56 protein-coding genes (1 of these 56 running past the window's edge) are annotated in these 56258 nt (G+C 63.3%); 33 read left to right on the forward strand and 23 right to left on the reverse strand.

Annotated elements, in window-relative coordinates; translation table 11 throughout:
• Positions 1–139 precede the first annotated feature (139 nt).
• The 11 genes from AC0L24_RS31345 to purU all read left to right on the forward strand — a co-directional run bounded on the left by AC0L24_RS31345 (position 140) and on the right by purU (position 10522).
• Positions 140–1201 (forward strand): ABC transporter ATP-binding protein, encoded by a 1062-nt coding sequence (locus AC0L24_RS31345; protein ID WP_473564780.1) that lies wholly within the window; start codon positions 140–142, stop codon positions 1199–1201.
• A 35-nt stretch (positions 1202–1236) separates the two neighbouring features.
• Positions 1237–2322, forward strand: coding sequence for a Gfo/Idh/MocA family protein (locus AC0L24_RS31350; RefSeq protein ID WP_127809915.1), 1086 nt, complete (start codon positions 1237–1239; stop codon positions 2320–2322).
• A gap of 55 nt (positions 2323–2377) precedes the next feature.
• Positions 2378–3292 carry a sugar phosphate isomerase/epimerase family protein gene (locus tag AC0L24_RS31355; protein ID WP_473564781.1) on the forward strand — a complete coding sequence of 305 codons (915 nt, stop codon included), beginning with the start codon at positions 2378–2380 and terminating at the stop codon, positions 3290–3292.
• Positions 3293–3359: 67 nt separating this feature from the next.
• The gene (locus AC0L24_RS31360) at positions 3360–4304 is read left to right on the forward strand and encodes a sugar ABC transporter substrate-binding protein (RefSeq protein WP_127382086.1); all 945 of its coding nucleotides are present in this window, start codon (positions 3360–3362) and stop codon (positions 4302–4304) included.
• 82 nt (positions 4305–4386) lie between these two features.
• Positions 4387–5367: an ABC transporter permease gene (locus AC0L24_RS31365; protein ID WP_292681338.1), complete on the forward strand. Its 981-nt coding sequence runs from the start codon at positions 4387–4389 to the stop codon at positions 5365–5367.
• Positions 5364–6146: an ATP-binding cassette domain-containing protein gene (locus AC0L24_RS31370; RefSeq protein WP_164895791.1), complete on the forward strand. Its 783-nt coding sequence runs from the start codon at positions 5364–5366 to the stop codon at positions 6144–6146. The genes AC0L24_RS31365 and AC0L24_RS31370 overlap by 4 nt, the downstream gene beginning before the upstream one ends.
• Before the next feature lie 16 nt (positions 6147–6162).
• Positions 6163–7344 carry an aldose 1-epimerase family protein gene (locus AC0L24_RS31375; RefSeq protein ID WP_292681334.1) on the forward strand — a complete coding sequence of 394 codons (1182 nt, stop codon included), beginning with the start codon at positions 6163–6165 and terminating at the stop codon, positions 7342–7344.
• 49 nt (positions 7345–7393) lie between these two features.
• On the forward strand, positions 7394–8476 hold the full coding sequence (locus tag AC0L24_RS31380; protein WP_245486817.1) for a fatty acid desaturase family protein: 1083 nt from the start codon (positions 7394–7396) through the stop codon (positions 8474–8476).
• Positions 8477–8494: 18 nt separating this feature from the next.
• Entirely contained in the window at positions 8495–8809 is a 315-nt protein-coding gene (locus AC0L24_RS31385; protein WP_128289880.1) for a MocE family 2Fe-2S type ferredoxin, read from the forward strand.
• 34 nt (positions 8810–8843) lie between these two features.
• Entirely contained in the window at positions 8844–9644 is an 801-nt protein-coding gene (locus AC0L24_RS31390; protein WP_128289881.1) for a 3-methyl-2-oxobutanoate hydroxymethyltransferase, read from the forward strand.
• On the forward strand, positions 9641–10522 hold the full coding sequence (purU, locus tag AC0L24_RS31395; protein ID WP_473564782.1) for a formyltetrahydrofolate deformylase: 882 nt from the start codon (positions 9641–9643) through the stop codon (positions 10520–10522). Before AC0L24_RS31390 ends, purU begins: the two co-directional genes overlap by 4 nt.
• 9 nt (positions 10523–10531) lie before the next feature.
• Here the strand turns inward: purU and AC0L24_RS31400 are convergent, their stop codons facing one another.
• Positions 10532–12013 (reverse strand): HAL/PAL/TAL family ammonia-lyase, encoded by a 1482-nt coding sequence (locus tag AC0L24_RS31400; protein ID WP_292136757.1) that lies wholly within the window; start codon positions 12011–12013, stop codon positions 10532–10534.
• Entirely contained in the window at positions 12010–13011 is a 1002-nt protein-coding gene (locus tag AC0L24_RS31405) for an ornithine cyclodeaminase family protein (protein ID WP_127397914.1), read from the reverse strand. The genes AC0L24_RS31400 and AC0L24_RS31405 overlap by 4 nt, the downstream gene beginning before the upstream one ends.
• A gap of 121 nt (positions 13012–13132) precedes the next feature.
• On the opposite strand from AC0L24_RS31405, the gene AC0L24_RS31410 reads away from it, so the two are divergent.
• The 7 genes from AC0L24_RS31410 to AC0L24_RS31440 all read left to right on the forward strand — a co-directional run bounded on the left by AC0L24_RS31410 (position 13133) and on the right by AC0L24_RS31440 (position 22326).
• Complete coding sequence (locus tag AC0L24_RS31410; RefSeq protein ID WP_292136751.1) at positions 13133–14566, forward strand: DHA2 family efflux MFS transporter permease subunit; 1434 nt, start codon at positions 13133–13135, stop codon at positions 14564–14566.
• A 270-nt stretch (positions 14567–14836) separates the two neighbouring features.
• Positions 14837–15823 (forward strand): ABC transporter permease, encoded by a 987-nt coding sequence (locus AC0L24_RS31415; RefSeq protein WP_473564784.1) that lies wholly within the window; start codon positions 14837–14839, stop codon positions 15821–15823.
• Between the two features lie 65 nt (positions 15824–15888).
• The gene (locus AC0L24_RS31420) at positions 15889–16914 is read left to right on the forward strand and encodes a sugar ABC transporter substrate-binding protein (protein ID WP_127809924.1); all 1026 of its coding nucleotides are present in this window, start codon (positions 15889–15891) and stop codon (positions 16912–16914) included.
• 87 nt (positions 16915–17001) lie between these two features.
• The gene (locus tag AC0L24_RS31425) at positions 17002–19125 is read left to right on the forward strand and encodes an ABC transporter permease (protein WP_292633730.1); all 2124 of its coding nucleotides are present in this window, start codon (positions 17002–17004) and stop codon (positions 19123–19125) included.
• The gene (locus AC0L24_RS31430; protein ID WP_127809926.1) at positions 19122–20171 is read left to right on the forward strand and encodes an SMP-30/gluconolactonase/LRE family protein; all 1050 of its coding nucleotides are present in this window, start codon (positions 19122–19124) and stop codon (positions 20169–20171) included. The genes AC0L24_RS31425 and AC0L24_RS31430 overlap by 4 nt, the downstream gene beginning before the upstream one ends.
• On the forward strand, positions 20171–21667 hold the full coding sequence (locus AC0L24_RS31435; RefSeq protein WP_292337009.1) for a sugar ABC transporter ATP-binding protein: 1497 nt from the start codon (positions 20171–20173) through the stop codon (positions 21665–21667). The genes AC0L24_RS31430 and AC0L24_RS31435 overlap by 1 nt, the downstream gene beginning before the upstream one ends.
• Before the next feature lie 251 nt (positions 21668–21918).
• Entirely contained in the window at positions 21919–22326 is a 408-nt protein-coding gene (locus AC0L24_RS31440; RefSeq protein WP_127809928.1) for a carboxymuconolactone decarboxylase family protein, read from the forward strand.
• Positions 22327–22330: 4 nt separating this feature from the next.
• Here AC0L24_RS31440 and AC0L24_RS31445 read toward each other — a convergent pair whose 3' ends face one another.
• The 12 genes from AC0L24_RS31445 to AC0L24_RS31500 form a co-directional block, all read right to left on the reverse strand.
• Positions 22331–23218 carry an amidohydrolase family protein gene (locus tag AC0L24_RS31445; protein WP_473564785.1) on the reverse strand — a complete coding sequence of 296 codons (888 nt, stop codon included), beginning with the start codon at positions 23216–23218 and terminating at the stop codon, positions 22331–22333.
• The gene (locus AC0L24_RS31450) at positions 23218–24354 is read right to left on the reverse strand and encodes a vWA domain-containing protein (protein ID WP_292561921.1); all 1137 of its coding nucleotides are present in this window, start codon (positions 24352–24354) and stop codon (positions 23218–23220) included. Before AC0L24_RS31450 ends, AC0L24_RS31445 begins: the two co-directional genes overlap by 1 nt.
• A 199-nt stretch (positions 24355–24553) precedes the next feature.
• Entirely contained in the window at positions 24554–25435 is an 882-nt protein-coding gene (locus tag AC0L24_RS31455) for an AAA family ATPase (protein WP_128364994.1), read from the reverse strand.
• 8 nt (positions 25436–25443) lie between these two features.
• Positions 25444–26448: a xanthine dehydrogenase family protein molybdopterin-binding subunit gene (locus AC0L24_RS31460; RefSeq protein WP_127809932.1), complete on the reverse strand. Its 1005-nt coding sequence runs from the start codon at positions 26446–26448 to the stop codon at positions 25444–25446.
• Position 26449: 1 nt separating this feature from the next.
• A complete protein-coding gene (locus AC0L24_RS31465; protein WP_127255455.1) occupies positions 26450–27817 on the reverse strand; it encodes a xanthine dehydrogenase family protein molybdopterin-binding subunit in 1368 nt (455 codons plus the stop codon).
• 28 nt (positions 27818–27845) lie between these two features.
• The gene (locus tag AC0L24_RS31470) at positions 27846–28313 is read right to left on the reverse strand and encodes a (2Fe-2S)-binding protein (protein ID WP_127809933.1); all 468 of its coding nucleotides are present in this window, start codon (positions 28311–28313) and stop codon (positions 27846–27848) included.
• Between the two features lie 58 nt (positions 28314–28371).
• Positions 28372–29166, reverse strand: coding sequence for an FAD binding domain-containing protein (locus AC0L24_RS31475; RefSeq protein ID WP_127809934.1), 795 nt, complete (start codon positions 29164–29166; stop codon positions 28372–28374).
• A gap of 13 nt (positions 29167–29179) precedes the next feature.
• Positions 29180–29623, reverse strand: a complete 444-nt coding sequence (locus AC0L24_RS31480) for an SRPBCC family protein (protein WP_127266792.1) — start codon at positions 29621–29623, stop codon at positions 29180–29182.
• Between the two features lie 130 nt (positions 29624–29753).
• A complete protein-coding gene (locus AC0L24_RS31485) occupies positions 29754–30581 on the reverse strand; it encodes an AraC family transcriptional regulator (protein WP_127266791.1) in 828 nt (275 codons plus the stop codon).
• A 175-nt stretch (positions 30582–30756) separates the two neighbouring features.
• Entirely contained in the window at positions 30757–31524 is a 768-nt protein-coding gene (locus tag AC0L24_RS31490) for an SDR family oxidoreductase (protein WP_127809935.1), read from the reverse strand.
• A gap of 87 nt (positions 31525–31611) precedes the next feature.
• Positions 31612–32610 (reverse strand): ABC transporter permease, encoded by a 999-nt coding sequence (locus tag AC0L24_RS31495; RefSeq protein ID WP_127266789.1) that lies wholly within the window; start codon positions 32608–32610, stop codon positions 31612–31614.
• 41 nt (positions 32611–32651) lie between these two features.
• Positions 32652–33392, reverse strand: a complete 741-nt coding sequence (locus tag AC0L24_RS31500; protein WP_013530854.1) for an ATP-binding cassette domain-containing protein — start codon at positions 33390–33392, stop codon at positions 32652–32654.
• A gap of 463 nt (positions 33393–33855) precedes the next feature.
• Between AC0L24_RS31500 and AC0L24_RS31505 the strand changes: the two genes are divergently transcribed.
• Positions 33856–34845: a sugar-binding protein gene (locus AC0L24_RS31505; protein WP_127396614.1), complete on the forward strand. Its 990-nt coding sequence runs from the start codon at positions 33856–33858 to the stop codon at positions 34843–34845.
• Positions 34846–35043: 198 nt separating this feature from the next.
• Positions 35044–35826: a FadR/GntR family transcriptional regulator gene (locus AC0L24_RS31510; RefSeq protein ID WP_127396613.1), complete on the forward strand. Its 783-nt coding sequence runs from the start codon at positions 35044–35046 to the stop codon at positions 35824–35826.
• A gap of 24 nt (positions 35827–35850) precedes the next feature.
• Here the strand turns inward: AC0L24_RS31510 and AC0L24_RS31515 are convergent, their stop codons facing one another.
• Positions 35851–36789 (reverse strand): NAD(P)-dependent oxidoreductase, encoded by a 939-nt coding sequence (locus AC0L24_RS31515; RefSeq protein WP_473564786.1) that lies wholly within the window; start codon positions 36787–36789, stop codon positions 35851–35853.
• Between the two features lie 118 nt (positions 36790–36907).
• On the opposite strand from AC0L24_RS31515, the gene AC0L24_RS31520 reads away from it, so the two are divergent.
• Positions 36908–37804, forward strand: coding sequence for an NAD-dependent epimerase/dehydratase family protein (locus tag AC0L24_RS31520; protein ID WP_473564788.1), 897 nt, complete (start codon positions 36908–36910; stop codon positions 37802–37804).
• A 268-nt stretch (positions 37805–38072) separates the two neighbouring features.
• The gene (locus tag AC0L24_RS31525) at positions 38073–38849 is read left to right on the forward strand and encodes a FadR/GntR family transcriptional regulator (protein WP_023813240.1); all 777 of its coding nucleotides are present in this window, start codon (positions 38073–38075) and stop codon (positions 38847–38849) included.
• 17 nt (positions 38850–38866) lie between these two features.
• On the opposite strand, the gene AC0L24_RS31530 is transcribed toward AC0L24_RS31525, so the two are convergent.
• A complete protein-coding gene (locus AC0L24_RS31530) occupies positions 38867–39157 on the reverse strand; it encodes a DUF3175 domain-containing protein (protein WP_473564789.1) in 291 nt (96 codons plus the stop codon).
• 172 nt (positions 39158–39329) lie between these two features.
• On the opposite strand from AC0L24_RS31530, the gene AC0L24_RS31535 reads away from it, so the two are divergent.
• From AC0L24_RS31535 to AC0L24_RS31565, 7 genes are all read left to right on the forward strand, one after another.
• Positions 39330–40559: an MFS transporter gene (locus AC0L24_RS31535; RefSeq protein WP_127396022.1), complete on the forward strand. Its 1230-nt coding sequence runs from the start codon at positions 39330–39332 to the stop codon at positions 40557–40559.
• 177 nt (positions 40560–40736) lie between these two features.
• Complete coding sequence (gene gntR, locus AC0L24_RS31540; protein WP_127396021.1) at positions 40737–41765, forward strand: HTH-type transcriptional regulator GntR; 1029 nt, start codon at positions 40737–40739, stop codon at positions 41763–41765.
• A 298-nt stretch (positions 41766–42063) separates the two neighbouring features.
• Positions 42064–43191: a sugar ABC transporter substrate-binding protein gene (locus AC0L24_RS31545; RefSeq protein WP_127322625.1), complete on the forward strand. Its 1128-nt coding sequence runs from the start codon at positions 42064–42066 to the stop codon at positions 43189–43191.
• A gap of 82 nt (positions 43192–43273) precedes the next feature.
• Entirely contained in the window at positions 43274–44821 is a 1548-nt protein-coding gene (locus AC0L24_RS31550; protein ID WP_127396020.1) for a sugar ABC transporter ATP-binding protein, read from the forward strand.
• Positions 44818–45798 (forward strand): ABC transporter permease, encoded by a 981-nt coding sequence (locus AC0L24_RS31555; RefSeq protein ID WP_127396019.1) that lies wholly within the window; start codon positions 44818–44820, stop codon positions 45796–45798. The genes AC0L24_RS31550 and AC0L24_RS31555 overlap by 4 nt, the downstream gene beginning before the upstream one ends.
• Complete coding sequence (locus AC0L24_RS31560) at positions 45795–46781, forward strand: ABC transporter permease (RefSeq protein ID WP_127809939.1); 987 nt, start codon at positions 45795–45797, stop codon at positions 46779–46781. The genes AC0L24_RS31555 and AC0L24_RS31560 overlap by 4 nt, the downstream gene beginning before the upstream one ends.
• A gap of 2 nt (positions 46782–46783) precedes the next feature.
• Complete coding sequence (locus AC0L24_RS31565) at positions 46784–47329, forward strand: gluconokinase (protein WP_127809940.1); 546 nt, start codon at positions 46784–46786, stop codon at positions 47327–47329.
• Here the strand turns inward: AC0L24_RS31565 and AC0L24_RS31570 are convergent.
• A complete protein-coding gene (locus AC0L24_RS31570) occupies positions 47324–48475 on the reverse strand; it encodes a hypothetical protein (protein ID WP_473564790.1) in 1152 nt (383 codons plus the stop codon). The two genes, AC0L24_RS31565 and AC0L24_RS31570, sit on opposite strands and share 6 nt — an antisense overlap.
• 218 nt (positions 48476–48693) lie before the next feature.
• Positions 48694–49599, reverse strand: coding sequence for a LysR family transcriptional regulator (locus tag AC0L24_RS31575; RefSeq protein ID WP_127295468.1), 906 nt, complete (start codon positions 49597–49599; stop codon positions 48694–48696).
• 119 nt (positions 49600–49718) lie between these two features.
• Here AC0L24_RS31575 and AC0L24_RS31580 point away from each other — a divergent pair, with 119 nt between their 5' ends.
• Both AC0L24_RS31580 and AC0L24_RS31585 read left to right on the forward strand, forming a co-directional pair.
• Entirely contained in the window at positions 49719–50141 is a 423-nt protein-coding gene (locus AC0L24_RS31580) for a DoxX family protein (RefSeq protein ID WP_292336997.1), read from the forward strand.
• A gap of 43 nt (positions 50142–50184) precedes the next feature.
• A complete protein-coding gene (locus AC0L24_RS31585) occupies positions 50185–51054 on the forward strand; it encodes an NmrA family NAD(P)-binding protein (RefSeq protein WP_292336996.1) in 870 nt (289 codons plus the stop codon).
• Positions 51055–51170: 116 nt separating this feature from the next.
• Here the strand turns inward: AC0L24_RS31585 and AC0L24_RS31590 are convergent, their stop codons facing one another.
• Together AC0L24_RS31590 and AC0L24_RS31595 are read right to left on the reverse strand one after the other, a co-directional pair.
• Positions 51171–51620: an RrF2 family transcriptional regulator gene (locus tag AC0L24_RS31590; protein WP_013530871.1), complete on the reverse strand. Its 450-nt coding sequence runs from the start codon at positions 51618–51620 to the stop codon at positions 51171–51173.
• 257 nt (positions 51621–51877) lie between these two features.
• The gene (locus AC0L24_RS31595; RefSeq protein WP_127271870.1) at positions 51878–52864 is read right to left on the reverse strand and encodes a sulfate ABC transporter substrate-binding protein; all 987 of its coding nucleotides are present in this window, start codon (positions 52862–52864) and stop codon (positions 51878–51880) included.
• A gap of 227 nt (positions 52865–53091) precedes the next feature.
• Between AC0L24_RS31595 and AC0L24_RS31600 the strand changes: the two genes are divergently transcribed.
• Together AC0L24_RS31600 and AC0L24_RS31605 are read left to right on the forward strand one after the other, a co-directional pair.
• Entirely contained in the window at positions 53092–53364 is a 273-nt protein-coding gene (locus tag AC0L24_RS31600; RefSeq protein ID WP_127271402.1) for an antitoxin, read from the forward strand.
• Positions 53365–53763, forward strand: coding sequence for a type II toxin-antitoxin system VapC family toxin (locus tag AC0L24_RS31605; protein WP_127809945.1), 399 nt, complete (start codon positions 53365–53367; stop codon positions 53761–53763).
• Between the two features lie 15 nt (positions 53764–53778).
• On the opposite strand, the gene AC0L24_RS31610 is transcribed toward AC0L24_RS31605, so the two are convergent.
• The 3 genes in view from AC0L24_RS31610 to cysT are tightly spaced (at most 13 nt apart) and all read right to left on the reverse strand, a layout consistent with a single transcriptional unit that may run on beyond the window.
• Entirely contained in the window at positions 53779–54819 is a 1041-nt protein-coding gene (locus tag AC0L24_RS31610; RefSeq protein ID WP_127381770.1) for a sulfate/molybdate ABC transporter ATP-binding protein, read from the reverse strand.
• A gap of 13 nt (positions 54820–54832) precedes the next feature.
• The gene (cysW, locus tag AC0L24_RS31615) at positions 54833–55717 is read right to left on the reverse strand and encodes a sulfate ABC transporter permease subunit CysW (RefSeq protein ID WP_473564791.1); all 885 of its coding nucleotides are present in this window, start codon (positions 55715–55717) and stop codon (positions 54833–54835) included.
• Positions 55710–56258, reverse strand: partial view of a sulfate ABC transporter permease subunit CysT gene (cysT, locus tag AC0L24_RS31620; RefSeq protein WP_013530875.1) — the 3' portion only. The gene runs 303 nt beyond the window's last position; only the last 549 of its 852 coding nucleotides appear in the window; its start codon lies off the right edge, out of view — the gene reads right to left on this strand; its stop codon occupies positions 55710–55712. Before cysT ends, cysW begins: the two co-directional genes overlap by 8 nt.

Consider the following 56258-nt stretch of genomic DNA (forward strand, 5'->3'; position numbering starts at 1 on the left):
AACCCATCATAAGGGGGAAAACTGTTACCTATCTATCCGGTTCAAACTGTTACCCATCTATCGGCTGGACACCGGCAGGCGGATGAGGGGCGGCGCCGGCGTTCGCTACCTGTCACTGATCCGTGGAGCGACCTGAGCCATGGCCGATATCGTCTTCCGTAATGTGACCAAACGCTACGGCAATACACTCGCCGTCGATGACGCCTCGTTCACCGTTAACGACAATGAGTTCTTCTGCTTCTTCGGTCCGCCGCTGTCGGGCAAGTCGACCATCCTGCGCCTGGTGCTCGGGCTGGAGACACCTGACACCGGCGAAATCCTGATCGGAGGCAGGCCGGTCAACGCGATGTCGCCGGCCGAGCGCAACGTGGCGATGGTGTTCCAGAACCTGGCGCTGTCCCCGCATATGAGCGCGCTCGAAAATGTCCGCTTTCCCCTGGTCGAACGCCGGGTCGCCGAGGCCGAGATCAAGCGGCGGGTCACCGACGTCGCGGCGAAGCTGCATATCGGCCATATCCTGCACAAGCCGCCGGGACAGCTTTCGGGCGGGGAGCGGCAGCGCGTGGCGATCGCGCGGGCTCTGGTGCGCGATCCCAATGCCTATCTGATGGACGATCCGATCTCGGCGCTCGACGCCAGGCTGCGCGAGGAAACGCGCGTCGAACTGAAGCGCATCCAGCGCGAACTCGGCAAGACGCTGATCTATGTCACGCATGACCAGGAAGAGGCGATGTCGGTCGCTGACCGCATTGCTATCCTGGAGGACGGCAAGATCAGGCAGATCGGTACGCCGGCAGAGATCTACGACCGCCCGGCCAGCACCTATGTGGCAAGGCTGCTTGGTTCGCCGATGATGAACATCCTCAGATCGGCGCGCGGCGAGGGCGGTGTCGAAGCGGCTGAAGGCACGATTCGCATCGACGACAAGACAGCGCCCGCCGACGCCGTGGAGATCGGGCTGAGGCCGGAGGACATCAAGGTTAGACCGTGGGCGGATGGGGGCCCGGGCCGCCCGGCGCGAGTGTTCGAGGTCGAGCCGCTTGGCGGCTATACCGTGGTGACGCTCGCTGCCGGGCAGGCGCGGCTGAAGGCATTGCTGCGCGGCCAGCCCGACATCCGGCCGGATGCCATGGTGGCGATATCCTGCGAGCCGGCCAGAGTGCATTATTTCGAACAGAGCGGCGGAGCGTTGGCACGATGACGGCCGCCGCAAGGAAAGAATTTCGGGAGGAAGAGATGGGAAGCAAAGGCTTCGAGCCGGACGTGAAGGTCCGCACGAAGGAATACAAGATCGGCTGCGTCGGCGCAGGCATGATCATGGCCGAGTGCCATCTCGCCGCCTACAAGGAAGCTGGGTTCCCGGTGGTGGCAATGGCCTCGCGCACCAGGGCCAGCGCCGAGAAGGTGGCGACGCGCTGGGGCATTCCGACCGTCCACGACACACCGGAAAAACTGATCGAGGACGAAAATGTCGAGATCATCGACCTTGCTTTCCCGCCCGACCTGCAGCCGGCGCTGATCCGTCACGCGCTGAAGCAGAAGCACATCAAGGCGATCCTGGCGCAGAAGCCGTTGGCCTTGTCGGTCGAGGAAGCGGTCAAGCTGCGCGACGAGGCGGCAAAAGCCGGCAAGATCCTCTCGGTCAATCAGAACATGCGCTACGACCAGTCGATGCGCGTCTTGAAGCAGATCATCGACAGCGGCGCGCTGGGCGACATCGTCTTCGCGCAGATCGACATGCACGCCATCCCGCACTGGCAGAGCTTCCTCGAGGACTATGACCGGCTGACGCTCGCCAATATGAGTGTGCATCATCTCGACGTGCTGCGCTTTCTGTTCGGCGATCCCGACGAGATCACCACGCTGACACGCAAGGATCCGCGCACGACATTCGACCATTCCGACGGCATCACCGTGTCGACGCTGCGCTTCCCGTCCGGTGTGCTTGCCGTGTCGCTGGAGGATGTCTGGTCCGGTCCGCGTCAGGATGGCTACAAGGACGACCAGCACATCAACTGGCGCGTCGACGGCAGCAAGGGGGTCGCGAAGGGCACCATTGGCTGGCCGACGGGCGCTGCCTCGACGCTGACCTATGCCTCGACCGAGACGACCGGAGGCGAGTGGGTCAGTCCGAGCTGGGACACGATGTGGTTCCCGCATGCCTTTATCGGGGTGATGGAGCAGCTCCAGCACGCGGTGAAGACCGGCACACCGCCGGCGCTGTCGGTCGCCGACAACGTCAAGACCATGGCGCTGGTCGAGGCGGGTTATCGCTCGATCGACGAGGGCCGCACGGTCAAGCTTTCCGAAATCGCTACCTGATCACCGCAACTGAAACACCAGACAACTGAATCGCTTACAGGGAGGAATTCACACCATGATGCAGGCAGGTATTTTCACGGGCTATTTCCCGTACGGCCTCGAAGAGACGGCGAAGAAGATCCGTGGCCACGGTTTCAACACCGTGCAGCTCGACCTTCATTTCAAGGATATCGACCTGTCGGCCGGCCAGATCACCAAGGATAAGGCCAAGAAGGTTCGCGACACGTTCCGTGCCCACGACCTGCCGATCTGCTGCATCTCGGGCTACACCAATGTCATTCATCCCGACCTCGCGCACCGCAAGGCGAATGTCGATCGGCTGAACGAAATCATCCGCAACGCCCGCCAGCTCGGCAGTCCTTACGTGATCTCGGAGACCGGTACCTACAACACCGAGAGCGAGTGGATGAGCGATCCCAAGAACAAGTCCGAAGAGGGTTTTGAGATGTGCCGCAAGGTGATCTCCGAACTGGCGCAGGAAGCCTATGACCACGGCTCAATGTTCCTGCTCGAAACCTACGTCAACAATGTCGTCGGCTCGGTCGAGGAAACGGTGAGGATGTTCGCGCAGGTCGACCATCCGGGCCTCGGCCTGCTGATGGATCCGACCAACTACTTCGAAAGCCACAACATCGACCAGATGGACAAGGTGCTGAACCAGGTGTTCGACACGCTGGCCGACAAGGTCAAGATCGCGCATGCCAAGGATGTCGCACGAGCCGGCGACGACAAGAGCGAGAAGCATGCGGACATCGGCGATGACGACGCGCTGGCCTCGCACACCTTCCGCGGCGTTGGCGAGATGGTCCTCAACGCGCCGGGCACCGGCTCGCTGAACTACGACCTCTATCTGCAGCGCCTGTCGCAGAAGAACCCGAACATCCCGGTGATCATCGAACACCTTTCGGAAGACGACGTGCCGAGGGCCAAGAAATTTCTCGACGACAAGTTCCGCGCCAACGGTCTCTGACCAGCTGTGCGCCGCCCTTTCCCGGCGGTGCATCCGGCTTGGAAGCAACAACAAGGGAGGAATTGCAGTGTTGAAATTCGGATTGAAACTGGCAGCGGCCGCGACTGTTTTCGCGGGCATCGCATTCGCCTCGCCGGTAATGGCGCAGGATGGCCAGAAGACGTTCTACCTGCTGTCGCATGGCGGCCCGTCGGATGCGTTCTGGCTGGACTGGAATGCCGGCGCAACCAAAGCCTGCGACCAACTCAAGGTTACCTGCAAGATTTCCTTCAGCGGCGGCGACATGGCGGCGCAGAAGGAGGCCTTCAATTCCGCGCTTGCGGCCAAGCCCGACGGCATCGCCACCACCTCGGCCCAGCCGGGCCTGTGGACCGAGGAAGTGAAGGCTGCCAAGGCGGCCGGGATCCCGATCGTGTTCTTCAACACAGACGATCCGGCGACCGGACGGCAGGCCTATGTCGGCGCCGATCTCAAGGAGGCGGGGGTCATCTGGGCCAAGTATCTTGTCGACCACAAGATGGTGAAGCAGGGCGACAAGGTGTTCCTGCCGGTGGAAGTGCCTGGCGCCAGCTATCAGCAGCTGGAGACCGAAGGCATCGCCAGCGTCTTCGATCCGTTGGGGATCAAATATGATGTGGTCGATTGCGGCACCGACCCGGCCGGCATCATTGCCAAGATGACCGACTATATGGTGGCCAACAATCCGCCGGCGATCATCGCGCTCGGCGATTCCGTCGCGGCCAGCGTCAAGCGGGTGTTCGACGGCGCCGGTGTGCCGGCCGGCAAGATCCCGGTCGTCGGCTGGGGCAATTCGAAGGAAACCGCGGAAGCCGTGAAGTCCGGCTTCGTCAACGCGGCCGCCTGGCAGTTCCCGTCTGCGCAAGGCTTCATGCCGGTGGCGCTGCTCGGGCTCGCCGCGTCGGGCGAACCGATCGGCTACGACATCCATACTTTCAGCCTCTACGACGCCTCGAGCGTCGAACCGATCCTGAAACTCTACGACACGAAGTGAAAACCGGTGCCCGCGGCGCAGGCCGCGGGTACCATTTCAAAGCATGGTTCAAGCAGTCATGATGATCGCCGCAGAAGACGAAATGCCTGTCGGAAAACGCAGCTCGAGCCTTATGCGCTCGCCGCAATTCTCCTCGCTCATCATCCTCATTGTCCTGCTCGCGGTGTTCGCCATCGCCGATGCCAATTTCCTGTCGCCGCTCAACATCTCCAACATGATGGCGTTCCTCCCCGAGCTCGGCATTATCGCGCTCGGCATGACGCTGCTTCTGACGGCGGGCGAATTCGACCTGTCGGTTGGTGCCGTGTTCGGGCTGGCGCCGGTCGTCGTCATGCTACTGGTGCAGAACGGAGGCGTCGATATCGGCATCGCGCTTCTGGCCGGGCTTCTGCTGTGCATCGCCATCGGCGCCATCAACGGGCTGATCGTCACCAAGATCGGCATTTCGTCCTTCCTGGTCACGCTGTCCATGCTGCTCGTGGTGCGCGGGGCGGCGCTCTACATCACGCAGGGCTTTCCGCTGAAATCCTGGGACCAGCCAGGCTTTTTCGTCACGCTGCTGGCCGGCAGCTTCAATGTCGGGTCGTTCCGGTTCTACACCTCGCTGTGGTGGTTCATCGGTCTCTCGCTGCTGGCGATCTACGTGCTGCGCTATGCCAAGCTCGGCAACTGGATCAGCGCCATCGGTTCCAACCGGAACGCGGCGGTGGCGCGCGGCGTGCCGGCGGACGCCGTCAAGGTGTGGCTGTTCATCCTGACTTCGGTCCTTGCGGGACTGGCCGGCATGATCAGCGCCTTCCGCATCTCGGCCGCCTCACCGGTGGCCGGCACCGGCTACGAGCTCGAAGTGATCGCCATGGTGGTGGTCGGCGGCACGGCGCTGACCGGCGGACGCGGCACGATCCTCGGCACCATCGTCGGCGCGCTGATGCTGCGCGCGATCCGCAACGGCATCGTGCTGATCGGCGTGCCGGGCCTCGCCTACAACATCTTCGTCGGCCTCATCATCCTCGCCATGCTCATCCTGCACGCTTTGCTGCAGAAGAACGCCGCAAGGGGCTGATCATGGAAGTTCTCCGGCTGCAGAATCTGCAAAAATCCTTCGGCAGCGTTCGGGCGCTGAAGAATGCGTCCTTTGCTCTCAAGGAGGGCGAGGTTGTGGCCTTGCTCGGCGACAATGGCGCCGGCAAATCGACGCTTATCAAGGCGATTTCCGGTGTGTTTCCGATAGACCGTGGCGACATCTATGTGCGCGGCGAGAAGGTCTCGATCCGCTCGACGCGCGATGCGATGGACCTCGGCATCGAGACCATTCACCAGGATACGTCTCTGGCGCCGGATCTCAGCATTGCGCGCAATCTTTTCCTTGGGCGCGAACCGGTCAAGCTGAAATGGCTGGGCGTGTTCGCGCCGCTCGATTTCGCCAAATTGCGCGATGCGGCGTCGGCGCTGTTGAAGCGCGTCGGCATCTCGAAAAAACTCGACGCCGATGCGCTGGTCTCGACGCTGTCGGGTGGCGAGCGGCAGTCGATTGCGATTTCTCGCGCCATGCAGTTCTCCGCCAAGGTCATCATCCTCGACGAGCCGACCAACAATCTCGGTGTCGAGGAAACCCATGGCGTGCTGCGCTTCGTCAAGGAGGTGCGCGACGCCGGTCATTCCGTGCTTTTGATCACCCACAACATCCACCACGTGTTCCAGGTCGCCGACCGCATCATCGTCATGCGCCGCGGCGAGATCGTCGCCGAGCAGACGGTTGCCGATACCGATCTCCTGACCGTGGAGAGCATCATCACCGGCGCCGACATGTCGGCCCTGCTGAAAGAGACGAGAGCGAAGTGAAGAAGTTGGCCGTCACATGGTAGAACTCTACGGCAAGACGCTTTCGCGCCGGCAGGTGTCGGAACGTTCGGGCATGCTGTCGCAATTTGCCGGCGTGCGGCTGATGACGCTTGGCGACGGAGTGGAACGCGGCATCCGCATGCTGGAGTTCCGTACCGGCACGGGGCTGCGATTCACGACCCTGGTTGACCGGGCGCTCGACATCGCCGACTGCGACTTCAAGGGCCAGGCGATCGGCTGGCATTCGCCGAGCGGTTTTCGCCATCCCGGCCTGCACGATTATGAGGGGGAAGGCGGGCTCGCCTGGGCGCGCTCGTTTTCAGGCCTGCTTGTCACCTGCGGCCTCGACCACATATTGGGCCGCGAAGAGGTGCCTGCCGATAGCTACAACTACCCGGGCAAGAAGACCGTGATCCATTCGCTGCATGGTCGCGTCGGCACCATTCCAGCGCGGTTGACCGGTTATGGCGAGGCCTGGGATGGCGACCGCTGCGTGCTTTGGGCCGAAGGCATCGTTCAGCAATCGGCGGTGTTCGGCGAGGATTTGCATCTGATCCGGCGTATCGAGGCCAATGTCGGCGGCAACGAGATCCGGCTGTCGGACCGCGTCGTCAACCATGGCTTCAATCGCACGCCGCACATGTATTTTTACCACGTCAATGTCAGCCACCCCTTGCTCGACGAGGGTTCGCGTTATCTGGCGCCGATCCGCGACGTCGTCTGGGCTGGCCATGCAGGCGAACGCTACGAGGCGCAGAAGGTCGGCTACCGCACCGTGCCGGCGCCGCGACTGGGCTTCAGCGAGCAGGTCTGGCAGCATGAGATGGCGGCCGACGCCAATGGCGAGGTGCCGGTGGCGGTGGTCAATGACGGCATAGGGCTTGGCCTGGAAGTGATCACGCGCAAGGATCAGCTGCCTTGCGCCTACCAATGGCAGAATTTCCAGGCAGGGCAGTATGCGCTGGGCATAGAGCCCTCGACACACCATGTCTTGGGCAATCTCGCGGCGCGCGAGCGAGGCGAGATGATCTGGCTGGAGCATGGCGAAGGCCGTTCTTACGACGCGGTGTTCCGGGTGCTCGACGGCGCCGGCGCGATCGCCGCGGCCGAAGCAAAGATCGCGTCGATCGCCAGGCAGCCGCAACAGGATTATCCTGTGCCGTCGGGCAATTTTCCGGGATTGGCGGACAGGGCATGATGCGAAACGAATGCTCCGGCTGGCGGGCCGGAAATCGGAGGTCGATGTGATGGAGAAAAAGCGTGACTACAGCCTGGTCGGGGAAAGCACGCGCATCGCGATCGAGACTGGTCTGGCCTCGGCCGAGTGGTATCACACCGATGTGCCGCGCAAGGCGATGAAAGAGCTGATGCAACGCTCGGACGGGCCGGCGATCCGCGACACGATCATCTGGATCGTTGCCATATTGGGCTCTGCCGCCGGGATCGTCTGGTTCTGGGGCACGTGGTGGGTGGTGCCGTTCTTGCTCGTCTATGGCGTGCTCTACGGCTCGTCCAGCGACTCGCGCTGGCACGAGTGCGGCCACGGCACCGCCTTCCGCACGCGCTGGATGAACGATGCCGTCTACCAGATCGCCAGCTTCATGCTGATGCGCAACCCGGTGACTTGGCGCTGGAGCCATGCCCGCCATCACACCGACACGATCATCGTCGGCCGCGACGCCGAGATCGCGGTGATGCGTCCGCCGGACCTGCTACGCGCCGCACTCGCCTTCACCGGCATTCTCGATTTCCGCTATTCGCTGCCGACGCTGGTGCGCAATGCGTTCGGCAGCATCTCGCCCGACGAGAAAAGCTTTATCCCCGAGATGGAACTTCACAAGGTGGTCACAGCCGCGCGCTGGCATGTCGCCATCTATGCCGCGGCGATCGTGCTGGCGCTCTATCTGTGGTCGTTCCTGCCGCTGGTGCTGATCGGTCTGCCGCGCCTCTACGGCAGCTGGCACATGGTGCTGACCGGCCTGCTGCAGCATATTGGCCTGGCCGATAATGTCACCGACCACCGGCTGAACACGCGCACCGTCTACATGAACCCGATCAGCCGCTTCATCTACTGGAACATGAACTATCATGTCGAACACCACATGTTCCCGATGGTGCCGTATCACGCGCTGCCGAGGCTGCATGAATTAATCAAGCACGATCTGCCCGAGCCGAACCCTTCGATGTGGCATGCCTATCGCGAGGTCTGGCCGGTGCTGCTGAAGCAGCTTCAGTACGAGGACTATTTTCTCAAGCGTGAATTGCCGCCGACGGCCAAGCCATACCGGGACGAGTTCCATGCGCTGACCGTTCCGGCGGCGGCGGAATAGAGTTGCAGGAGACGAGAGATGGCCGACTGGGTTGAAGCGTGCGGCGTCGACGATGTCGAGGAAGAGGATGTCATCCGCTTCGATCATGGCGGGCGTACCTTCGCCATCTATCGCAGTCCCGATGACGAGTACTTCGCAACCGACGGGTACTGCACGCATGAGAAGGCGCATCTGGCCGATGGGCTGGTGATGGACGACATCATCGAATGCCCCAAGCACAATGGCCGCTTCAACTACAAGACGGGTGTGGCCCGAGGCGCACCGGTATGCGTCAATCTCGCCACCTATCCAGTGAAGGTCGAGGCTGGCAAAGTGATGATCGAGATCGGCTGACCTGCCGCCGAATGCAACTGAGGGAACCCTGTTGATGAGCCGAAAAAGACCGACGGTGGCGGATTTGCGCGCCATGAAAGGCAAGCGCCAGCTGACCATGCTGCGTGTGCTGACGATGGACGAGGCAGAGGCCGCGGAGCGCGCAGGGGTCGACATCGTCTCGGTGCCGCCCGAACTGGTGCTCAACCCGCAATACCGGGACGCCGCACCCAGCCTGTTCACCATGCCGGGCGACAATTTCTACGAGATCGGAACGGCGGACGATTTCTTGCGCTGGGCTTTCCGGCTCTACAAGGCCGGCGCCGACGCGGTCTATTGCAGCGCCGGCTACGCCACGATCAAGCGGATGGCCGATGACAATATCCCGGTGATCGGCCATGTCGGGCTGATCCCGTCACGGGCCACCTGGACCGGCGGCTTCAAGGCGGTCGGCAAGACCGCCGACACCGCCATGGAGGTCTTCGCGGCGGTGAAACAACTGGAGGCCGCAGGCGCCATCGGCGCCGAGATCGAGGTCGTGCCGGTCGAGGTGGCCAAGGCGATCTCGGAACGCACATCGTTGATCATGCTGTCAATGGGAGCGGGCACCGGTTGCGATGCGCAATATCTGTTCGCCGACGACATCCTCGGCCAGAACCGGGGCCACATGCCTCGCCATTCCAAGGTCTATCGCAATTTCGCCGCCGAATATGATCGTTTGCAGGCCGAGCGCATCGCCGCGTTCTCGGAGTATGTTGCCGATGTCAACAGTCTCGCCTATCCCGAAAACAAGCATGTGGTGCATATGGATCCGGCTGAGCTCAGCCTGTTCATGAAAAGGGTCGACAGGGCGTGAAATCTCAAGACAATAATGCGACGGACGACGCCGCGCCGGTTCATATTCTTACGCTTTCCTGCGAGGACCGGCCGGGGATCGTCGCCGCCGTCACGGCGGAGCTTGCCGCGACCGGCGCCAACATCGCCGAAAGCAGCCAGTTCTGGGACCGGCAGACCAATCGCTTTTTCATGCGGATCGCCTTCATCAGCCCGCCAGGCTCGACCAGGGACAGCCTGGAGCGGGCCTTGAAATCAAGCGTCGACCGCTTCGGCATGAAGACCGCGCTCGTCGATCAGGGGCGCCGCCCGAAGATCATCGTCATGGTCTCCAAGTTCGACCATGCGCTTCTCCATCTGCTGTACCAGATCAGGGTCGGCTGGCTGAACGCGGAGGTTGCCGCCGTCGTCTCCAACCACGAGGATGCCCGCCGCTTCGCCGAGTTGGAAGGCATTCCCTATCACCATTGGCCGACCACCAGGGAGAACAAGGCCGAACAGGAACAGAAGCTGCTGGACCTGGTGCAGCGGACAGGGGCCGAACTGGTCATCCTGGCGCGCTACATGCAGGTCTTCTCGAAAGGCCTGTCGGACCGGCTGTTCGGACGGGCGATCAACATCCACCATTCCTTCCTGCCGAGCTTCAAGGGCGCCAAGCCTTATCACCAGGCCTTCGACCGCGGCGTCAAGCTGATCGGTGCGACGGCGCATTACGTCACCTCCGACCTCGACGAGGGCCCGATCATCGACCAGGAGACCGAACGCGTCACCCACGCGATGAGCGCCGAGGATTTCGTTGCAGTCGGGCGCGACATCGAAAGCCGGGTGCTGGCGCGCGCGGTCAAGCTGCATCTCGAAGCCCGCGTCATGCTCAACGGCCACAAGACCATCGTCTTCTGAGAAGCCACGTCAGGCCGGCCAACTGCCGCCGGCGAGCGCGGCGTAAAGCGTCTCGGCGTCGATACCGAGCGGCCGGTCCTCTTTCAGCATGGGGACGAGCGAGCGTATCGCCGTGTGAATTGCGGCGGTGCGTGGCGCCAATGTGAAGCCGTCGCGCAGGTCGATGGCCTGTGCGGCGGCCATCAATTCGAAGGCGATCAGGCGGCGCCACAGCGCAATCATCCCGGCGCATTTTGCCACCGCCAGAGGCGTCTGCGTGGCGTGATCCTCGACTCCTTCCGACACGGCCAGGAAGTCGAGCATCACCGGATTGGCCTTGTGGCGGATGGCGGCCAGGATCGACGTCACCGTCTTCTGCAGCGGTACGAGGCCGGCCGAGGCGCCGCCGACCGGCGACAGATATTTCGGCACGCCATTGCGGCCCGAACCGGTGAGCTGGATGAAGCGGGCTGCACTGGCCGCGGCACATTGGGCGATCGCCAGGCCGAGCGTCTCGAAGGCGAGCGCCAGCGAGGCTGTGTGGAAATTGCCGGTCGACAGCACCAGCTCATCATCGCCCAGCACCAGCGGATTGTCGGCGGCGGCGTTCAGTTCGATCTCGACAGCCTGTCTCGCCTGGCCGACCGCCTCGATCAGCGCGCCATGGATCGACGGCATGCAGCGGATCGACAGCGGGTCCTGCAAGGTGGTCGGCGCCGGCGCCTCGTCGCGGACGAGCAGATCGTGCAGCACCTTGGCTGCTTGCTGCTGGCCTGCCGCCGGACGCGCCATATGCAGGCGCGGATCGAGGATGGTGCGGTTGGCGCCAAAACCTTCCATGGTCAGCGCGCCGGCCTGCTGCTGCTGGGCAAGGGCGGACAGCGCATCCGTCACCGCAAGCGCGCCGCTGCCGGCGGATACCGCCGAGGCGTTGATCAGCGACAGGCCGTCCTTGGGCGCCAGGCTGATGGGGGCGAGGCGCGCCATCATCAGCGCCTTGGCTGCCGGCATGCGACGGCCCTGATAGTCGGCTTCGCCTTCGCCGGTGAGCATGCGGGCGAGTGCCGTCATCAACACCAGGTCGCCGGCGCCGATCGAGCCGAGCGACGGCATGACGGGATGGACGCCGGCATTGAGCGCGTCGACCAAAGCGACGAAGACGGAAGGCGACAGGCCGGAGCCGCCGACCGAGAGCATCGCGGCGCGGGCGGCCATGGTTGCCCGCACGGCTTCGACCGGCAGCACCTCGCCGACGGCGCCGCTGCGTCCTTCAAGCAACTGGCGCTGGAAGGCGCCGGCGTCGCCGTCGACCGCGGTGCCGAGATTGGCGCCGAGCCCGGTGTTCAGGCCATAGATCTTCTGGCCGGATGCGGCGGCTTGGTCGAGCACTTTTCGTGCCTTTTCCAGCCTGCCGATGACATCGGGTCCAATCTCCACCTTGCGCCCATCGCGGGCGACCGCAGCGACATCGTCAATACCGACACCGGTTCCGGTGAGGACGAGCGCGCTCATGCGAAGCGCAGCCGCTGGCCGATGCCTTGCACTTGGGCCTTGGCCAGCATCGCCTTACCCAGCGCAATGTCGGACAGCGACAGGCCGCGATGCCAGAACAGGATCGTTTCGGCGTCGCTTTCGCGCCCGGCTTTCAGACCGGCGGCGATCTGGCCAAGCTCGGCATGCAGCGTCTTCTCGCTCAGCCGCCCGGTCTCGACATGGGCGCGCAGCGAGCCGAACTTGCCGCCCTTGCACTGGCCCCAATCGTCGACGACGATCTTCTGCATAATATCGGTCAACGACAGTTCCACCGCGCTCATCGTGCCGTAGGGCACGACCAACGCGCCGGGCTTGATCCATTCCGTCTTGAGCAATGGCTGCGGCTCCGGCAACCGCGAGGCCTCGACGACAATGTCGGCGCCCTCGATGCAGCTTTTCCAGTCGGCGACCGCCGTCACCGTCTTGCCGAGATCGGCGGACAGTCTGGCGGCAAAACCGTCGCGGCTTTCCGGGCGGCGCGAATGGACGCGGATCTCGTCGAAATCGAAGAGATAGTCGAGCAGGCGGACATTCCAGTAGGCGGTGCCGCGCGCGCCGATATGGGCCAGCACTTTGGAATTCTTTCGCGCCAGATGCCTGGCGCCGATGGCGGTGACGGCGCCTGTGCGCATGTCGGTGATGACGGTGGCGTCGAGGATGGCGCGCGGCGCGCCGGTGCGCGGGTCGAACAGGTTGAGGATGCCGAATTCGGAAGGCAGGCCATGCAGGTAATTGTCGACATAGTCGCCGACGATCTTGACGCCGGCCGTGTCGAGCGGCGCGACGTAGCCGCGCAAGACGTTGAAATGGCCGTGGAAGGACGGGTCCGGCTCAAGATGGACGCGCGGTTCGACCACCGTCTGGCCCTTGCCTTGCGCCACCAGGCCAGCCTCGACGGCGGCAATGATTTCGCCATCGGTCATGGCAAGGGCGTCGATGTCGAGGGCATTGAGGTAGTCGATGTAGATGGGCTTCATGTTACGCGGACACTTTCCTCGACCACCCCGTTCATCCCATAGCAGGCCAAGGCGGGACACGAAAGTTTGTTGCGAGGTCTCTGGACGCCGCCGGTGAGATGCTGTTCAAACCGGTTCCGTCATGACAGCCGTTCCCGAGACCGCAACCTTATCCGAAACGGCCACCAATGCGCGGCGCGTGGCGCTGATTGTCGCCATCGCTTTCTTCATGCAGTTTCTGGATTCGACGATCATCTCGACCTCGCTGCCGCAGATGGGGGCTTCCTTCGGCGTGTCGGCGGTGGCGATCAGCATCGGCATCACGGTCTACATGCTGACCATGGCCGTATTCGTGCCGCTGTCGGGCTGGCTCGCCGACCGGTTCGGCGCACGTAACATCTTCCTGCTGGCGATCGTCCTGTTCACCCTGGCCTCGCTTGCCTGCGGCGTCTCGCAAAACCTGACCCAGTTCGTCGCCGCACGTGTCGTGCAAGGGCTCGGCAGCGCGCTGATGACGCCGGTCGGGCGCATCCTGGTACTGCGTAATGCGTCGAAGTCGGAGCTGCTGAACGCCACGGCACTGATCACCTGGCCGGCGCTGTTTGCGCCGGTGATCGGGCCGGTGCTCGGCGGCTTCATCACCACCTATCTGTCCTGGCACTGGAATTTCTTCATCAACATCCCGCTTGGCGTGGTCGGGTTGGTGCTGGTCGCCCGCTTCATTCCGGGCGATCGCGAAGCCGACCCCAAGCCGCTCGACTGGCCGGGTTTTTTCCTGACATCGGCGGGGCTTGCCTTGCTTCTCTATGGCCTTGAACGCATCGCGCACCCGGAGGACGGCGTTCTTCCGACGGTGCTGCTGGTCGTAGCCGGCATCGTCATCGGCTGGCTGGCGGTGCGGCATCTCAGGCGCGCGCCGCATCCGCTGCTCGATCTCTCCTCGTTCAAGGTGCTGACCTTCGCCATCTCGACGCTCGCCGCCGGCACCATTTTCCGGGTGGCGATCAACGCCACGCCATTCCTGTTGCCGCTGCTGTTCCAGGTCGGCTTTGGCCTCTCGTCCGTCGATGCCGGCTTGATGATCCTGGCCTATTTCCTCGGCAATCTCGGCATGAAGACGGTGACGACACCAACGCTGCGCCGTTTCGGCTTCCGGTCGGTGCTGGTCGTCAACGGCCTGATCGCTTCGGCGGCGATCATGGCATGTGCTGCGATCTCGCCGCAGACGCCACAGGTGCTGGTGGTGGCGCTGATGCTGATCGCCGGCCTGTCGCGCTCGATGCAGTTCACCGCGCTCAACACACTGGCCTTCGCCGACATCGATGCGGCGCAACGAAGCTCGGCGGCGACGCTGTCCTCGATGCTGCAGCAGGTGGCGATGTTGTTCGGCGTCGCGGTGGCGGCGGCGATCCTCAATTTGTCGCAGATCGCAAGGGACCGGCCGGCCCTCGATCTTGTGGATTTTCGAGTAGCCTTCCTGGCGATCGGCGCCATCGGGCTGGTGGCGGCGTTGCGTTTTCTCGTGCTGCCGCCAGGTGCGGGCGCGGAGGTTTCCGGCCACTCGCCGGGAAATTGAGATCGATTTTTCCGCCTGATGCGGAGATAAATTCCGTCTTGTCCTTTCGCCTTGGTGCAGCCTTTTCGCGAGTGGCGGCTATGGCGCAAGCAATTGCCAAAAGTGCAGAGTTTTCCGAGCATTGCGCCAGCTTCGGCAATCGACGCGTCCATTTGGTAAATATCGCTGCCGGCCGGGGTTCCGAGCGCGGATTCATTTGACGAACCGGCGTTGGGCCGATTAGCGTTCTTTCCCAGGGATGGCAGCGCTGCCATCGGGGCAAACGCAGACATGAACACGATCGGCTGGCCGAATTTCAGGAGCCTGAATCAGGAAGGCATTGTCTTTGCCATAGCGGTGGTGCTGTTCGTTACAGCGGCCATAGGCCTGCCGGGTTTCATCGATCCCAACAATCTCGTCGCCATTGTCCGCTCGGTGTCGGTGCTGGGCATCCTTGCGCTCGGCATGGCCGTGGTCGTCATCGGCCGCGGCATCGACCTCTCCGCCGTGGCGATCATGGCGATGTCGGTCGCCTGGTACCTGCAACTTCTGAATTCGGGTACGCCGGACGGGCTGGCCTTCGCCTACGTGCTGGCCGGTGTGCTGGCCATCGGCCTGCTCAATGGCTTTCTCGTCGCCTATGCCGACGTGCCGGCGATCTTCGTGACGCTGGCGACAGGCTCCTTCGTCTTCGGCTATGTGCGCTCGCAACTGATCACGCAGGATGCCGTGCCGGTGCCGCAGGGCCATTGGGTCGAGTTGCTCGGCGGCCTGCGCTTCCTCGACATTCCCATCGAGGTTTTCGTCTTCGCCGGCCTGGCCTTCCTGTTCTTCCTGTTCCTGCGCTACACCAAATGGGGCCGCTACATCTATTTCGCCGGCGACAATCCGGTCGCCGCCCGCAACATCGGCATTCCGGTGCGGCCGATGCTGGTGCTGCGCTATGTGCTCTCCGCCCTGGTCGCGCTGATCGCCGGCCTGCTGACGGCGGCGAGCCTGCATTCGATCAACACCCGGGTCGTCAACTCAACGCTGCTCTACGATATCGTGCTGGTGGCGGTGATCGGCGGCATCGGCCTGTCCGGCGGGCGCGGCGGGGTGCGCAACGTGCTGGTCGGTGCGGCGCTGATCGGCATCCTGCTCAACGCCATGACCATCATCGACATCCCGCTGCTCTACCAGAACCTGATCAAGGCCGCGATCCTGCTCGGCGCCATCATCGTCGACGGCATCATCAATCCACGTGACGAGCAGACCGCCCAGCAGGGCGATATTTAGTACCTGAACTGCAGCGGACGGTTGGGGCCGGCCGCTGATAACAAAACCAAACCAGAGGATGTGACATGAAACTGATCAGAACACTCATGGCAGCTGCCACGGCGCTTGCCGTCACCGCCTTCGTGCCGCCCACCTTCGCCGCCGACGATCCCGGCCCGGCGGCTTACGCGCAGGCGCTCAAAGGCAAGCGCGTCATGCTGGTGCCGCTGGCGATGGGCTTCGACCTGGCGCAGGGCTGGGCGCATTATCTGAAGACCGAAGTCGAGGCGTGGGGCGGCGTGTTCGAGACGCGCGATCCGAACTGGGTCGTCGACGCCGGCGCGCAGGCGATCACCGACGCCATCTCGTCGGACACCAGGCCGGATGTGCTGATCATCCATGCGCCGGACCTCAACTCCTATTCCAAGCTGATGAAGAAGGCGCAGGCCGCCGGCACCTACGTCATCCTGGTCGACAATCCCGCCAACTTCCCGGCCGACGCCTTTATCGGCAGTGACTGGGACCGGCTTGGCCAGCTCGAGGCCGAAGCGGCGATCAAGGGCTGCGGCCCGAACTCCTCCAAGAAGCTCGGTTTGGTGCAAGGCGACCAGGCCAATTCGTCGAGCCTTTACCAGTATGCCGGCATCATGAAGGTGCTGGAGAAGCATCCCGACTTCAAGGTGGTGGCAAAGCCCGATTCAAACTGGGATGCGACGACCTCGCGCAATGTGACGACGACGATGCTGCAGCAGAACCCGGACATCTGCTCGATCATCGATTTCTGGGATGGTGACGCCACCGGCGCGGCCGCCGCGATCCGCGACGCCAAGCTCGACGGCAAGGTGTTCCTGGTCACCACGGGCGGTGGCGAGAAGGCGGCCGATTGCGACAAGCTGCAGGACGGCACCTATGGCGCCGTGGTGATGACCGACCTTGCCCGCCAGTCGGGTGACATGAACGCCATCATCAAGTTCTTGCTGCAGAGCGGCCAGCCGGCCGGCACGTCGCACACCTACATCTACACGCTGGAGAAGGCGACGACCAAGGCCGACCTGAAGCCCGACAGCTGCTGGGACCTGAAGGCGCTGCAGGCACAAGCGGCGGCGAAATAAGCGAACTCTTCTCAACACCGATCGAAGAGGTGGCCGGATTGCCCGACCACCTCTTCTCTTGAATCCCAGATTTGCAGCAGTGACCTGATGTCCTTTCGCGAACGCCTCCAGTCCTGGCGCTACAATCTCGTGCCCGACCATGTCGTCGGCGAGATACTGACCAAGCGCTGGACCGACAATGCCATTCCGTTCCTGGCACTGGTGGCGACGCTGGCAACCTTCGGCTCGATCATTCCGGGCTTCTTCAAGCTGACCGCTTTGCAGGAATCCACCCGCCAGCTTGGCGAGTTCTCCATGGTGGTAACCGGCATGACAGTGGTTATGCTGGGCGGCGGCATCGACCTGTCGGTCGGCTCGATCTTCGCACTGTCCTGCTTCTCCGCCGTCTATGTCTTCTTCATCCTCGAACAGTCGATCTGGCTGGCGCTGGCCGCGTCGCTGGCCACCGGCCTCATCTTCGGCGCCATCAATGGCTATCTCGTTGGATATCTGCGCCTGCGCGCCTTCCTCACCACGCTGGTCACCTTCATCTTCGGACGGGCGCTGTTCGACATCCTGGTCACCACCTATGCCGCCGATGTGCAGCTCTCGACCGCGACATCGGATGTGCTCGACTTCATCGGCGACAGCACCTTCTGGGGGCTCTCCGTCTCGGTGTGGCTGGCGATCATCCTGGCCATCGTCACCCATATCGCGCTGACCCGTTCACGTCCGGGCTGGCACGTGCTGGCGGTCGGCGGTTCGAGGCGCTCGGCCCACAATGCCGGCATCCGCGTGCGCCGCACGGTGTTCATGACCTATGTCTTCTCCGGCTTCTGCGCCTCGATCGGCGGCTTCCTCATCGCTTGCCGGCTGAGCGGGGCAGGGCCGGGCACGGGCCTCAACCTCGAGATCATGGCGCTGACGGCGGCGGTGGTCGGCGGCGTCAGCCTTGGCGGCGGCCGCGGCTCGGTGATCAAGGGGCTGATGGGCGCCATCATCGTGCTGACCATGACCAACGGGCTGATCCGGCTGGGCTATGGCACCGGCACCAACCAGATGGTGCTGGGCATCATGCTGGCGGTCGCGGTGACCATCGACATCCGCTGGCTGAAGAACCGCCACAAGGTGCTGAACGAGGTCTATGTTGCGCCGGTCTATCTCAAGATGGGCGAGACGCAGTCGGCCGCACCAGGCTCCGGAACGCCCTACGAACTCGACAACCGGTTGTCGGCCGCAGAGCATATCGGGCTTGGCGAGCTGGAAGGGCCTGAAGACGTCATTCTCGACCGTGACGACAATCTCTATTGCGGCACGCGCCATGGCGAAATCGTCCGCTTCTTCGCGCCGGACTACGTCAAATCCGAGGTGTTTGCTCACATCGGCGGTTTCCCCCTGGGGCTGGCCTTCGACAAATCAGGCAATCTGATCAGCTGCGTCGGCGCCATGGGGCTCTACTCCGTCTCGCCGGAGCGGGAGGTCAAACGCCTGTCGGCGGAGACGTCGCGTTCGTGGACCTCGATCGTCGACGATGCGCGGCTGCGCGATCCCAATGACTGCGACATCGCACCCGACGGGCGCATCTATTTCACCGACTCCACCAAGCGCTACGACGCGCATGAATGGGCGCTGGATTCGATCGAGAACCGCGCCACGGGCCGGCTGCTGGTCTATGACCCGAAGGACGGCTCGACGAAGACGCTGCTCGACGGTTACCGCTACACCAACGGTGTGTGCATGGCGCATGACGGCAAGTCGCTGTTCTTCGCCGAAAGCTGGGCTTGCCGCGTGCATCGCTACTGGCTGGAAGGACCGAAGGCCGGCACCGCCGAATGCGTCATCCGCGACATGCCGGGCTATCCCGACAACATCAACCGCGCCTCCGATGGTAATTATTGGATGGCGTGGCTCGGCATGCGCACGCCGAGCTTCGACCTGTCGCTGCGCCATCCCGACATGCGCAAGCGCATGACGCGCCGCCTGCCGCAGGATGAATGGCTGTTCCCCAACATCAACACCGGCGGCGTGGTCAAATTCAACGAGAAGGGCGGCATCGTCGAGGCAATGGGCGACCTCACCGGCGGCGCGCATCCGATGGTCACCTCGATGCGCGAGCACAAGGGATATCTGTTCGTCGGCGGCATCCTCAACAACCGCATTGGCCGCTACAAGATCGCAGGCGCCGACCCGAACTGGACCAGTCCCGCTTCCTATTGGGGGGCGAAGCCATGATCCTCGATCCGGTGCTGGACCTGTTTCGCGGCAAGGCGGTCACCATCCCGCCGCTCGACGGCGCTTTTCGCCCCAACACGCGGCTGGATGATGCGCCGGCCTTTGCCGAGCTGACGGAACCAGACAATCTGCTCGTTACCGGTGACAGGCTACTGGCCTCCAGCGGCAACGCCATCCATTCGATTGCGGCTGGAGCGGAACCTGTCGTGGTCGAGACCTTTCCGTCTGCCGTCACCGCGCTGGCGCTGTCGCCATCCGGTGAACTGACGGTCGGGCTGGAAAGCGGAAAGCTGCTGATCGGGGGCAGCGACGTTTCGCTGCCGGCTGACCTCAGCTGCATCACCGCACTTGCCTATGCGGATGACGGCACGTTGTGGCTGGCCAATGGCTCGGCCGAGCACGCGCCGTCGCAATGGGCTGCCGATTTGATGAAGAAGGGTGCCTCCGGTTCGCTGTGGAAGCGAGACGCCGCGGGCGGTGATTTCCGCAAAGTCGCCGGCGAGATTGCCTTTCCCCATGGCCTGCATCCAGTCGGCAGCGATGTGCTAGTCTGCGAAAGCTGGCGTCATCAGTTGGTGCGTTTCGATGGCGCGACGGGCAGCCGCTCGACGGTTCTGACGCATCTGCCCGGCTATCCCGCGCGGCTGTCGCCTTCCGCCGATGGTGGGGCGTGGCTGACCCTGTTTGCGCCGCGCAACCGGCTGATCGAGTTCGTGCTACAGGAAACGCATTACCGTCAGGACATGCTGAGCCAGGTGCCGCCGGCCTACTGGATCGCGCCGGCGCTGGCCTCCAGCCGCAGCTTCCTCGAGCCGCTGCAATGCGGCGGCATCCGCACCATGGGCATCCACAAGCCATGGTCGCCGAGCCGCTCCTACGGGCTGGTGGTCAGGCTCGACCAGAAGATGCAGCCGCAATTCAGCCTGCACAGCCGCGCCAACGGCACGCGCCATGGCATCTGCAGCGTTGCGGAAAAGGACGGTCTTCTGTTCATCGCCTCCAGGGGCGGCGACTGTATCCTTTCCGTCGCCACGGGAGGTTTCTGATGGAACCGATTGTCCGTCTGGAGAATGTCACCAAGAACTACCGCGGCGTGCCCGCGGTGAAGAATGTCAGCTTCGACCTGCGCAAAGGCGAAATCCACGCGCTGCTCGGTGAGAACGGCGCGGGAAAATCGACGCTGACCAAGATCATCGCCGGTGTGGTCGACGCCACCTCGGGCAAGATGTTCCACAAGGGGCAAGAGATCGCCTACGCCTCGCCGCATGCAGCGCTTGAAGCCGGCATCGCCATGGTGTTCCAGGAGACGAGCCTGGTGCCGTCGATGACGGTGGCGCAGAACCTCTATCTCGGCACCGAAAAGTTCCTCAACCGGCTGCGCGGCACCTACATTTCGGCGCAGCAATTCCTGCAATCGCTGAACTTTCCCGTCGACCCGAACGCCATGGTGGCGACGCTGGGTGCTGCCAAGCGGCAGATGGTCGAGATCGCGCGCGCGGTGCACCACAATGCCGAGATCATCATCTTCGACGAGCCGACGGCGACGCTGACGCCGGAAGAAAAGCGGCACTTCTTCGCGCTGATCCGGCGGCTGAAGGCGAGCGGCGTGTCGATCGTCTTCATCAGCCACGCGCTGGAAGAGGCGCTCGATATCGCCGACCGCATCACCATCCTGCGCGACGGCGAGCTGGTCATCACCGACGACACGTCTGCTTTCGACCGCGACAGGATCGTGTCCGCAATGGTCGGGCGCACGCTGTCGGGGCAGATCTACCGGCAGCGCGACGAAGCGAAGCTTCGCAAGGCGGGCAAGAAGGTGCTGTCGGTGCAGGACATCTCGATGAGCAATGTCGTGCGCAACACGTCCTTCTCGATCTTCGAGGGCCAGATCACCGGCGTGTTCGGGCTGATTGGCTCCGGCCGGACCGAGACGTTCAAGATCGTCTCGGGCATCTACAAGCGCGATTTCCGGCGTGGCGGCGCCATTGAGCTGGACGACAGGCCGGTGCGCTACCTCGTGCCGAGCGAGGCGGTGGCCGACGGCATCGTCTATGTCACCGAGGATCGCAAGAGCGAGGGCATCTTCGAGACGATGGGCATTGCCGAGAACCTGTTCGGCGGGCTGCTGGCGGCGGGCCGCGAAAAGGCCTGGGTAATCAACGCGCAGGAAATGCGCGCGCTCTCAGCCGAATGGACGAAGACGTTGAACATCAAGGCGATCAACGACAATGCGCGCGTCGTCGAACTGTCCGGCGGCAACCAGCAGAAGGTGGTGATCGGCAAGGGGCTGGTGCAGCAGCCGCGCATCGTCATCTTCGACGAGCCGACGCGCGGCGTCGATGTCGGCGCGATCGCCGAGATCCATCAGATCATCAACCGGCTGGCCGACGAGGGCCTGGCCGTCGTCGTCATCTCGTCCTACCTGCCGGAGATCATGAACCTGTCCGACCGCATCCTGGTCTGCCGCCAGGGCCGCATCGTCGAGGAGTTTTCGCCGGCCGAGGCGACGGAGGAGAAGATCATGTACGCGGCGGTTCACTAGGTTTTTTGGCGGGTGGTCGGTGGTCCACATACGTTGGCAATTTGGCGAAGGCTTCTACCTCATCGTCATCCTCGGGTCTCCGCGACGGCGCTTCGCGCCTGCTTCGCCCGTGGATGACGAAGTTTAGGTGCCTCGGCTAATCTTCAACGCTATTGCGGGCCAAAAACTGGGTCAAAGAAGCCGGTTAGCCGCCTTTGCTCGAAACTTGATTCAACGAACCAGTTCATCGATCGAAGCGAAAGGACCACACCATGGCCACAGCAAGACTCCTGACCGATGCCGAAGTCGAAAAAATCCCGGCCGTGAAAGTCGTCTTCGACGACATCCGCGCGACGCGCAAATCTGATTTCGTCAACAATTTCTGGCGCGGGCTGGCCAATGATCCTCCGGCGCTGAAGCGGATCTGGGAACAGTTGAAGGTGGTGATGGTCGCCGACAGCGCCATCGATCCGCTGACCAAGGAGATGATCTACATTGCTGTCTCGACCGCCAATGGCTGCTCCTACTGCGTCCACTCGCACACGGCGGCGGCCCGCGCCAAAGGCATGACCGATGCGCAGCATGGCGAGCTGGTGTCGATCATCGGGCTGGCCGGCCAGACCAACCATCTGGTGACGGCGATGCAGATTCCGGTCGATCCGCAGTTCGAGGTGAAGTGAGGCCTCACACCGGCCGGTAAACCTTCTCCGCCGTGTTCCAGAAAATATCCGCCTCCGCCGCCGCACCATGCCTGGCCACCGCATCGCGGTGCGCCTTGATCAGCTCGGCGTGGCTGGTCCAAAGCTTCTCGATCGGAAAGTTCGAGCCGAACATCAGATGGTCGGCGCCCAATATGTCGATCGCATTGTCGACGATATACGCGATCAGAGCCGGGTCGTTGCGATGGACGAAGGTGCCGAGGCCGGAGAGCTTGGCGTAGAAGTTGGGGGCGGCTGCAAGCGTGCGCAGGCCTGCCTTCCAGGCTTCGGTGGTTTCCGGCTCCATGCCGGTCAGCATACCGGCATGGGTGAGGATGAAATTCGTCTCCGGGTTTTCGCCGACCAGCGTCAGGCCGTCCTTCATCTGAGCGGGGAAGAGCTGCAGGTCGAAGGAGAGGCCATAGTCCTTGAGCCGCACCACATTGGCGCGCACATTGGGGTCGATCACCTGGTCGGCGGAGGCGGCGAAGCGGAAGGCCGGGGTCTCGTGCCAGTGCAGTTGCATGCGCACGCCGCGCAGCAGCTTGTATTTCATCAAGCGATCGATCTGCGGCCTGATATCGTCGACGGTCATGTCGGTATAGCCGACGATGGCATGCGGCCAGCCGGTTTCGTCGGATGTCTTCTGCAGGAAGGCGACTTCCTTCTCGAAGTCCTCCTTGGCCCAGTTGGTCTGGACATAGACGGCCTTTTCGACGCCTGAATCCCTCTGGTCTTCGAGAAATTCCCCGATCGGGTAGTCGCGCCGGATCGGCTCGTAGGGACCGAAGATGCGCGGCACCATCGGCCCGACCAGCCAGGGCTGGTCCTTTTGGCGCCAGATGTGGAAATGCGCGTCGATGGCTTTCTGCATCACGAAACCCTCTTCCAGATTGTCGCCGCCGCTGAAGCAGGGCGGGCGAGCGACAGGATGAAATCGGTGAGGCTTTTCACCGACGAGCCATCGACGAGGTCGTCCAGGTCAGGCAGGATGGCACGAAGTGCAGCCGTTGCCGGCCGGAAGCGCGGGTCGCCGGCTAGCGGTGTGGCCAGCGACAGCCGGAAAGCGCGGGCGCTCAGCCGTCGCATGGCTGTCTCCAACTCGCCATGATCGCCGCGCTCCAGCGCGTCGGACAGGATCACGACCGTGGCACCGCGTGCAAACGACGAGAAGCGCGGCACCGAGAGGAAGGCGAGCAGCGTCGGTCCCATGCGGGTGCCGCCGTCCCAGTCGTCGACCTGGGCAGCGGCGCGCGCCAGCGCCTGGTCGCGGTCGCGGATGCGCAATGCCGTGGTGATGCGCGTCAGCCGCGTGCCGAAGGTGAAGATTTCGGCGCGGTCGGCACCTTGCACGGCGGCATGTGCCAGCTTGAGATAGTCCGCTGTGTGCAGCTTCATCGAGCCGGACACATCGATCAGCAGAAGCAGCTTGCGCGGCACAGTCTGGCGGCGGCGCAGCAGCGGCGAGGGGACGTCGCCATCGGCGCTGACTATTTCCCTCAGCGACCGGCGCAAATCGAGCTTGCCGCGCGAGTGGGTGCGTACGGTGCGGAAGGAGCGCCGGGCTGGTAAAGCGGTCGAGAGTTTGCGACGAAAGGCGGTCAGCCTGTCATCGTCGCGCTGGAAGTCGCGGGTACTCAACTGCTCCAGGGCCGAAGAGAGGTCGCCGCCCTCTTGGCTTTGTTCGGCCTCGAGCCGTTCGTCGTCGGCGCCGCCATCATCCTTGATGCGAGTTTCCTCGTCGGCGTCGCCTTCGACCACGGCGGACGTATTGCCATAAAAATGGCTCTGGAAATGCGCCTCGAATTCGTCGCGGCGGTCGGGCGGCGGCGCCAGCGTGGCAAGGGCGGCCTCGCGGATGTCTGCCATCGAGCGCGGCCCGAGCAACGTCACCGCCTGCATGAAACAGGAGACCTGCTCGGGGGCGATGGCGAAGCCATAGCGGCGCAGCAAGCGGCCGAAGCTGAGGAAGGGCGCAGCGGCGCGAGGCAAGCTTGTTTCCCGCATCATTGCGTGGCGCCCCCCTCTGTCCTGCCGGACATCTCCCCCTCAAGGGGGGAGATTGGCAGGTTCGACGCTTCGCTCTGTTCGGCGACGTGAGCGATTAGCGAAAGCGGGGATGACATCCGATCTCCCCCCTTGAGGGGGAGATGCCCGGCAGGGCAGAGGGGGGCGCTCTCCCGCCAGCATTGCAAAATGACCTCCCGCGTCACGCCAGCGCCTCCTCGACGATCCGGCCAAGCCCCGGTGCGATGTAGGAAAGGTCTTCCTCGTCCTTGATCAGCACGCCGATGGCGCGGCGAAAGGCTTCAGGCCACGGGCTGCCGCCTTTCTCCAAGATGGTCGCCGCATTGGCCCATTCGACGGCCTCGGCGATGCCGGGGGGCTTGGCCAGTGGGCGGGCGCGAATGGTCTGCACGGCCGCCGCCACGGCGCGCGCCGTTGCTTCAGCCACATTGCCGGCGCGCAGCATGATGATGGCGGCCTCGCGCTCGGCGTCGGGATAGCCGATCCAATGATAGACGCATCGGCGGCGCAGCGCTTCGGCGAGCTCGCGGGTGCGGTTCGAGGTCAGGATGACGATCGGCTGTGCGGCGGCGCGGATGGTGCCGCGCTCGGGAATGCTGATCTGGAAGTCGGAGAGGAATTCCAAGAGCAGCGCTTCGAATTCGTGGTCCGAACGGTCGATCTCGTCGACCAGCAGCACGCGCTGTTCGGGCGCCTTCAGCACCTGCAGCAGCGGTCGTGCGATCAGGAAACGGTCGTCGTAGATGTCGATCTCATGTTCGCCGGCATGGCGGATGGCAAGCAGTTGGCGCTGGTAGTTCCATTCGTAGAGCGCGTGCGCGGCGTCGATGCCTTCATAACATTGCAGCCGCACCAGATCGCGGCCGAGCAGCTCGGCGATCGCTTTGGCCGCTTCCGTCTTGCCGACGCCCGGCGCGCCTTCGAGCAGCAGCGGCTTGCCCAGCCGGATTGCCAGGAAGATGGCGGTCGAAAGGCTTTCATCGGCCAGATAGCGCGAGGCGGCCAGATGCTGCGCCACCGCCTCCGGCGAGGTCGCTGATGTCTCGGCGCTTGTCCCGGTCATTTCGGCCCTCAGTTCGCCGCTTGCGCCTTCAGCGCGCGCAGGATGCGCTCCGGCGTGATCGGCAGCGTGTCGATGCGCACGCCGACGGCGTCGAAGACGGCATTGGCGACCGCCGGGATCTGTGGGTTGGCGCACATTTCGCCCGGCCCTTTGGCGCCGTATGGTCCGTCCGCCGATGGCCGCTCCAGCACGATGATCTCGGTCTCGGCGAGGTCGCCGGGACCCGGCATCAGATACTGGTTGAAGTCGGTGCCGCCATGATCGCGGTTGGGATAATAGGGCTCGGTCGTCTCATAGAGCGCATGGCTGATGCCCATCCACGAACCGCCGACCAGCTGCTGTTCGACCATTTTCGGGTTCAGCGCGCGGCCGATCTCGAAGACGTTCTTCACCGTCAGTACGGTGACCTCGCCGGTTTCGTCGTCGACCTCGACCTCGGCCACGGTGCAGGCATGCGCGTAGCAGGTCGACGGCTTCATCGCGCCGGTTTCTTTCTCGGGATAGGAGCGCGGGATCAGGAACATGCCGCGGCCTGATATCGAGCGGCCGCGCTTGAAATGTGCCGACAGCGCGACATCGAAGATCGAGATCGATTTTTGCGGTGCGCCCTTGACCAGGATGTTGCCCTGGCCGTCGGTCTCGAGGTCGGATGCATTCACCTCCAACTCCTCGGCCGCCACTTCCAGCATCACCTGGCGGGCTTCCCTTGCCGCCTGGATGACGGCGTTGCCGGCGCGGTGCGTGCCGCGCGAGGCGAAGGTGCCCATGCAGTGCGGGCCGGTGTCGGTGTCGGCGGTGTCGACGACGACACGGTCGGTCGGCACGCCGATCGTCTCGGCGCAGATCTGCGCCATGATCTGCTTCATGCCCTGGCCGAGATCGACCGATGATAGCGTCAGCATGAAATTGCCGGTCGGCGTCGAATGCACCAGCGCCTGCGTCGGGTCGCCGCCGAGGTTCATGCCGGTGGGATAGTTGATCGCGGCAACGCCGCGTCCACGCCTGATCGCCATCTCAAGCTCCCTTCACGTAGGATGACATCGCCATGTATTTCTCCGCCACCGGCCAGTTGGCGGCGCGCGAGGCTTCCTGCATGCACTCGATCAGCGCCGCGCCCTCGGTCGGCTGGCGGTGCGCCTTCATGTCGCCGTCGCGATAGGCGTTGATGAAGCGGAATTCGAGCGGATCCATGCCGATCAGGCGCGCCAGCTTATCCATCTGCACCTCCAGCGCGAAGTCGCCGATGGTGACGCCGAAGCCGCGCATGGCGGAGGAGGGCGTGCGGTTGGTGTAGACGCAGTAGGTGTCGATCCAGACGTTCGGGATGGTGTAGGGGCCGGGATAGTGCCCCGCGCCCTTCTGCGCGCCATAGGGCGAGTGGCGCGAATAGGCGCCGGCATCGGTGTAGCCAGTGACCTTGCGCGCGACGATGCGGCCGTCCTTCATGACGCCGTCCTTGATGACGACCTTTTCAGCGGCGCGTGGCGACGAGATCTGCATCTCCTCCTCGCGGCTGTAGATAAAACAGACTGGTCGTCCTGTTAATTTTGCGCCGAGGATGGCGATCGGCTCGACGATGACGTCGACCTTGCCGCCAAAACCGCCGCCGACGGTGCCGCCGACGAAATGCAGTTTGCTGCCCGGCATCTGCAGGATGATCGAGGTGTTGTCGAGCGTGAAGAACATCGCCTGCGTGTTGGTGTAGCAGGTGAAGCGGTCATTGCCCTCGGGTGCCACCACGCAGCCGGTGGTCTCGGTCGGCGCATGTTCGATCGGCGAGGACTGGTAGCTCTCCTCCAATATGTGGTCGGCGCCGGCGAAGCCCGCCTCGACGTCGCCGAAGCGCACCTTGCGGCACTCGCCGCTGTCGTAGAGATAATAATTCTGGCCGTGATATTCGTTGACCAGCGGCGCGCCAGGCTTCAGCGCCTCTTCCATATCGAAGACGGCCGGCAGCACCTCATAGTCGACCTTGACCTTGGCTGCGGCCTCTTGGGCGGCCCGCTCGGTTTCGGCCAGCACCGCCACTACGGCCTCGCCCTTCCAGCGCACCTTGCCGTCGGCAAGCACCGTTTCGTCCTCCGGCCCGACCTGGATCAGGATCAGGATGGTGTAGACATTGTGCGGCACGTCCTTGGCGGTCAGAATTTTCACCACACCCGGATGCTTTTCCGCTTCCGACGTGTCGATCGAGCGGATGCGGGCATGGTGATGCGGGCTGCGCACCATCTTCAGGTGCAGCATGCCGGGGAAATTGCGGTCGGCGAAAAAGGCGGTCTTGCCGGTGACATGGCCGGGTGAATCGGAGCGCGGCCGAGGTTGGCCGATCTCGTGCAGATCATCCTTGCGGACATCGGCGAAGTAGCTCTTGCGCAGTTCCATTCTTTTGGACCCCTCAGGCCGCGTTCTGCTAATTGGCGCGGGCGGCGGTCAGCACCGCCTGGATGATCGGTTCGTAGCCGGTGCAACGGCAGATGTTGCCCGATAGCGCCTCGACCACCTCGTCGCGGCTGGGGTTGGGCGTGTGGTCGAGCAGCACCTTGGCCGCCATGATCATGCCCGGCGTGCAGAAGCCGCATTGCGTGGCGAAGGTGTCGAGGAAGGCGCGCTGCAGCGGGTGCAGCACGCCGCTTTCCGAAAGCCCTGAAGTCGTGCTGATGGCCGCCCCATTGCAGGTTTCGGCCAGCGTCAGACAGGAGAGCCTGAGTTCGCCGTCTATGATGACCGAACAGGCGCCGCAGGTGCCTTGATGGCAGCCGCCTTTCGGCGAGGTGTCGCCGATCTTGTCGCGCAGCGCCTGGAGCAGCGTCGTGCCGCTGTCGATGAATTCGGCCTTTTCCGAGCCGTTGAGCGTGAATTGAACCGGAACCTTTGCCATGTTTTCCTCCCAGCGCGCCTGCCCAACCAGCGGACAGACGCGCGCCCCCGAACGAATATTAAGCGAGCAGCAACCGGCCGAGATGAACCGGCAGGACTTCGGCGCGATACCAGGCGCTGGCGATCGGGTCGGTGATCGGCGAGATGCCATCGCCGGCCGCGGCCAAGGCCGGCGCGATGCCGTCAGCGGTCAGCGTTCGGCCGATCAGCGCTTTTTCCGCCGCCCTGGCGCGCATTGGCCGATCCGCCATGCAGCCGAGCGCGATCCGCGCCGAGGTCACGGTGCCATCCGGCGACAGTTCCAGAACAGCGGCTATGCTGAGCACAGAGACGCCCTTGGGCTTGACCCTCGACACTTTCAGGAAGCGGAAACTGTCGGTCTTCGGAAGCGTGAAGCTTACGGAAGTGACGACGGCGCGGCTGCCGTCCCGATTGGCCAGAAAAGTCTCGATCGGCGTTTGCCCGTCATCGGTGCCGACCGTCGCATCGAGCGCCAGCAGGGCAACGGCGAAATCGCCATAGGGGGCCGGGGCAAAAAGATTGCCGCCGATGGTCGCCATGTTGCGGATGGCCGGGCCGCCGACGGCGCGGGCGGCCTTGGCGAGCGTGCCGAGCTCCGGATGGCCGGCGATCGCCGCCATCGTCACCGAAGCGCCGATGCGGACTTTGCCGCCGGCAACAGCGATGGTGGACAAAGACGGCTCGGTCGACCTGACAAGGCCGGAAACCGAAACATCGCCTTCATTGGCCGCGCGGACGACCAGCGTGCCGCCGCCGAGATAGCGTGTGCCCTGGGCTTTCAGTGCCGCGTTCGCGTCTTTCACCGTTGCAAAGGTCTGCAGTGCCAGCGCCATGGTTTGGCTCCTGTCAGCTCTGGCCGGCGAAATGGCTTTTCAGGGCGTTGAAGCCGCCCTGAAAGACATTCGCGCCCATGCCCTCGGCCAGCTTGTCTGCCTCCTCGGGCGCGGCGTCGAAGCTGGCGGTCCATTCGGCGTAGGTGCGGTCGCCATCGGTCACACGCCGCAGCTGCAGGGTCGCCTTGTGATTGGTCAGCGGTTGCGGCGTCTCGAGGATGGAGTAGCTGACCAGGAAATTCTGATCGGAGAAGTCGAGCAACTTTTCGCGCAGGCGGGCGCCGCTGGCGAGCTGGAAATTGCGCACGCAGCCGATCATGGTGGCATCCTTGCCGTCTTCAATGTGGCTCTCCACCATGCGCGGATGCCAGCCCGGCAGCCCGTTGAAGTCGCGTATGCGCGCCCAGACCTTTTCGACCGGCGCGTCGATGACGCTGGATATGGTGACTTTGGCCATTCAAATGTTCCCTTGCAAAAACGATCCGGTGCAAGGGTAGGGCGGCCATTTCAGCGACGCTTATCAATGCGTCTTGAGCGTGTATCAAGGAGTCTGAAAAACAGTCGACCTTGACTAAACGAGGACAGGCTCAGGCAATCGCCCGCGCGGCCTCGCGGTAGAGCGTCGGCGGCACGCCGACATGGTCGCGGAAAAAACGCGAGAAATTGCCCTGCGTGGTGAAGCCGAGATTGCAGGCGACCGAGATCAGCGGCTCCCGCGACCATTGCAGCTGCCGCACCGCTTCCTCCATGCGCAGCGTGTTCCAGTAGACATTGGGCGTCAGATTGGTCTGTTCCTTGAACAAAGCGAAGAAATGCGGTCGCGACAGGCCGACGCTGCGCGCCACGTCGTCGAAGCAGATGCGCTCGCAGACATTGGCCTTCATCAGCTGGATTGCCTTGCGGACACGGAAATCCTGCATGGTGTTGATGCGGACACGGGCCTCCTGCGGCGCCGAGGCGTCGGCGGCGTCGAGCACGCTATCGATGAAACGCTCGATCTCGTAGTTGGCGATATCGTCGACGCTCTCATTGTCGCTGAGGTGGTCGAGCAGATTGGCGGCGGCCTGATGCAGCCACGGTTCCAGCGTGATCGCGGCTTGTGAAAACAGCGGTGCCGACGAAGGCAGGTCGCGGCGGCGCCGCGCCCAGTCGGGATCGATGTAGAAGGCTAGAAACAGACCGGGCGTCCCGTTTTGCGACAGAACATGGCTGTGCGGCTGGAAGGAGTTGATGCCGGCGGCCGTTCCAGGTCCAAGCCGGACGGTCTCGCGGCCGATGGTCATTTCGCCGGCCGTACCTTCCAGCCAGATGATCAGATGGGCCTCGACATGGGCATGGGTGACGAAGTCGCTTGCGACATTCAGGATAGATACATGTCCGAACCGGCCCCAGTAGAGCCTGATCGCTTCCGTCATGGGTATATCCTCCCGCAGACGACTGGCCTCCCTTCGTCTGCAACAGGGATTGTGCGGCTGAGTTCGGGGCCGCGTCAAGACGCGCGGGGGCGGCGAGGGCGAATGACGGCCGATGCGGCAGGATTTTCAGACTGAGCGATAGGTTTCCTCTCCTCCCACAAGGGAAGAACGCCCCTCAAACCGAAGCCGTCATGCCGCCATCGACATACAGTGTATGGCCGTTGACGAAAGACGATGCGTCGGACGCAAGGAACACGGCGGCGCCGATCAGCTCGTCGACAGCGCCCCAGCGTCCGGCGGGCGTGCGCTTTTCCAGCCAGGCGGAAAATTCCGGATTGTCGACCAGCGCCTGGTTCATCTCGGTGCGGAAATAGCCGGGCGCGATCGCATTGATCTGCAGGCCGTGTTTGGCCCAGTCGGCGCACATACCCCTTGTCAGGTTGCGGATCGCGCCCTTGGTCGCGGTGTATGGTGCGATGTTCGGCCTTGCCAGTTCGCTCTGCACCGAGCCGATGTTGATGATCTTGCCCTTGCCGCGCGGGATCATGTGGCGGGCGACCGCCTTGCCGACATGGAAGGCGCCCGACACATTGGTCTTGAACAGGCGCTCCCATTGCTCCTCGGGAAAGTCCTCGAGCGGGGCGCGGAACTGCACGCCGGCATTGTTGATGAGGATGTCGATGGCGCCGATCTCGGCCTCGATGCGGGCAATGTCCTCGTTGACCGCCTGAAAATCGGTGACGTCGAAGGTCGAGGCGTGCACCTTGAAGCCGGCATTGCGCAGCTTTTCGACGGCACCGCCGATCCTGGCGGCGTCGCGGCCGTTCAGCACCACGCTTGCCCCATGTTCAGCCATGCCCCGAGCCAGCGCGAAGCCGATGCCCTGGCCGGAGCCAGTCACCAGCGCCAGCCGCCCCTCGAGGCTGAACAGGGAGTTGGCCATCAAACCGTCTTTTGTTTGACCATGATCTCCGGACAAACGGTTCCGTTTGTCCGAGAAAACCGGTTTCCACTTTTCGGGATCATGGTTCTAGTCACTGCGGCGGAAATTGCGGATGCGGTCGAACAGCACCGCCAGCAGAATGGCGCCGCCGATGAACACGCCTTGCCAGAAGGCATTGATGCCGAGCAGGCCGAGACTGTTGCGGATCACCTCGATCAGGGCCGCACCGACGATGGCGCCAAAGGCGGTGCCGACGCCGCCAGCCAGATTGGCGCCGCCGATGACGGTTGCGGCGATTACCTGCAGCTCCATGCCGGTGCCGAGATTGGTGGTGACGGCGCCCAGCCAGCCGGTCTGGATGATGCCGGCAATGCCGGCGGACAGCGCCGAGATCATGTAGACGGCAACCTTGATCTGGCGCACCGGAACGCCGGTCAGCGTTGCCGCGTGCTCGTTGCCGCCAATGGCGAAGATGTGGCGGCCGAACTTCGTCCAGCGCAGGATGAAGCCGGTGATCAGCGCCAGAAGGATCATGTAAAGCACTGGATTGGCGATGCCGAACACCCAGGCGCCGCCGCCCAATGACAGAAGCTTGGCGTGGTCCGGCCCGAACTGGAAGACGACGGTGTTGTTGGAGGCGACCATGGCGAGGCTGCGGGCGATCGACAACATGCCGAGCGTCACCACAAAGGGTGGAAAGCCGAGATAGGCGATCAGCACGCCGTTAAAGGCGCCAATGGCGAGCGCGGTGGCAATGGAGGCCAGGATGCCGACCTCGATCGAGTAGCCGGCATGCATGGTGACGGCCAGCACCATTGACGACAGGCATAGTACCGAGCCAACCGACAGGTCGATGCCGCCGGTGATGATGACGAAGGTCATGCCGAGCGCGATGATGGCGACGAAGGTGATGTTGCGGGTGATGTTGTAGAGGTTCTTCGAGGTGGCGAAGGCGTCGGTGGCAAACGACAGGAACACGCAGGCGAGGATAACGGCGATCACCACCCAGAAGGTCTGGCTGGCAAACACTCTCGCGGCCAAGGATTGCTGCTTGTGTTCGATCGGCTGGTCAATTGTCAGTGCCATCGTCGACCTTCATCTGCTGTGCGTGGTGAAATTCGCTGAAATCAAACCTGTTCGATGGCGCCGGTGATCAGCCCGGTGACTTCCTCGGGCGAGCTCGACGCAATCGTCTTGTCGGCGACCTTGCGGCCGCGCCGCATGACGATGACGCGGTCGGCGACGGTGAAGACGTCAGGCATTCGGTGGCTGATCAGCACGACGGCGATGCCCTGATCGCGCAAATGGCGGATCAGGTTCAGCACTTCGGCGACCTGGCGCACTGAGATCGCCGCCGTCGGTTCGTCCATCAGCACGATCTTGGCCTGCGACAGCATGGTGCGGGCGATGGCAACCGCCTGGCGCTGGCCACCCGACATCTGCTTGACGAGATCGCGCGGACGGGTTTCGGACTTCAATTCGGCGAAGAGCTGGCCGGCGCGCTTGTACATCGAGGCATAGTCGAGGATGCGGAACGGCCCGACGCCGCGCCGCAGCTCGCGGCCGAGATAGACATTGGCGGCGGCGGTCAGATTGTTGCAAAGCGCAAGGTCCTGGTGGACGATCTCGATGCCGTGCTGGCGGGCTTCCGCCGGCTTGTGCAGGATCAATTCCTTGCCGTCCATGTGCATGGTGCCATGGCTCGGGCGGAAATTGCCGGCGATCATCTTGACCAGCGTCGACTTGCCGGCGCCGTTGTCGCCCATGAGGCCGACCACCTGTCCGGGCTCGATCGACAGCGAAACGTCGTTGACAGCCTGGATGGCGCCGAAATGCCTTGAGATGTTGGTGAGTTCGAGAACCGCCACCAGCCTTTGCCTCCCCTTGATTGCGACCTGCTGCTGTTCCCGGCATGGATGCCGACGCTGCTTAGGCCTCGCTCTCCCCGGCTCCTCCCGAAGTCGGCGTTAGCGTTCTTTTACGCAAAAGCCGGCGCACGTCAATCAATTGTCGGACGAATTGGGCCAGGACTATTTTAAAAATCCGTTTTGTAGGACAAATAGCATTGACGTTGGCGCCAAGCCGATATTAGCTAAGCGTCGGAGGAGATTATGTCGATCCCCGCTGGCGGTTCGCCGGCCGGAATCGGCGGAGGTTTGACGGCCCAGCATCCGGCGGCACCTGTGTGTGAGCTGATCTGAAGCCGAATCTGGAAATGCTTATCGATCTGTCCTGGCGACACGAGCGCTCGAAACGACCCTCGGTCATCACGCATCCGGTCGATCTGTATGGCGGGCACGCCGTGTCCGTTTGTTTCAAGGGAGGACTGACATGAGGAAGACACTTTTGCTCGCCGCCGTCGCCGCAATGGCGTTGGGTGCCGGGCCGGCTTTGGCCAAGAAACAGCTCGTCATTGTCGTGAAAGGTCTCGACAATCCGTTCTTCGAGGCCATCCACCAGGGCTGCGAGAAATGGAACAAGGAAAACGCCAGCTCGGAGTATGAATGCTTCTACACCGGTCCGGCGTCGACTTCGGACGAGGCCGGCGAGGCGCAGATCGTCCAGGACATGCTGAGCAAGGCCGACACGGTGGCGATGGCCATCTCGCCGTCCAATGCGCCGCTGATCGCGCAGACGATCAAGAGCGCCAATCCGACGATCCCGATCATGACGGTCGATGCCGATCTCAGCAAGGAAGACGCAGGTCTTCGCAAGACCTATCTCGGTACCGACAATTACCTGATGGGCAAGAAGATCGGCGAGTACATCAAGAAGGGCAAGCCGAATGGTGGCACGATCTGCACCATCGAAGGCAACCCGGCAGCCGACAACATCCTGCGCCGTGCGCAAGGCATGCGTGACGCACTGTCGGGCAAGGAAGGCCTTGCCGCACTTGCCGGTGAAGGTGGCTGGACCGAAGTCGCCGGCTGCCCGGTGTTCACCAATGACGACGGCGCCAAGGGCGTACAAGCGATGACCGACATCCTCGCCGCCAACCCCAAGCTGGACGCCTTCGGCATCATGGGCGGCTGGCCGCTGTTCGGCGCGCCGCAGCCCTATCGCGATCTGTTCGGGCCGCTCAAGGACCGGATCGCCAGCAACGACTTCGTCATCGGCGCCGCCGACACGATCGGCGACGAAGTGGCGATCGCTCGTGACGGCCTCGTGACGGCTCTGGTCGGTCAGCGGCCGTTCGAAATGGGTTACAAGGCACCGTCGGTGATGATCGACCTGATCGAAGGCAAGGCAGTCGCCGATCCGGTGTTCACCGGCCTCGACGAGTGCACCAAGGATACGGTCGACACCTGCATCCAGAAGTAGGTTCTCGATTTCGGGGCGCCCGGTTGCGGGCGCCCCGTCATTCCTGAACGGAAGCGATAATTCCCGAACGGACGCAATGGTTGGGGCAACCGGCTCCGGCTTTGCCGTGCCCGTGATCTGGATTTTTCGGCAACGAGATCGGCGCCCGTGCGGTTCGGCTCAATCCGGACGACAGACGGTCGACGCATTGGAACGTGGATGCCGGACGAGAAGTCAAGCAAGCAAACCGACCGGGCCAAGGCACAAGCCAGCCACGGCCCGGCTGTCATGCGCAAGGCCGGTGCCGCGCATTTTGCGGGAGCGAGCGTCCATGTCTCGCTGGCCGGCGAGATTGGCCTGCGGATCGTGCGTGGCGACTATCCGCCCGGCACCATCCTGCCCAACGAGTCCAGATGGGCCGAGATCTTCAATGTCAGCCGTTCGGCGGTGCGCGAAGCCATCAAGATGCTGATGGCGAAAAGCCTGCTGGCCTCACGCCCCAAGATCGGCAGCTGGGTCGAGCCGAAGGAGCGCTGGAACCTGCTCGATCGCGACGTGCTGGCCTGGTACGCGACGGCGCCCGACCGCGAGGCGTTCCTGCGAACCGTGCAGGAGTTTCGTCATATCATCGAACCGGAAGCGTCGGCCTTTGCCGCCATACGGCGCAGCGACGAGCAAATGGCGGAAATCAGCCAGGCCTGCCGCGAGATGGGCGAGGCCTTGAGCCTGCAGGAGCGTATCCGCGCCGATACGCGCTTTCATCTGGCCATCCTGCGCGCCTCCGGCAACGACCTCCTGGTGCCGCTCGGCGTGCTGATCGAGTCGGCCCTCGACCATCTCTTCGCATTCACGACACAGCAGGTCGCCGATCAGCGCCAGGCGCAGAAGCTGCATGAGGCGATCGAAAAGAACATCCGCCTGCAGCGCCCAGCCGCCGCGCGCAACGCCGTGCACAAGCTGCTTGCAGATACCGACGATGGGATAGGGCGGTGGAGGCGGTGACCGGCGCCAGGGTTGGGTAATCGGTCAAATGGTCTGCTTCTTGCCATCCTTCATCGGCATCAGGTCGACACCGTTCACCCCAGCGATATGCGTAGCCAGCATCGGCACGAATTGCTCGGCCGGCCCGGTTGCATGGGCACCGGCGAAGGAGTTCTTGGTGGCGTTGCCGAGCGGATTGGCAATACCGGCCGCACCCGCCATCGATTCCAGATAGGTCAGGTCCTTGAAGGCATTGGCGATGGTGAATTTGTGCGCGTCGCGGTCACCTTCCAGCGTCCAGCGCATGAAGGTCTGGTAGAAGCCGCAATCCATGCGGCCATTGCGAATGACGCTGTCGAAGCGCGGCGGCGAGATGCCGACCTTCTCAGCCAGCGCCAGCGCCTCGGAATAGATCGCGGCGTAGCCGAGCGAGATGAAATTGTTGAGCAGCTTCATGCGATGGCCGTCGCCGGTGTCGCCGATATGGACGATGCGGCCGGCCCAGGTTTCGATCACCGGCTTCACCCTGGCAAAGAGGGCGTCCGGCGCGCCGACCATGGCGTCGAGCGTGCCTTCCCAGGCTTCCTTCGGCGTGCGGCTGAGCGGCGCGTCGACAAAATCGATTCCGAGCGCCTTGAGTTCCGCTGCCAGCGCCACCGTCGAGACCGGATCGGAGGTCGAGCAGTCGACGACGACCGAGCCCTTTTTCAAGCCCTCCTTGAGGCCGCCGGGGCCGCGAATGATGGCTTCGACCTCGCGCGAACCGGTGACGCAGATGAAGACGATATCAGTTGCCGCCGCCACATCGCGCGAGGTCGATGCTTCCGTGGCGCCGCGGCCAAGCAGGTCTTCCGCCGGTTTGCGGTTGTTGCGGCCGAGGAAGGTCAGGCTGTAGCCCTTGTCGACGATGTTCTTGGCGATCCCGTGGCCCATAAGGCCAAGCCCGATGAAGCCGATCTTTTCGCTCGCGGCAGTCGTGTTCATGTCTTCAAGTCCTGTTGCAATGATTGATGTCAGGCGCTGCCGTTTTGCAGGCGAGGTGGTTGCGGATGGCGATATTGTCTGACAATACACATAAATTCCTGAGGATGTGGAGAGCAAAATGACGAAGCGGATCATGTTCACCGGCGGCAGCGGCAAGGCCGGACGCCATGTCGTCCAATATCTGGTCGAGCAAGGCTGCCAGGTGCTCAACATCGACACCAAGCCGCTCGACAATCCCAAGGTGCGCACGCTGATCACCGACATCACCGACAGCGGGCAGGTGTTCAACGCACTGTCGAGCTATATGGGCCTGCATGAATTCGACCCCTCGCTGCGCCCGCAGCCGGTCGATGCGGTGGTGCATTTCGCTGCCATCCCGCGCATCATGATCACCACCGACAACGAGGTGTTTCGCATCAATGCGCTCGGCACCTACAATGTCATCGAGGCGGCGGTGAAGCTCGGTATCCGCAAAATTATCATCGCCTCCAGCGAGACGACCTATGGGCTTGTGTTCGCCAACGAGCCGCGCGATCCCAAATATTTCCCGCTCGACGAGGAGTATGATGTCGATCCGATGGACAGCTATGCTTTGTCCAAGGTCGTCAACGAGAAAACGGCGCGGGCCTTTGCGCAACGCAACGGCACCGACATCTACGCCCTGCGCATCGGCAACGTCATCGAGCCGCACGAATATTCGCTGTTTCCGAAATGGTTCGCCGATCCGGGTTTCCGCAAGCGCATCGCCTGGAGCTATGTCGACGCGCGCGACCTTGGCCAGATCACGCTGCGCGCCATCGAGAAGGACGGCCTCGGCTATCAGGTGTTCAATGCCGCCAATGACGACACCTCGTCCGACCTGCCGACTGCCGAACTCCTGAAGCGGTTCTACCCCGGCGTGACGGTCAAGGCCGAACTCGGCGAATACGAGACGCTGCTGTCGAACCGCAAGGCGCGTGACGTTCTGGGCTTCCGCCCGGAGCATAGTTGGCGCAAATACGTCAACCAGTCCTAGGCATGTCGACATTCAGGTGATGCCGGCCTGCGAATGACAGCTTTCTGCGCTTCCGGTTCTACCGCGTTGCGGTAGAACGGTGCTCACGTACCCAAAAGTACGCTGCGCTCCGGTTCTCGAAATCCATCATTCTCGGCTCGGCCTGACCTGAATATCGACATGCCAATCAAGCGGCGGATCGGGGCTGATCTGTGCACAGCGGGCGGCTTTGCGGTGCAAGCCGCTTGCCGCGCTTGACAGCCTGCTTAATACGGACTTTCTGGAACCCATGCGGGACGCGAAGCCGAACAAGGAAAAATCGTTGGGGAAAGCGGCCTCCGGGGACCGTCCGGGCGGCGTTCGCCGCGCGGACGCCGCGCGTATTCCAGGCTCCAGCGTCCACGCCTCGCTGGCCAGCGAAATCGGCCTCAGGATCGTGCGCGGCGACTATCCGCCCGGCACCATCCTGCCCAATGAAGCGAAATGGTCGGAGACCTTCAGCGTCAGCCGCTCGGCGGTGCGCGAAGCCATCAAGATGCTGATGGCCAAGAGCCTTTTGGCCTCACGCCCCAAGATCGGCAGCTGGGTCGAGCCGAAGGAACGCTGGAACCTGCTCGATCGCGATGTGCTTGCCTGGTACGCGACGTCGCCGGATCGCGAAGTGTTCCTCAAGACGGTGCAGGAATTCCGCCACATCATCGAGCCGGAAGCGACCGCGTTTGCCGCCATGCGAAGAACCGACGAGCAGATGGCCGAGATCAGCCTGGCCTGCCGGGAGATGGGAGAGGCGACGAGCCTGCAGGAGCGGACCCGCGCCGACACGCGCTTCCATCTTGCCATCCTGCGGGCTTCGGGCAACGATCTTCTGGTGCCGCTCGGCGTACTGATCGAGTCCGCGTTCGATCACCTCTTTGCCTATACGACGCGGGAGATCGACGATCTCAACCACGCGCAGAAGCTGCACGAGGCGATCGAGAAGAACATCCGCCTGCAGCGCCCCGACGCCGCGCGCAATGCAGTGCGCAAACTGCTCGCCAACACAGACGGCGTCATCCGCGCCCGGTAGAGCCTGACCGGCCGCCGCTAGTCATCCTTGTCACGTCCGAAGGCGCTGCGCAGTTCGTCCTTGGCGTCCTCAAGCACTTTTTTGCGCGCGGCAGGCAAGTTCTTGCCGGCGCGGTTGATGTAAAAATTCAGCATCGACATGGCGGATTGGAAAGGCTCGGCCTTGCGCCTGTGGCTGTGTTCGGCGGATCGCCTCAGCGAGGCGGCGATCTTCCTGGCGTCGTCGGATTCGAAGACGTGATCCTCAAGATCCATTGCGTTGCTGTGCTCGGTCACCTCGGCCGACCATTTTTTCCTAGTGGCGGTCATCGCTGGACTCCTTTGCAGGGGTGGGTTGCCGGGAAAACTCTGCACATCGGCATCGGTTCCGGCCTGGCTCTGGAGCCACGGATTTGCCCGCTGTGGCGCTGCTGCGGCCTGAGAATGCGCCGATAGTGGCGCAAACGGCAGCCGATCTCCGAGACCGCCGACAGGAAACGCCTTGACCCGAACCGACAGCATCCAGCCCGGCCCCGGCATCGACAGCTCCTATGCCTGGATGCGGCTTGCCATCTCGATGCTGCTGGCGACGATTGGCGCCGTCGGTATGTGGGCTGTCGTCGTCGTGCTGCCCGCGGTGCAGGCCGAGTTCGGCGTCGACCGCGCCGCGGCGTCCATGCCTTACACCGCGACCATGGTCGGTTTCGCCGCCGGCAACGTGCTGGTCGGCCGCGCCATCGACCGGATGGGTTACTGGATCCCGGCGCTGCTCTCGTCGATTGCGCTTTCCGCCGGCCTGCTGCTCGCGGCGCTGTCCACCTCGATCCTGCAATTCACGCTTGCCCAAGGAGTGCTGATCGGTGTCGGCACGTCGGTGATCTTCGGGCCGCTGATCGCCGATATCTCGCACTGGTTCAACCGTCGTCGCGGTGTCGCGGTCACGGCGGCGGCGGCCGGCAATTACCTTGCCGGGGCGTTGTGGCCGACCATCATGCCGACGCTGATGAAGGCGGAGGGCTGGCGCTTCACCTATGCGGCAATCGGCATCTTCTGCCTGGTGACAATGGTGCCGCTGGTGCTGATGCTGCGGCGCGGTGCCCCGGCGGCGGCCGTCGCGGGTTCGCCCGGAAGCCGGTCGGTGCAGCCGATCTCGCTGTCGCCGGCGGCCTTGCAGGTGCTGCTGGTCGTCGCCGGGCTCGGCTGCTGCGTGGCGATGTCGATGCCGCAAGTGCATATCGTCGCCTATTGCATGGACCTCGGCTACGGCGTGGCGCACGGCGCCGACATGCTTTCGATCATGATGGCAGGCGGCGTCGTCAGCCGGCTGGCATCGGGCTTCCTCGCCGACCGGATCGGCGCCGTGCGGACATTGATGATCGGCTCGGTGCTGCAGTGCCTGTCGCTCCTGTTCTATATCCCGTTCGACGGGCTTGCCTCGCTCTATGTGGTGTCGCTGGTGTTCGGCCTGTCGCAGGGCGGCATCGTGCCTTGCTACGCGATCATCGTGCGCGATTACATGCCGGCCAACGAGGCCGGCCAGCGTATCGGTATCGTCATGATGGCGACCATCTTCGGCATGGCGATCGGCGGCTGGATGTCGGGCTGGATCTACGATTTGACCGGTTCCTACGCCGCCGCATTTCTCAACGGCATCGCCTGGAATTTGCTGAACCTGGTGGCGATCGGGCTGCTGTTCTGGAAAGCACGGCGCAGCACAGCCGTGATGGCCTGAGCTCACCGTGCCCAATGGTCCGGGATCTGCGCGGCTTGACAACCACCCAAGGCTGCGCGACGCCGGAAGGCGAATGGGTGCGGCAACAGGCCGGTTTGGCATGACGACGGTGGCAAAGACCCCGAATATGGTTCCAAAGGCGCTTGGCTGCACAAGCCCGTCGCCAGGAGTGCGTCCTTGACCAAGCCGCGCTCGCGCCGGGGCGGCGGCCGCCCGACCATCGCGGATGTCGCACGCAAGGCCGGCGTCGGCGCCATTACCGTGTCGCGCGCCTTGCGCGAGCCGGAGCGTGTCTCCGAAGAATTGCGCCGCCAGATCCAGGCCGCCGTCGACGAACTGGGCTACGTGCCGGACCCGAATGCCCGGGCGCTGGCCTCGGCGCGCGCCGAGGTGTTCGGCGTGCTGGTGCCGTCGCTTACCAACAACGTCTTCGCCGAGGTGGTGCGCGGCATCTATGACAGCCTGTCGGCCAGCCCGTTCCGCATCCAGCTTGGCAACACCCATTATTCCGGCCTTGAGGAAGAGCGGCTGCTGCAGCTGTTCGGTTCGCAACGGCCAGCCGCGCTGATCGTCGCTGGCATCGATCAGACACCGGCCTCGCGAAAGCTGCTGGAAAGTGCCGGCTGCCCCGTGGTGCAGGTCATGGAAACCGGTCCAGATCCGGTCGACATGATGGTCGGCTTCTCGCATCTCGATGGCGGCAGGGCGGCGACCGAGCATCTGATCGAGGCCGGCTATCGCCGCATCGGCTTCATCGGCGCACGCATGGACCCGCGTTCGCAGCGGCGCCTTGCCGGCTATCGCGCGGCGATGGAGGCCGCGGGCCTGTTCGACCCGCGCCTCGTCACCACCACGCCGGTGCTGTCCAGCGTGTCGCTCGGCCGCGAGATGTTCCGCGACGCGCTGGCCAAGGTGCCGACACTCGACGGTGTCTTCTGCAACAATGACGACATCGCGCTCGGCGTCTTGTTCGAATGCCATCGCGCCTCGATCGCGGTGCCGACGACGATCGGCATCGTCGGTTTCAACGATCTCGACATGATGCAGGTGGCGTTTCCTTCGGTCACCAGCATCCGCACCCATCGTTATGAGATCGGCCGGCGTGCCGTCGCCATGGCGCTGGCGGCGATCGCCGGCAACAGACCGGAGCAACGGATCGTCGACCTCGGTTTCGAGCTCAAGCGCCGCGAGAGCACGGCGCGTTGAAACGCACAGGAGCGACTGTGCGAATGCCGGTTTACACGCCAGTTTGGTAGCGCTACCATCCTTGTTTGACAGGCGCATGTGGGAGAGATAACGCCTGTTTATTATACATAAGCGACAACTGATACTTGTTTATTATGGATAATATGATAGTTTCAGCTTTGCTGACGGGGACAAGGGGAGGAACCGGGTCGGCCATTCACCGACCAATGAAAGCGTGGCCAAGGCAGGAGGTGCCGGGCATCGCGCGAGACTTCGCAAAGTCAAATAACAAACAGAACTGCAATTGGGAGGAATATCGATGATCAAGTCACTTGTTGGTGGCATCGTTGCCGCCACTGCATTCGTCATGTTGAGCTCGTCGGCGATTGCTGCGGGCCCCGAAATCGTCAAGGGTCCAGCGGCCGAGCCGGATTGCTTCGCACCCTGGGCTGCGGATACGCAGTTCTTCAAGTTCCCCAAGAAGGACGGCCCTTACCGCATTGCGCTCGCCAACGGCTATATCGCCAACACGTGGCGTATCCAGATGGTGCAGACTGCGAAGGCCTATGCAGCCCAGAAGGACGTTGCTGCAAAGCTGAAGGAATTCAAGGTCGTCTCGACCGGAGAAGACGTGCCGGCACAGATCTCGGCGATCAATAACTTCATTGATTCCGGCTATGACGCGATCGTGGTCAACGCCCAGAACCCGACCGCTTTCGGGCCGGTGATCAAGCGCGCCAAGGAAGCCGGTGTCATTCTGGTTGCCTTCGACAACATTCTCGACACCAAGGACGCCATCAACGTCAACGTCGACCAGAAAGGTCTTGGCGAGCTGTGGGGCAAATGGTTGGTCACGCATGTGCCGAATGGCGGCAAGGTGCTCGAAGTGCGCGGCGTTGCCGGGACATCGGTCGACACCGACCGCCACAACGGTATCCATGAGGCTCTCGACGCGTCCGGGAAGAAGTGGGAGGTCACCGAGGTGGTCGGCAAATGGGATGACGGCGTGGCGCAAAAGGCCTCGGCCGACGCCATCGCAACCAACGGCCCCTTCGACGGCGTGACCGGACAGGGTGGCGACACCGGCATCGTGCAGGCGATGATCGATGCCAAGCATCCCTTCGTGCCGTTCGGCGGCGAGACCGAGAATGGCTTCCGCAAGTTCTGCGCCGCTCATGCTGCGGACGGGCTGAAATGCTCATCGGCCGGCACCGGTCCGGCCCAGGTGGCGGTTGCCATCAAGACGGCGATTGCCGCACTCGAAGGCAATGTCGTTCCGCAAGCGGTCAAACTGCCGCTGGCGATTGTCGAGGATCCGAACTTCAAAGCCGGTCAGGATTTCTTCCCCGACCAGTCTGACAATTTCTTCGTCGGCAACTCCTTCCCGACCTGCGGCATCAATTTCACGGCGCAGGAAATCATGGGCCAGACCAAGGCGGACCAATAGGCAGCATACAAGGCGCCGCGGGATCTCCCGCGGCGCCGGCCATTCGATATCCCTGGTCGTCAAAAGTGCCTCGGGAGGGCCGATGGACGGTATGGTTCCGCTCTTCCGGATGGAAGGCATATCCAAGCGCTATGGTGGTGTGCGGGCGTTGGAAAAGGCCGAGCTTTCGGTCTCATCCGGCAGCATTCACGCCATTCTCGGCGAAAACGGCGCCGGCAAATCGACGCTGATCAAGGTTATGGCGGGCGTCGTCGCGCCCGACGAAGGGCGCATGACGCTGGATGGACGCGAAGTGACATTCGCCTCGCCAGGCGCGGCCAACAAGGCCGGTATCGTCTGCATCTTCCAGGAACTGTCGCTGGTTCCCGAACTCAGCGTTGCCGACAACATAGTCATTTCCGATCCGCCGAAGCGTTTTGGCATGATCGACCGCAAGGCGCAGCGCCGCATCGCCGAGGAGGCGCTGGCACGCGCGGGCGCCGCCGATATCCACCCGCTGGCGCTGGTCAAGGACCTGCCGCTGTCACGCCGCCAAATGGTCGAGATCGCAAAGGCGCTGGCCAGGAAGCCGCGCATCCTGATCCTCGACGAGGCGACCTCGGCACTGACCGCGACCGACGTTGCCAAGATCTTCAGCGTGCTCAAGCGATTGCGCTCGGAAGGGCTGGCGCTGCTTTACATCTCGCACCGCATGAACGAGATCGCCGAGCTTGCCGACCACTGCACGGTGTTTCGCAACGGCCGCAATGTCGCCAGCTACAAGGCAGGCACAAAGAGCGACAACGAAGTGGTCGAACTGATGATCGGTCGCGAATACAGCCATATCTTTCCGCCCAAGCCGGCGGCGGTGCCTGCCACCGCAGCCCCTAGGTTAGAGGCCCGCAAGCTCTCCTGGGCCGACCGGCTGCACGACATCTCGCTGACCGTCAGGGCAGGTGAGGTGGTCGGCATTGGCGGCCTCGACGGTCAGGGCCAGCGCGAATTGCTGCTCGCCTTCTTCGGCGTGCTGCGGGGCCTCAGCGGCCAGATCCTGATCGACGGCAAGCCGGTGTCGATCACCAGCCCATCCGTTGCGCGCGACGACGGCATCGGCATGGCGCTCATCCCCGAGGACCGCAAGACCGAAGGCCTGATGCTGCCGATGACGGTGCGCGAGAACCTGTCCTTCGCGGCGCTCGACCGGCTGTCGAAAGCCGGCATCATCGATCGCGCCGCCGAGCAGCGGCTGATCGACGACATGGTCGGCCTTTTGGCGATCAAGACGGCAGGCCTCGACATTCCGGTCGGCGCGCTTTCGGGCGGCAACCAGCAGAAAGTGGTCATCGCCAAATGGCTGATGCGCCAGCCGCGCATCATCCTGCTCAACGATCCGACGCGCGGCATCGACGTCGGCACCAAGCAGGAGCTGTACCAGCTGATGCGCAAACTGGCCGACGCGGGTGCTGCGATCCTGTTCTACTCGACCGACTATGATGAACTGATCGGCTGCTGCGATCGCGTGCTGGTGCTCTATGACGGGGCGGTCAAGCGCGAGTTGGTCGGTGCCGAGATCACCGAGCGGGCGCTGATATCAAGCGCGCTCAACATCCATGGCGAGGAGAGCCCGGTGGGCCTGGGAGCAAGCGCGTGAAAGATTGGCGCTACTGGCTGGCCGAGCAGCGCGGAACTCTGCTGGCGCTCGGCATCTTCATCGTCATGTTCGTCATCTACACCTCAAACCATCCGGCGGGCTTCACCGCCAATGTCGTGCAGACGGCGTCGAACAAGGGCGTGCTGCTCGCCTTTGTCGCCATGGCGCAGACGCTGGTGGTGATCACCGCCGGCATCGACTTGTCCGTCGGTATGATCTTCCTGCTCACCAACTGCCTCGCCTCCTGGCTGGTGGTCGGCACGCCGATGCAGACGACGCTCGGTGTCATCGCCGTGCTGGCGGTGGGGCTGCTGTGCGGCGCGATCAACGGCGCCATCGTCATCTATGGCCGGCTGCAGCCGATCGTCGCCACCATTGCCACTGGCGCCGTCTATTACGGCATCGGCCTTTTGCTGCGGCCATTTCCGGGCGGCTCGGTCAATGAGGATCTGGCCGATGCGCTGACCGGCCGCGTGTTCGGCGTGGTACCGGCAAGTCTCCTCGTGCTGCTGGCCGTCGTGCTGGTGATCTGGGTGCCGTTCAGCCGCTCGGTGCTCGGCCGCGCCGCCTACGCGGCAGGCTCATCGGAGACGGCGGCCTACATGTCCGGCGTGCCGATCCGGCGCGGCAAGTTCGCCGCCTACACGCTGGCCGGCCTGCTGGCGGCGATCGGCGGACTGTTCCTGACTTTCTTCACCTATACGGGCGAGGCGGCCTATGCCAGCGGCAACTCCTACACGCTGTTTTCGATCGCAGCCGTGGTGCTCGGCGGCGTCTCGCTGTTCGGCGGCAAGGGCAGCGCCATCGGCGCCATCTTCGGCGCGCTGGCCTTCCGCACCATCGGCGACCTGTTGTTCGTCTTCGATTTCGATCCGCTCTGGCAGCCGCTGTTCCAGGGCGTTATCCTGCTGGTCGCCGTCAGCCTCGGCGCCTTCGCCCTGTTTCGGGTCCGCAACCGGCTGGAGTGGTTCCTGTGAGCGAAACGACGCTTGGCGGTATTGCCGGCCGCATGCCCAGATTCATCCGCCGCGCCGATCCGGCGGTGCTGACGGCCTTTGCCTGCATCGTTCTCTTGCTGTTCCTGGGCAGCCTCTATTCCAGAAGCTTCCTGTCGCCTGAATATCTTCTGCAGCAGCTCAAGGTGGCTTCGTTCCTCGGCGTCATCGCAACCGGCATGATGCTGGTCATCCTGCTCGGTCAGATCGACCTGTCGGTGCCATGGGCGGTGGCGGCGGGCGCCATGATGGCCTGCGCTGCGGCGGCGTACGGCCCGGTCGGCGTGGCGCTGGCCATTCCGTTCGGTATTTTCTGCGGCATGCTGATCGGCGTCGTCAACGGCATCGGCGTCGCCTATCTGCGCATCCCCTCGATGATCATCACATTGGCCACCAACGCTGTCGCGCAAGGGCTGATGGTGGTCTACACCGGCGGCTTCTCGCCGCAGGATTCGGCAACGGGCGCGATGCGCTACCTGGCGACCGGCTTCGCCATTCCGGGCGTGCCCAACGCGGTCATCATCTGGGCGCTGATCGGAGCCGCGATGGTGTTCGTGCTGACCCGTACCAGCTTCGGCCGCACCGTCTACGGCATCGGCAACCGCGAACGCGCGGCGTATCTCTCCGGCATCGATACGCGGCGCGTGGTGATGGTCGCCTTCGCCGTCTCCGGCGGGCTCTCGGCTTTCGGCGGCGTGCTTCTGGCTGGCTATGCCTCCAAGGCGGCGCAGTCGATGGGCGACGCTTATCTGCTGCCGTCGATCGCCGCGGTGGTGCTTGGCGGCACCTCGATCCTGGGCGGGCGCGGCTCTTATCTCGGCACTGTCGCCGGTGTCATCCTCATCACGCTGCTGCAGTCCATCCTCTCCGTCATGCAGATGCCGGAGGCGGGGCGGCAGATCATCTATGGCGTCGTCATTGTCGCCATGCTGCTGCTCTACGGCCGCGCGCCGGCAAGCCGCTGACCGTGGACGGAGCGGCAGCACAGGCGCCGACGAGCGCCCCCGGCTCGGTGCCGGCCATCGTGGTGATGGGCGTCGCCGGCTGCGGTAAGTCGGCCGTCGGTATTGCGCTGGCGGCCGCGCTGGGCGTTACCTTCATCGAGGGCGACAGGCTGCACCCGCCGGAAAACGTCGCACGCATGGCAAGCGGCGAACCGCTTACCGATCAACTGCGCGAAGGCTGGCTCGACGCGATCGGCGAGCGCATCGCGGAGTCTGTGGGCAGCGGACAGGGCGTGATTGCCGCCTGCTCGGCACTGAAGCGCAGCTACCGCGACCGGTTGAGCGGCTTCTGCCCGGAAATCGTCTTCCTCTATTTGAAGATCGACCCTGCCACGGCCAGGCAGCGTGTCGGCAGCCGCAAGGGCCATTTCATGCCGGCAAGCCTGGTCGACAGCCAGTTCGCCATCCTCGAGCCGCCGGCTGCGGAAGAGCGCGCCTCGACACTCGATGCCACACGCCCGGTCGGTGAGCTCGTCGCTGCCGCGGTCCGCCTGATACGCCGGTCATGAGCCTTCATCTGTGCCGATTTCGGTGCCGTCCTGGGCCTCGGTCAGCCGCTGCCGGCGGGACCACGTCAGCATCTGCTCGGGGTAGAGCCTCAGCGCTTCCAGCAGGCGGTCGCGCTTGAGCAGGATGTAGTGCGCCTGCACAGCCATGTTCTTGGCGCCATCCCTGGCGGTGTCCTTTGCCGGGGTGACAGACGCCTCCGGCGTCAACTCGGGGCTGAGCACGGCCTGGTACTCAATGAAGGGAACCACTTCGAAGGTCGACATGGCAAACAGGGCGGTTCGGCCCCTGGCGGCAAAATTCGCCGGCGCCGAGGCGAGATGCGTCCAGCCGCTTTCGCCCATGGCTGCCTCGGTGAAAGTCGTGCCGGCATGGACGGTGTTGGTCATCGTCACCACGCCATTCTGCTTCAGGATCTTCTGGATGCGGATGGTGACCTGATAGGCGTCGTCGCGATCAAAGACGACCCGGCTTTTCAGGAACCGGTTTTCGACATTGACTAGCGGCGGGTTGAGGAAACGCAGGCCGAACGCGCTTTCGGAAATACCGTGGGTGTTGACGCTCACCTGATGCGCCTCGACACCGGCCTCGTATAGCGCGCGCTTGCCGATGATGGTCTGGGCGGTGAATTGATCGCACCAGAGGATGGCGCCGTGGCCGCGCTGCAAGGCCGACCGCAGCCCCTCCAGTCCCTCCAGCCGGATCGTCGGCGACCAGCGGCCAGCCACCAGATGTGCGGCAAGTTGCAGGCGGCGCCGATGGCGCGCCGCCAGCAATCCCTCGAACAGCTTGCGTGTATCGATGCCATCGCCAAGCACCGCGCGTGTCGCGGCCGCGTAGGCCGGGAATTCCTTGCGCATATGGCGCTTCAGGCGAAACCTCGATATGCGGCCGCAGATCGGCGCCCACCAGCGCACCGGCAGCGCCGCTGCCACCACGAGATAGAAGACGGACAGCAGGCCTTCCCGAAGGTCCTTGTTGGAAAAGCGGCGAAGCCGGCCGGGGTGAACCAGCTTGCGGCTGAAGAAGCGCACGTCCTCCGCCCGTTCCGGGACGAAGACGTCGGCGATGATTTCAGTGCGGAAACTGGCTGCCGATGGCAGCTTGCGGGCGGCCTTGCGGGATTTTGCGAACCACCACAGCCTCATCGGTCCAGCCCGTTCTTCGACCCCCGCTTTACTGCGTCGGCTTGGGACGTGCAAGGTCATGTCCGCGCTCAAGATTTCTGCAAATTCCGCTTGCCCTATATCTGGGCCAGGCGCGTTGCTTACGTCATCGGCATCCGACACAAGAGGATTATCAGCTCTTTCGTGCAACGCGAGCTGGCGCCCGCGACGCCGGACCGCTTATCGCTGACCGGCAGTCGCTATTCCATATACGGCGTCAGCACATCTTCGATCCATTTCATGAATGCGCGGACTCGGCGCGACAGATTGCTCCGATGTGCAACGACGAGGGATACGGCGAGCGCCCGTCGACGAAAATCGGGTATGATCTCGACAAGCGCTCCACTCTCCAAGTATCGGCCAATGCCCAAAAGTGGCGCCTGAATCACACCAAGGCCGGCGAGGGCGGCGGCTTCGTAGGTCTGCGCGCTGTTGACGTGCAGCGCACCTGGCAACTGAAGCGTCGCGTAGCTGTCGCCGTCCGGATATTCCCATCCATAGGGTCTCGCGCCCAGCACCGTCGAAAAGTGAATTGTCCTATGTTCCTGACGCTGGAGATCTTCCAGCGACCGAGGGACGCCATGGCGCGCCAGATAGGCGGGGCTGGCAGCGTTGGCCATGCGCAACAGGCCCAACGGGCGGGCAATCAGCGTCTCGTCCCGAATGGGTCCAAGCCGCAATACACAATCGAACCCCTCTTGAACCAGATCGACTTGCCGATCCGTACTCGACACCTCCAGCTCCAATTCGGGGTGCGCCGCCATGAAATCCGGCAAGGCCGGCACGATCGTTGTGCGCGCCACTTCGGTCGGAAGGTCGACCCGCAAACGCCCGCGAAGCGCCACGCGATCGCCTGCGAACATCGAGTGCAGATCATCGACTTCAGCAAGCAGATCGCGGGCACGGGCATGAAATGCGCGTCCGTCTTCCGTCAACCGCACGCTGCGCGTCGTCCGGTGCAGGAGCCTGACACCGAGATCTTCTTCCAGCTTCCGGACCGCCGTTGAGGCTCTCCCCTTTTGGATGCCCAGGCTGTCGGCTGCGCGGGTGAAGCTCCCCATTTCCGCTACCGTTATGAAAATGAGGATGGGTTCGAGATTTTGCATTTTCGTGCCCCGGTATTGTTCCCCAAAAAGAGAACAGTCGGTTCATTTCATCGGTGTTTATCACACCTGCGGGGCACAGTAAGCTTCGAATATGGGATCTCCCCATCGGAGAATGACAAGTGTCCGAAACTGTGAACCTGCATCAGACACCGGGAACTATGACCTTGCATCGCGCCCTGTGGGCCGGCCGGATAATGAGCGCGTTTGTCGTTATCGCTTTGATGGCAGACGGCACTGTTCAGCTTTTCGCGCCGGCACGGGTCGCGAGCATGTTGCAGGAAACCGGGTTCGCGATGGATCTGACGCGCGTCGTGGGTCCGATCATCCTCGCCTGCGCCATCCTCTACGCCATCCCGGTCACCGCCGTCCTCGGCGCGATCCTGGTGACGGGCTTTTTGGGAGGTGCCATCTGCGCCCATCTCCGCATCGGTGAGTTGGGATCGCCGCCGGAAATCATTTCCCTGCTTCTGGGCGCGATGACCTGGGGCGGCCTCTATCTGCGCGATCCCCGTATCCGGGCCATTCTGCCGCTCATCCATTGAACCAACAGGGGCAGTTCTGTCCCTCAACATCAGGAGAAAACACATGTTCTTAGTAATGGGAATCACCGGAAACGTGGGCGGCGCGACGGCAAGGCATTTGCTAGCGCTAGGCAAAAAGGTGCGCGCGCTGGTCCGCGACCGCGAGAAAGCGTTGAGCTGGGCGAACCGGGGCGTGGAGCTGGTTGACGGCGATTGGAATGATTCGGCAACCATCGAGCGGGCGCTCGAAGGCGTCGAAGGCGCGTTCGTCATGCTGCCTCCTGTCTGGGCGCCTTCGCCCGATTACAAGGAAGCAAAGGGCGTCATTGCAAGCTATGTCGAGGCGCTCACCAAGGCAGCGCCGCCGCGAGTGGTTGCGCTTTCGTCGATGGGCGCGAACAGAACCAGCGGGCACGGGGTGATCGCGGCCTTGTCCCTTCTGGAGCAAGGTTTTCGCGACCTGAGATCGCCAGTTGCTTTTGTGCGCGCAGGCGGATTCTTCGAGAATTTTCTTTTCGGGTTGCAGGTCGCGCAGGGCGGAACGCTGCCGGCTTTCTACAATCCGACAAACCGGAAATCGACCATGGTCGCGACGAACGACATCGGCGCGGAATTCGCAACGCTTTTGACCGGGCCAACGTGGTCAGGGCAGCGCATCGTCGAGCTTGGTTCGATGGTCAGCGCGGATGAAGTCGCGGAGCAGTTGGGTGAAGTCCTGAACCTCGACGTGAAAGCCTTTGCAATCCCGCGTGCAGGGTGGGCGGAAGCGCTCGAACAATTCGGCATCCCGAGGGGCCACAGCGGACCTGCCGAAGAAATGTACGAGGCCGTGAATGCAGGATGGATGGACCTCGGTGTGGCGGGTACGGAGCATGTAGCGGGTACGACGTCCGCACGCGCTGTATTCGAGGCTGCGTCAAATGTGAACGGGTAGGCCAAAACTGCATGGGGTTTTCCGTGATTTCGAGCTTCGAAACCCGAGATTCGGAGAACTCCCTCCTTCAACGCACGAATCTCACATCTGTCTGAGCGCGGTCAGCTTGCAGTGGTTTATATCTGCGACGTCAGTTCAACCGGGAAATCGTCATTGTCGGCGTCGCGCATGGCGGCAAGGCTGCGATTGTCCAGCACTTCGGCGATCGCCTGCCGCACCTCCAGCATCATGTGGCGGACCTGGCAGGTCGCCTCGTCGCAATCCTCGCAGCGCTGATACTGCGTGCGGCTGGCGCAAGGGATCGGCGCCAGCGGCCCATCAAGCACGCGCACGACGTGGCCGATCTTGATTTCGGAGGCCGGCCGGGCGAGGCGATAGCCGCCTTCCTTGCCCTTGCGGCTCTGAACGAAGCCGGCATTGCGCAACTCGCCAAGGATGGCATCGAGGAATTTCTTCGGGATGTTGTTGGCCACCGCGATGTCATTGACGAAAGCCAATTGGCCGGCCGGCAGGCCGGACAGATGCACTAGGGCCTTGAGGCCGTATTTGCCTTTTTTCGTCAGCATGCCCAGATCAACCCATTGAAGCCCCAACCACTCGCATCTGGCGACTGTTTGTGTGCAAATAATGACGTTTTCGCCGCGCGATGATGTTTCGCGAAAACAAGCCGCCGGATTGCAGTTAGGCACAAACGCGTTGATTCTTTGTAACGTTTTGCACTGAGAAGGCGGATATTCCGCTGATAACCAGGTTTTCGGCGTTCAAAACGAAAAAAGCCGGCAGGGCGCCGGCTTTTCCGTCAACTGCGCAGATATCGCGGCCTTCAGCGGCTGCCGTAGGTCTGGTCGAGCAGGCCGCCAGCGGCGAAATGCTCTTTCTGCACTTTGTCCCAGCCGCCGAAGACGTCTTCCACCGTCAGCAGCCGGATATCGGGGAAATCGGCCTTGTATTTTGCCGCCACAGCGGCGTCGCGGGCTCTGAGGCCGTTGCGGGCGGCGATGTCCTGGCCCTCCGGCGTGTAGAGGAAGTCGAGATAGGTCTTGGCCAGATCGCGCGTGCCGTGCTCGTCGGCAACCTTGTCGACGATCGCGACGGGGAATTCGGCCAGCAGGCTGACCGTCGGAGTGACCTGCTCGAATTTGCCGTCGCCATACTCCTTGCGGATGCCGCGCGTCTCCGACTCGAAGGTGATCAGCACATCACCGATCTCGCGCTGCACGAAGGTGGTGGTCGCGGCGCGGCCGCCGGTGTCGAAAATCGGCACGTTGTTGAAAAGCTTGGTGATGAACTCCTTCACCTTGGCCTCGTCGCCCTTGAAGGCTTCCTTGGCGTAGGCGGTGGCCGCCAGATAGGTGTAGCGCGCATTGCCGGAGGTTTTCGGATTTGGGAAAATCACCTGCACGTCGTCGCGCACGAGATCGTTCCAGTCCTTGATATGCTTGGGATTGCCCGCGCGGACAAGGAAGGACGGCAGCGAATAGAAGGGCGAGGCGTTGTCGGGAAAATCCTTTTGCCAGTCGGCCGAGACGAGGTCCTTCTTGACCAGGAAGTCGATGTCGGTGACCTGGTTGAAGGTAACGACATCGGCGCCAAGGCCCTCGGCGATGGCACGCGCCTGCGCCGAAGTGCCGGCATGCGACTGATCGACCGTGACGCCCGGATGCTGCGCGATGAAGGCCTTGTTCACCTGCACGAACAGTTCGCGGCCGACGTCATAGGACGCATTGAGCAGTTTGTCGGCCGACCAGGCTTGGGAGGATGCAAGGAACAGGCCTGCGACGGTGGCAAGCCCGAGGAAAAATCGTCTCATGAAAACAGGCTCCGATGCAATTTATGGTGGGACCATAGCCGGGGTGCGTGGTGTGCGACGAGGCATGCGCCGTAGGTTCGTGGCCTCATCGTAGGAAAATATGTCGCCTAAGTCGATGAATGTTGGAATTCTGTTCCAGGAGAATGCTACCTTCGTCGGAGTTTTTCTGCGCCTTGTTTTGCGGCGCTGCATGGCATATACAAAAGGCATATACAAAAGAGCTGCACATGCCCCAGAGCCGACATTCAACAACGCCGCCCAAGGAGGCGAAGCTGTTTCGCAACAACCGCAGCCAGGCGGTGCGCATTCCTGTCGAGTTCGAGCTTCCCGGCGAAAAAGTCCTGATCAGCCGGGAAGGCGATCGTCTTGTCATCGAGCCGGTTCGCAAACCTGGCCTCACCGCGTTGCTCGCCCAGTGGGCGAAAGAGCCGCCGCTCGATCCTGAAGATGACTTCCCCGAGATCTACGACACGCCAGTCAAATCCGAGGACATTTTCTAGATGCGGTTCATGCTGGATACGAACATTATCAGCGACATGATCCGAAACCCGGCTGGCAAGGCCGCGAGGGCAATGTCGCGCGAGGGAGATGACGCCGTTTGCACCAGCATCGTGGTCGCCTCGGAATTGCGATATGGCTGCGCCAAGAAGGGATCGGCCAAGCTGTTCAAGAAGGTTGAAGACTTGCTGGCCGAGATTCCTGTCTTGCCGCTCGATGTGCCGGTGGATGCCGAGTATGGCGGACTTCGCGCCGAGCTTGAAGCCGCGGGCCAGACCATTGGCCACAACGATCTTTTTATCGCCGCTCATGCCTGTGCATTGGGCACCACGCTGGTGACCGCCAACACGGGAGAGTTCAACCGGATCAGGGGCCTGAAGGTCGAGAACTGGCTGGCGTAGCCATAGACCAGAGGATCAAGCCGCCGGAAAAAGCTTCCAGCGTCCGGGGCGGAACGCCACCCGGCTTTTCTGCGCCGCGGGGTGATCGACCGGCAGTTCGATTTCGACCCGCTGGCGCTCTCCGCCGATCTCAAGCTCGACCCGGCGCGTGCCGGCGACGCGCCGGCTGGCGGCGACCGTGCCGGCGATGCAGCCGCTGCAGCCGTCCAGCAATTCGACATCGTGCGGGCGGAAGTAGAGCGTCGCATCGCCCGAGGGCTCGTTGGGCGCGGCAAGCCCGATCGGACGGTCGGCGAGCCAGATTTCGCCATTCTCGACCTTGACGGGAAGCGAGCTCGATTCACCGATGAAGCCGTAGACGAAGGGCGAGTTCGGCGTGTCGTAGATATCGTCGGCGGTGCCGACCTGCTCGATGCGGCCCTGGCTCATCACGACGACGCGGTCGGCAAGCTCCAGCGCCTCTTCCTGGTCGTGGGTGACGAAGACGGTGGTGTGGCCGGTGGCGTCATGGATTTCGCGCAGCCAGCGGCGCAATTCCCGGCGCACTTGCGCGTCAAGCGCGCCGAACGGCTCGTCGAGCAGCAGCACCTTGGGCTCGATCGCCATGGCGCGGGCTAGCGCCACGCGCTGCCTCTGGCCGCCGGAGAGCTGCGCCGGATAGCGCTTTTCGAGTCCTGAAAGCTGGACGAGGTCCAGAAGCTCGGAGGCGCGACGGCGGATCTCCTGCGCCGGCGGGCGCGACGGTCCGTGCCGGACCTTCAGGCCGAAGCCGATATTGTCCGCCACCGTCATGTGCCGGAACAGCGCATAGTGCTGGAAGACAAAGCCGACATTGCGCTCCTGGATGGACTTGTGCGAGGCGTCCTCGTCGCCGAAGAATATCTTTCCCCGTGTCGGCCGCTCCAGCCCGGCAATCAGCCTGAGCAGCGTCGTCTTGCCGGAACCGGACGGTCCCAGCAACGCGATCAGTTCGCCCGACTTGATGTCGAGCGACACGTCGTGAAGCGCCGGAAACCGGTCAAACTCCTTGCGCACGTTGGCAACGCGAACTTCCATAGTGGTCCCTTTGTCAGTGCCCGCGTGTCGCGGCGATCTCGGCGCCGTAGCGCATCTCGAGAAGTGTTTTCAAGACCAGCGTGACGAGCGCCAGGCCCGCAAGCAATGAAGCGACGGCGAAGGCACCGACGGCGTTGTACTCGTTGTAGAGGATTTCGACATGCAGCGGCATGGTGTTGGTCAGGCCGCGTATGTGGCCCGACACCACCGATACCGCGCCGAACTCGCCCATGGCACGCGCATTGCACAGGAGCACGCCGTAGAGCAGCCCCCATTTGACGTTGGGCAAGGTCACGTACCAGAAGGTCTGCCAGCCATTGGCGCCGAGCGAAAGCGCTGCCTCCTCGTCGCCATTGCCTTGCTCCTGCATCAGCGGGATCAACTCGCGGGCGACGAAGGGGAAGGTGACGAAGATTGTGGCCAGCACGATGCCCGGCACGGCAAACAGGATAACGATGCCATGCGCTTTCAGCCAGGTGCCGAGCAGCCCCTGGGCGCCGAACAGAAGCACATAAACGAGGCCTGATATGACCGGCGAGACCGAGAAGGGGAGGTCGATCAGCGTGGTCAGGAAGGCCTTGCCCTTGAACTCGAACTTGGCGATCGCCCAGGCGGCGGAGATGCCGAAGACGATGTTGAGCGGCACCGAGATCGCCGCCACCAGCAGCGTCAGCCGGATCGCCGAGCGCGTGTCGGCACTGCTGAGCGCTTCGGTGTAGGCACCGATGCCCTTGGCGAAGGCTTCGTTGAAGACGATGATCAGCGGCAAGAGCAGGAAAATGCTGAGGAAGGCGAAGGCGACGGCCATCAGAGCCAGGCGCGCAGGGCGGCTTTCCGTGACCGCCGCCGACTGGCTTTCATGATGCGGTTCGTAGGATTTGATCTCCGGGTCAGCCATAGCGCTTGCGGCTCCATGACTGTGCGAGATTGACGACCAAAAGCATGATGAACGACAGAGCGAGCATGATCGCCGCGATCGCTGTCGCCGCCGGATAATTGTATTCCTCCAACCGAATGACGATCAGCAGGGGTGCGATTTCTGATTTGTAGGGCAAGTTGCCGGCGATGAAGATGACCGAGCCGTATTCGCCGACGCCACGCGCGAAGGCGAGGGCGAAGCCGGTGACGATGGCCGGCGCCAGGCCCGGAAACAGGATGCGGGTGATGATCTGGAAGCGATTGGCGCCAAGCGTGGCGGCGGCTTCCTCCACTTCCTTGTCGATCTCCTCCATGATCGGCTGCACGGTGCGCACGACGAAGGGCAGCCCGATGAAGATCAGCGCGATGACGATACCGAGCGGCGTATAGGCGACCTTGATGCCGAGCGGCATCAGCAATTTGCCGATCCAGCCGTTCGGCGCGTAGAGCGTGGTCAGCGCGATGCCGGCCACAGCCGTCGGCAGGGCGAAGGGCAGGTCGACCATGGCATCGACGATGCG

The sequence above is a fragment of the Mesorhizobium sp. WSM4809 genome, from assembly GCF_055811655.1.

Bases quoted from the DNA above. Each gene is read 5' to 3' on its own strand.
- AC0L24_RS31345 (WP_473564780.1), top strand. From the start codon at position 140: ATGGCCGATATCGTCTTCCGTAATGTGACCAAACGCTACGGCAATACA.
- AC0L24_RS31350 (WP_127809915.1), top strand. From the start codon at position 1,237: ATGGGAAGCAAAGGCTTCGAGCCGGACGTGAAGGTCCGCACGAAGGAA.
- AC0L24_RS31355 (WP_473564781.1), top strand. From the start codon at position 2,378: ATGATGCAGGCAGGTATTTTCACGGGCTATTTCCCGTACGGCCTCGAA.
- AC0L24_RS31365 (WP_292681338.1), top strand. From the start codon at position 4,387: ATGCCTGTCGGAAAACGCAGCTCGAGCCTTATGCGCTCGCCGCAATTC.
- AC0L24_RS31375 (WP_292681334.1), top strand. From the start codon at position 6,163: ATGGTAGAACTCTACGGCAAGACGCTTTCGCGCCGGCAGGTGTCGGAA.
- AC0L24_RS31380 (WP_245486817.1), top strand. From the start codon at position 7,394: ATGGAGAAAAAGCGTGACTACAGCCTGGTCGGGGAAAGCACGCGCATC.
- AC0L24_RS31385 (WP_128289880.1), top strand. From the start codon at position 8,495: ATGGCCGACTGGGTTGAAGCGTGCGGCGTCGACGATGTCGAGGAAGAG.
- AC0L24_RS31390 (WP_128289881.1), top strand. From the start codon at position 8,844: ATGAGCCGAAAAAGACCGACGGTGGCGGATTTGCGCGCCATGAAAGGC.
- AC0L24_RS31400 (WP_292136757.1), bottom strand. From the start codon at position 12,013: ATGAGCGCGCTCGTCCTCACCGGAACCGGTGTCGGTATTGACGATGTC.
- AC0L24_RS31405 (WP_127397914.1), bottom strand. From the start codon at position 13,011: ATGAAGCCCATCTACATCGACTACCTCAATGCCCTCGACATCGACGCC.
- AC0L24_RS31410 (WP_292136751.1), top strand. From the start codon at position 13,133: ATGACAGCCGTTCCCGAGACCGCAACCTTATCCGAAACGGCCACCAAT.
- AC0L24_RS31415 (WP_473564784.1), top strand. From the start codon at position 14,837: ATGAACACGATCGGCTGGCCGAATTTCAGGAGCCTGAATCAGGAAGGC.
- AC0L24_RS31420 (WP_127809924.1), top strand. From the start codon at position 15,889: ATGAAACTGATCAGAACACTCATGGCAGCTGCCACGGCGCTTGCCGTC.
- AC0L24_RS31425 (WP_292633730.1), top strand. From the start codon at position 17,002: ATGTCCTTTCGCGAACGCCTCCAGTCCTGGCGCTACAATCTCGTGCCC.
- AC0L24_RS31430 (WP_127809926.1), top strand. From the start codon at position 19,122: ATGATCCTCGATCCGGTGCTGGACCTGTTTCGCGGCAAGGCGGTCACC.
- AC0L24_RS31435 (WP_292337009.1), top strand. From the start codon at position 20,171: ATGGAACCGATTGTCCGTCTGGAGAATGTCACCAAGAACTACCGCGGC.
- AC0L24_RS31440 (WP_127809928.1), top strand. From the start codon at position 21,919: ATGGCCACAGCAAGACTCCTGACCGATGCCGAAGTCGAAAAAATCCCG.
- AC0L24_RS31445 (WP_473564785.1), bottom strand. From the start codon at position 23,218: ATGCAGAAAGCCATCGACGCGCATTTCCACATCTGGCGCCAAAAGGAC.
- AC0L24_RS31450 (WP_292561921.1), bottom strand. From the start codon at position 24,354: ATGATGCGGGAAACAAGCTTGCCTCGCGCCGCTGCGCCCTTCCTCAGC.
- AC0L24_RS31455 (WP_128364994.1), bottom strand. From the start codon at position 25,435: ATGACCGGGACAAGCGCCGAGACATCAGCGACCTCGCCGGAGGCGGTG.
- AC0L24_RS31460 (WP_127809932.1), bottom strand. From the start codon at position 26,448: ATGGCGATCAGGCGTGGACGCGGCGTTGCCGCGATCAACTATCCCACC.
- AC0L24_RS31465 (WP_127255455.1), bottom strand. From the start codon at position 27,817: ATGGAACTGCGCAAGAGCTACTTCGCCGATGTCCGCAAGGATGATCTG.
- AC0L24_RS31470 (WP_127809933.1), bottom strand. From the start codon at position 28,313: ATGGCAAAGGTTCCGGTTCAATTCACGCTCAACGGCTCGGAAAAGGCC.
- AC0L24_RS31475 (WP_127809934.1), bottom strand. From the start codon at position 29,166: ATGGCGCTGGCACTGCAGACCTTTGCAACGGTGAAAGACGCGAACGCG.
- AC0L24_RS31480 (WP_127266792.1), bottom strand. From the start codon at position 29,623: ATGGCCAAAGTCACCATATCCAGCGTCATCGACGCGCCGGTCGAAAAG.
- AC0L24_RS31485 (WP_127266791.1), bottom strand. From the start codon at position 30,581: ATGACGGAAGCGATCAGGCTCTACTGGGGCCGGTTCGGACATGTATCT.
- AC0L24_RS31490 (WP_127809935.1), bottom strand. From the start codon at position 31,524: ATGGCCAACTCCCTGTTCAGCCTCGAGGGGCGGCTGGCGCTGGTGACT.
- AC0L24_RS31495 (WP_127266789.1), bottom strand. From the start codon at position 32,610: ATGGCACTGACAATTGACCAGCCGATCGAACACAAGCAGCAATCCTTG.
- AC0L24_RS31505 (WP_127396614.1), top strand. From the start codon at position 33,856: ATGAGGAAGACACTTTTGCTCGCCGCCGTCGCCGCAATGGCGTTGGGT.
- AC0L24_RS31510 (WP_127396613.1), top strand. From the start codon at position 35,044: ATGCCGGACGAGAAGTCAAGCAAGCAAACCGACCGGGCCAAGGCACAA.
- AC0L24_RS31515 (WP_473564786.1), bottom strand. From the start codon at position 36,789: ATGAACACGACTGCCGCGAGCGAAAAGATCGGCTTCATCGGGCTTGGC.
- AC0L24_RS31520 (WP_473564788.1), top strand. From the start codon at position 36,908: ATGACGAAGCGGATCATGTTCACCGGCGGCAGCGGCAAGGCCGGACGC.
- AC0L24_RS31525 (WP_023813240.1), top strand. From the start codon at position 38,073: ATGCGGGACGCGAAGCCGAACAAGGAAAAATCGTTGGGGAAAGCGGCC.
- AC0L24_RS31530 (WP_473564789.1), bottom strand. From the start codon at position 39,157: ATGACCGCCACTAGGAAAAAATGGTCGGCCGAGGTGACCGAGCACAGC.
- AC0L24_RS31545 (WP_127322625.1), top strand. From the start codon at position 42,064: ATGATCAAGTCACTTGTTGGTGGCATCGTTGCCGCCACTGCATTCGTC.
- AC0L24_RS31550 (WP_127396020.1), top strand. From the start codon at position 43,274: ATGGACGGTATGGTTCCGCTCTTCCGGATGGAAGGCATATCCAAGCGC.
- AC0L24_RS31570 (WP_473564790.1), bottom strand. From the start codon at position 48,475: ATGAGGCTGTGGTGGTTCGCAAAATCCCGCAAGGCCGCCCGCAAGCTG.
- AC0L24_RS31575 (WP_127295468.1), bottom strand. From the start codon at position 49,599: ATGCAAAATCTCGAACCCATCCTCATTTTCATAACGGTAGCGGAAATG.
- AC0L24_RS31585 (WP_292336996.1), top strand. From the start codon at position 50,185: ATGTTCTTAGTAATGGGAATCACCGGAAACGTGGGCGGCGCGACGGCA.
- AC0L24_RS31590 (WP_013530871.1), bottom strand. From the start codon at position 51,620: ATGCTGACGAAAAAAGGCAAATACGGCCTCAAGGCCCTAGTGCATCTG.
- AC0L24_RS31595 (WP_127271870.1), bottom strand. From the start codon at position 52,864: ATGAGACGATTTTTCCTCGGGCTTGCCACCGTCGCAGGCCTGTTCCTT.
- AC0L24_RS31600 (WP_127271402.1), top strand. From the start codon at position 53,092: ATGCCCCAGAGCCGACATTCAACAACGCCGCCCAAGGAGGCGAAGCTG.
- AC0L24_RS31605 (WP_127809945.1), top strand. From the start codon at position 53,365: ATGCGGTTCATGCTGGATACGAACATTATCAGCGACATGATCCGAAAC.
- AC0L24_RS31610 (WP_127381770.1), bottom strand. From the start codon at position 54,819: ATGGAAGTTCGCGTTGCCAACGTGCGCAAGGAGTTTGACCGGTTTCCG.
- cysW (WP_473564791.1), bottom strand. From the start codon at position 55,717: ATGGCTGACCCGGAGATCAAATCCTACGAACCGCATCATGAAAGCCAG.